This window comes from Photobacterium lutimaris (assembly GCF_003025555.1).
Classification (GTDB): Bacteria; Pseudomonadota; Gammaproteobacteria; order Enterobacterales; family Vibrionaceae; genus Photobacterium; species Photobacterium lutimaris.
In genome coordinates this window covers 1-57,671 of sequence record NZ_PYMH01000022.1, presented here as the reverse complement: position 1 = coordinate 57,671, position 57,671 = coordinate 1, and the positions used below count along the sequence as shown (strand labels likewise).

Annotated in this window: 55 protein-coding genes (1 of these 55 running past the window's edge); 21 read left to right on the top strand and 34 right to left on the bottom strand. The window is 50.8% G+C overall.

What is annotated here, in order from left to right; all coding sequences use genetic code 11:
• From C9I99_RS25815 to gmhB, 4 genes are all read right to left on the bottom strand, one after another.
• Positions 1-114 carry the beginning of an extracellular solute-binding protein gene (locus C9I99_RS25815; RefSeq protein WP_107351708.1) on the bottom strand. 1,722 nt of this gene lie to the left of the window's left edge, so only the first 114 of its 1,836 coding nucleotides appear in the window; the start codon lies at positions 112-114; its stop codon lies off the left edge, out of view.
• Positions 115-150: 36 nt separating this feature from the next.
• Positions 151-1,194: an ABC transporter permease gene (locus tag C9I99_RS25810; RefSeq protein WP_107351707.1), complete on the bottom strand. Its 1,044-nt coding sequence runs from the start codon at positions 1,192-1,194 to the stop codon at positions 151-153.
• 2 nt (positions 1,195-1,196) lie between these two features.
• Positions 1,197-2,222: an ABC transporter permease subunit gene (locus C9I99_RS25805; protein WP_107351706.1), complete on the bottom strand. Its 1,026-nt coding sequence runs from the start codon at positions 2,220-2,222 to the stop codon at positions 1,197-1,199.
• A gap of 194 nt (positions 2,223-2,416) precedes the next feature.
• Positions 2,417-2,971 carry a D-glycero-beta-D-manno-heptose 1,7-bisphosphate 7-phosphatase gene (gene gmhB / locus C9I99_RS25800; protein WP_107351705.1) on the bottom strand — a complete coding sequence of 185 codons (555 nt, stop codon included), beginning with the start codon at positions 2,969-2,971 and terminating at the stop codon, positions 2,417-2,419.
• Positions 2,972-3,306: 335 nt separating this feature from the next.
• Here gmhB and metN point away from each other — a divergent pair, with 335 nt between their 5' ends.
• The 9 genes from metN to C9I99_RS25755 all read left to right on the top strand — a co-directional run bounded on the left by metN (position 3,307) and on the right by C9I99_RS25755 (position 11,425).
• The gene (metN, locus tag C9I99_RS25795) at positions 3,307-4,341 is read left to right on the top strand and encodes a methionine ABC transporter ATP-binding protein MetN (RefSeq protein ID WP_107351704.1); all 1,035 of its coding nucleotides are present in this window, start codon (positions 3,307-3,309) and stop codon (positions 4,339-4,341) included.
• Positions 4,331-5,017: a methionine ABC transporter permease gene (locus C9I99_RS25790; RefSeq protein WP_107351703.1), complete on the top strand. Its 687-nt coding sequence runs from the start codon at positions 4,331-4,333 to the stop codon at positions 5,015-5,017. Before metN ends, C9I99_RS25790 begins: the two co-directional genes overlap by 11 nt.
• An 83-nt stretch (positions 5,018-5,100) precedes the next feature.
• Positions 5,101-5,916: a MetQ/NlpA family lipoprotein gene (locus tag C9I99_RS25785; RefSeq protein ID WP_107351702.1), complete on the top strand. Its 816-nt coding sequence runs from the start codon at positions 5,101-5,103 to the stop codon at positions 5,914-5,916.
• Between the two features lie 121 nt (positions 5,917-6,037).
• Positions 6,038-6,742, top strand: coding sequence for a tRNA (N6-threonylcarbamoyladenosine(37)-N6)-methyltransferase TrmO (gene tsaA / locus C9I99_RS25780; RefSeq protein WP_107351701.1), 705 nt, complete (start codon positions 6,038-6,040; stop codon positions 6,740-6,742).
• Between the two features lie 158 nt (positions 6,743-6,900).
• Entirely contained in the window at positions 6,901-8,616 is a 1,716-nt protein-coding gene (locus C9I99_RS25775) for a proline--tRNA ligase (protein ID WP_107351700.1), read from the top strand.
• 151 nt (positions 8,617-8,767) lie between these two features.
• Positions 8,768-9,901 carry a patatin-like phospholipase family protein gene (locus C9I99_RS25770; RefSeq protein WP_107351699.1) on the top strand — a complete coding sequence of 378 codons (1,134 nt, stop codon included), beginning with the start codon at positions 8,768-8,770 and terminating at the stop codon, positions 9,899-9,901.
• Between the two features lie 79 nt (positions 9,902-9,980).
• Complete coding sequence (locus C9I99_RS25765; RefSeq protein ID WP_107351698.1) at positions 9,981-10,841, top strand: GGDEF domain-containing protein; 861 nt, start codon at positions 9,981-9,983, stop codon at positions 10,839-10,841.
• A gap of 189 nt (positions 10,842-11,030) precedes the next feature.
• Positions 11,031-11,237, top strand: a complete 207-nt coding sequence (locus C9I99_RS25760; RefSeq protein WP_107351697.1) for a YaeP family protein — start codon at positions 11,031-11,033, stop codon at positions 11,235-11,237.
• Positions 11,237-11,425 carry a DUF4250 domain-containing protein gene (locus C9I99_RS25755; protein ID WP_107351696.1) on the top strand — a complete coding sequence of 63 codons (189 nt, stop codon included), beginning with the start codon at positions 11,237-11,239 and terminating at the stop codon, positions 11,423-11,425. Before C9I99_RS25760 ends, C9I99_RS25755 begins: the two co-directional genes overlap by 1 nt.
• Before the next feature lie 259 nt (positions 11,426-11,684).
• Here C9I99_RS25755 and C9I99_RS25750 read toward each other — a convergent pair whose 3' ends face one another.
• From C9I99_RS25750 to rpsB, 20 genes are all read right to left on the bottom strand, one after another.
• On the bottom strand, positions 11,685-12,896 hold the full coding sequence (locus tag C9I99_RS25750; protein WP_107351695.1) for an aromatic amino acid transporter: 1,212 nt from the start codon (positions 12,894-12,896) through the stop codon (positions 11,685-11,687).
• Positions 12,897-13,214: 318 nt separating this feature from the next.
• Positions 13,215-13,526 (bottom strand): c-type cytochrome, encoded by a 312-nt coding sequence (locus C9I99_RS25745; RefSeq protein WP_107351694.1) that lies wholly within the window; start codon positions 13,524-13,526, stop codon positions 13,215-13,217.
• 133 nt (positions 13,527-13,659) lie between these two features.
• Positions 13,660-14,982 (bottom strand): tRNA lysidine(34) synthetase TilS, encoded by a 1,323-nt coding sequence (tilS, locus tag C9I99_RS25740; protein ID WP_107351693.1) that lies wholly within the window; start codon positions 14,980-14,982, stop codon positions 13,660-13,662.
• 144 nt (positions 14,983-15,126) lie between these two features.
• Positions 15,127-16,086 carry an acetyl-CoA carboxylase carboxyl transferase subunit alpha gene (gene accA, locus C9I99_RS25735; protein ID WP_107351692.1) on the bottom strand — a complete coding sequence of 320 codons (960 nt, stop codon included), beginning with the start codon at positions 16,084-16,086 and terminating at the stop codon, positions 15,127-15,129.
• 61 nt (positions 16,087-16,147) lie between these two features.
• Entirely contained in the window at positions 16,148-19,627 is a 3,480-nt protein-coding gene (dnaE, locus tag C9I99_RS25730; protein WP_107351691.1) for a DNA polymerase III subunit alpha, read from the bottom strand.
• 202 nt (positions 19,628-19,829) lie between these two features.
• Entirely contained in the window at positions 19,830-20,435 is a 606-nt protein-coding gene (rnhB, locus tag C9I99_RS25725) for a ribonuclease HII (RefSeq protein ID WP_107351690.1), read from the bottom strand.
• Between the two features lies 1 nt (position 20,436).
• Positions 20,437-21,576, bottom strand: a complete 1,140-nt coding sequence (gene lpxB, locus C9I99_RS25720) for a lipid-A-disaccharide synthase (protein WP_107351689.1) — start codon at positions 21,574-21,576, stop codon at positions 20,437-20,439.
• Between the two features lies 1 nt (position 21,577).
• On the bottom strand, positions 21,578-22,366 hold the full coding sequence (gene lpxA / locus C9I99_RS25715; RefSeq protein WP_107351688.1) for an acyl-ACP--UDP-N-acetylglucosamine O-acyltransferase: 789 nt from the start codon (positions 22,364-22,366) through the stop codon (positions 21,578-21,580).
• Complete coding sequence (gene fabZ / locus C9I99_RS25710; RefSeq protein ID WP_039458239.1) at positions 22,366-22,818, bottom strand: 3-hydroxyacyl-ACP dehydratase FabZ; 453 nt, start codon at positions 22,816-22,818, stop codon at positions 22,366-22,368. The genes lpxA and fabZ overlap by 1 nt, the downstream gene beginning before the upstream one ends.
• A gap of 94 nt (positions 22,819-22,912) precedes the next feature.
• Positions 22,913-23,941 (bottom strand): UDP-3-O-(3-hydroxymyristoyl)glucosamine N-acyltransferase, encoded by a 1,029-nt coding sequence (gene lpxD, locus C9I99_RS25705; protein ID WP_107351687.1) that lies wholly within the window; start codon positions 23,939-23,941, stop codon positions 22,913-22,915.
• A gap of 283 nt (positions 23,942-24,224) precedes the next feature.
• A complete protein-coding gene (locus C9I99_RS25700) occupies positions 24,225-24,734 on the bottom strand; it encodes an OmpH family outer membrane protein (protein ID WP_107351686.1) in 510 nt (169 codons plus the stop codon).
• 19 nt (positions 24,735-24,753) lie between these two features.
• On the bottom strand, positions 24,754-27,159 hold the full coding sequence (gene bamA / locus C9I99_RS25695; RefSeq protein WP_107351685.1) for an outer membrane protein assembly factor BamA: 2,406 nt from the start codon (positions 27,157-27,159) through the stop codon (positions 24,754-24,756).
• A gap of 35 nt (positions 27,160-27,194) precedes the next feature.
• Positions 27,195-28,547 carry a sigma E protease regulator RseP gene (rseP, locus tag C9I99_RS25690; RefSeq protein ID WP_107351684.1) on the bottom strand — a complete coding sequence of 451 codons (1,353 nt, stop codon included), beginning with the start codon at positions 28,545-28,547 and terminating at the stop codon, positions 27,195-27,197.
• On the bottom strand, positions 28,544-29,740 hold the full coding sequence (ispC, locus tag C9I99_RS25685; protein WP_107351712.1) for a 1-deoxy-D-xylulose-5-phosphate reductoisomerase: 1,197 nt from the start codon (positions 29,738-29,740) through the stop codon (positions 28,544-28,546). Before ispC ends, rseP begins: the two co-directional genes overlap by 4 nt.
• 111 nt (positions 29,741-29,851) lie before the next feature.
• Positions 29,852-30,700, bottom strand: a complete 849-nt coding sequence (locus C9I99_RS25680) for a phosphatidate cytidylyltransferase (RefSeq protein WP_107351683.1) — start codon at positions 30,698-30,700, stop codon at positions 29,852-29,854.
• A 143-nt stretch (positions 30,701-30,843) separates the two neighbouring features.
• Positions 30,844-31,608, bottom strand: coding sequence for an undecaprenyl pyrophosphate synthase (locus C9I99_RS25675; protein ID WP_107351682.1), 765 nt, complete (start codon positions 31,606-31,608; stop codon positions 30,844-30,846).
• Between the two features lie 79 nt (positions 31,609-31,687).
• Entirely contained in the window at positions 31,688-32,245 is a 558-nt protein-coding gene (frr, locus tag C9I99_RS25670; protein WP_107351681.1) for a ribosome recycling factor, read from the bottom strand.
• 82 nt (positions 32,246-32,327) lie between these two features.
• A complete protein-coding gene (pyrH, locus tag C9I99_RS25665; protein WP_107351680.1) occupies positions 32,328-33,056 on the bottom strand; it encodes a UMP kinase in 729 nt (242 codons plus the stop codon).
• A gap of 91 nt (positions 33,057-33,147) precedes the next feature.
• The gene (tsf, locus tag C9I99_RS25660; RefSeq protein WP_107351679.1) at positions 33,148-33,993 is read right to left on the bottom strand and encodes a translation elongation factor Ts; all 846 of its coding nucleotides are present in this window, start codon (positions 33,991-33,993) and stop codon (positions 33,148-33,150) included.
• A 112-nt stretch (positions 33,994-34,105) separates the two neighbouring features.
• Complete coding sequence (gene rpsB, locus C9I99_RS25655) at positions 34,106-34,834, bottom strand: 30S ribosomal protein S2 (RefSeq protein ID WP_107351678.1); 729 nt, start codon at positions 34,832-34,834, stop codon at positions 34,106-34,108.
• Between the two features lie 326 nt (positions 34,835-35,160).
• Here rpsB and map point away from each other — a divergent pair, with 326 nt between their 5' ends.
• The 3 genes from map (at position 35,161) to C9I99_RS25640 (ending at position 39,259) form a co-directional block, all read left to right on the top strand.
• Positions 35,161-36,036, top strand: coding sequence for a type I methionyl aminopeptidase (gene map, locus C9I99_RS25650; protein WP_107351677.1), 876 nt, complete (start codon positions 35,161-35,163; stop codon positions 36,034-36,036).
• A 163-nt stretch (positions 36,037-36,199) separates the two neighbouring features.
• A complete protein-coding gene (gene glnD, locus C9I99_RS25645) occupies positions 36,200-38,773 on the top strand; it encodes a bifunctional uridylyltransferase/uridylyl-removing protein GlnD (RefSeq protein WP_420849267.1) in 2,574 nt (857 codons plus the stop codon).
• Positions 38,774-38,878: 105 nt separating this feature from the next.
• Complete coding sequence (locus C9I99_RS25640) at positions 38,879-39,259, top strand: DUF3461 family protein (RefSeq protein WP_107351675.1); 381 nt, start codon at positions 38,879-38,881, stop codon at positions 39,257-39,259.
• 71 nt (positions 39,260-39,330) lie between these two features.
• On the opposite strand, the gene C9I99_RS25635 is transcribed toward C9I99_RS25640, so the two are convergent.
• From C9I99_RS25635 to C9I99_RS25625, 3 genes are all read right to left on the bottom strand, one after another.
• Complete coding sequence (locus tag C9I99_RS25635; RefSeq protein WP_243734696.1) at positions 39,331-39,795, bottom strand: flavodoxin; 465 nt, start codon at positions 39,793-39,795, stop codon at positions 39,331-39,333.
• Between the two features lie 81 nt (positions 39,796-39,876).
• Positions 39,877-40,620 (bottom strand): tRNA pseudouridine(65) synthase TruC, encoded by a 744-nt coding sequence (gene truC / locus C9I99_RS25630; protein WP_107351674.1) that lies wholly within the window; start codon positions 40,618-40,620, stop codon positions 39,877-39,879.
• Between the two features lie 2 nt (positions 40,621-40,622).
• Positions 40,623-40,943, bottom strand: a complete 321-nt coding sequence (locus tag C9I99_RS25625; RefSeq protein WP_107351673.1) for a YqcC family protein — start codon at positions 40,941-40,943, stop codon at positions 40,623-40,625.
• A gap of 113 nt (positions 40,944-41,056) precedes the next feature.
• Here C9I99_RS25625 and C9I99_RS25620 point away from each other — a divergent pair, with 113 nt between their 5' ends.
• On the top strand, positions 41,057-42,100 hold the full coding sequence (locus C9I99_RS25620) for a DUF3549 family protein (RefSeq protein WP_166645517.1): 1,044 nt from the start codon (positions 41,057-41,059) through the stop codon (positions 42,098-42,100).
• A 57-nt stretch (positions 42,101-42,157) separates the two neighbouring features.
• Positions 42,158-42,463, top strand: coding sequence for a DUF3301 domain-containing protein (locus C9I99_RS25615; RefSeq protein ID WP_107351671.1), 306 nt, complete (start codon positions 42,158-42,160; stop codon positions 42,461-42,463).
• A 781-nt stretch (positions 42,464-43,244) separates the two neighbouring features.
• Here the strand turns inward: C9I99_RS25615 and C9I99_RS27280 are convergent.
• On the bottom strand, positions 43,245-43,412 hold the full coding sequence (locus C9I99_RS27280) for a hypothetical protein (RefSeq protein WP_166645516.1): 168 nt from the start codon (positions 43,410-43,412) through the stop codon (positions 43,245-43,247).
• 1,213 nt (positions 43,413-44,625) lie between these two features.
• Between C9I99_RS27280 and C9I99_RS25605 the strand changes: the two genes are divergently transcribed.
• Complete coding sequence (locus C9I99_RS25605; RefSeq protein ID WP_107351669.1) at positions 44,626-44,856, top strand: DUF2789 domain-containing protein; 231 nt, start codon at positions 44,626-44,628, stop codon at positions 44,854-44,856.
• A 28-nt stretch (positions 44,857-44,884) separates the two neighbouring features.
• Positions 44,885-45,163 carry a hypothetical protein gene (locus C9I99_RS25600; protein ID WP_107351668.1) on the top strand — a complete coding sequence of 93 codons (279 nt, stop codon included), beginning with the start codon at positions 44,885-44,887 and terminating at the stop codon, positions 45,161-45,163.
• 83 nt (positions 45,164-45,246) lie between these two features.
• On the opposite strand, the gene C9I99_RS25595 is transcribed toward C9I99_RS25600, so the two are convergent.
• Entirely contained in the window at positions 45,247-46,023 is a 777-nt protein-coding gene (locus C9I99_RS25595; protein ID WP_107351667.1) for a Zn-ribbon-containing protein, read from the bottom strand.
• Between the two features lie 3 nt (positions 46,024-46,026).
• Positions 46,027-46,593, bottom strand: a complete 567-nt coding sequence (syd, locus tag C9I99_RS25590) for a SecY-interacting protein (RefSeq protein ID WP_107351666.1) — start codon at positions 46,591-46,593, stop codon at positions 46,027-46,029.
• Positions 46,594-46,656: 63 nt separating this feature from the next.
• Here syd and queF point away from each other — a divergent pair, with 63 nt between their 5' ends.
• From queF to xni, 5 genes are all read left to right on the top strand, one after another.
• Entirely contained in the window at positions 46,657-47,502 is an 846-nt protein-coding gene (queF, locus tag C9I99_RS25585; RefSeq protein ID WP_107351665.1) for an NADPH-dependent 7-cyano-7-deazaguanine reductase QueF, read from the top strand.
• Positions 47,503-47,677: 175 nt separating this feature from the next.
• Entirely contained in the window at positions 47,678-49,957 is a 2,280-nt protein-coding gene (locus tag C9I99_RS25580; RefSeq protein ID WP_107351664.1) for a tetratricopeptide repeat-containing diguanylate cyclase, read from the top strand.
• Between the two features lie 131 nt (positions 49,958-50,088).
• Positions 50,089-51,645, top strand: a complete 1,557-nt coding sequence (locus tag C9I99_RS25575) for a sensor domain-containing diguanylate cyclase (protein WP_107351663.1) — start codon at positions 50,089-50,091, stop codon at positions 51,643-51,645.
• A 283-nt stretch (positions 51,646-51,928) separates the two neighbouring features.
• Positions 51,929-53,305, top strand: coding sequence for a nucleotide 5'-monophosphate nucleosidase PpnN (gene ppnN / locus C9I99_RS25570; protein ID WP_107351662.1), 1,377 nt, complete (start codon positions 51,929-51,931; stop codon positions 53,303-53,305).
• 100 nt (positions 53,306-53,405) lie between these two features.
• On the top strand, positions 53,406-54,182 hold the full coding sequence (gene xni / locus C9I99_RS25565; protein ID WP_107351661.1) for a flap endonuclease Xni: 777 nt from the start codon (positions 53,406-53,408) through the stop codon (positions 54,180-54,182).
• A gap of 45 nt (positions 54,183-54,227) precedes the next feature.
• Here xni and rlmM read toward each other — a convergent pair whose 3' ends face one another.
• Genes rlmM through C9I99_RS25545 form a run of 4 tightly spaced genes read right to left on the bottom strand, consistent with a single transcriptional unit; the run spans position 54,228 to position 57,328 of the window.
• Positions 54,228-55,310: a 23S rRNA (cytidine(2498)-2'-O)-methyltransferase RlmM gene (rlmM, locus tag C9I99_RS25560; RefSeq protein ID WP_107351660.1), complete on the bottom strand. Its 1,083-nt coding sequence runs from the start codon at positions 55,308-55,310 to the stop codon at positions 54,228-54,230.
• A 9-nt stretch (positions 55,311-55,319) separates the two neighbouring features.
• Complete coding sequence (locus C9I99_RS25555; RefSeq protein WP_107351659.1) at positions 55,320-55,703, bottom strand: DUF423 domain-containing protein; 384 nt, start codon at positions 55,701-55,703, stop codon at positions 55,320-55,322.
• A 9-nt stretch (positions 55,704-55,712) separates the two neighbouring features.
• Entirely contained in the window at positions 55,713-56,393 is a 681-nt protein-coding gene (locus C9I99_RS25550) for an alpha/beta family hydrolase (protein WP_243734695.1), read from the bottom strand.
• 14 nt (positions 56,394-56,407) lie between these two features.
• Entirely contained in the window at positions 56,408-57,328 is a 921-nt protein-coding gene (locus tag C9I99_RS25545) for a transcriptional regulator GcvA (RefSeq protein ID WP_107351657.1), read from the bottom strand.
• Positions 57,329-57,671 lie beyond the last annotated feature (343 nt).

The following is a 57,671-nucleotide window of genomic DNA, read 5'->3' as shown; positions in this document are numbered from 1 at the left end:
CGGCTCCTCCATGTTGGACACCCACGTCAAATCTGCGGGTAGTTCTGCCGCCTGCGCAGCACTTCCGAGTGCGGCGATGATCGCGACAGCTGACAATTTGAGCATGTTTTTCATTATTAATATCCTTATTTCAACAGCTACAAACCAAGGTTATACATAGCGGGTAAATTTCTTCGGATCGAAGGCAGCCCGAATCGCCTCACCAATGAAGGTCACCATGACCAACACCAAGACAATCGATGACACAACAGAACTAACAATCCACGGAGAATCCAGGTTTGATTTACCCTGCTGTAGCAACTCACCCCAGCTCGGAGTGGGTGGCATTAGGCCGAGACCAAGGTAATCCAACGCGGTCAGCGCGGTGATATTGGCGGCGATGGTAAACGGCGCCAGCGTCACAATCATGACCATGGTGTTAGGCAATATGTGATGGAAGATAATACGGACGGTTGATGCGCCTAGCGCCTTAGCGGCCATCACATATTCCCGTGCAGACTCCTTGTAGGTCATGGTACGCATGTACCAGGTCATCCCCATCCAACCAAACAACACGTTGATGCCGACAAATAATGCAAAGGTCGGTTGAGTTATCGATACCAAAATCATAATGACATAGAGGAAAGGCACCATTGACCATACCTCTATCAAGCGTTGGACAAACAAATCAAATTTGCCACCGAAAAAGCCCATTGCGCAGCCGACCGCCGTACCAATGGCATAAGAAACCGCCATGGTGATCAGCGCAAAGCCCATCGCAGTACGAAAACCGTAGACTAAACGGGCGAGAATATCCCGACCAATCACATCCGTTCCCAAATAATGCTTATCGGCAGCACTCGGAGCCGTCGGCGGATAATCACCGGAGAAATCCTGCTCATAAGGGTTCCATGGCACCAGCGGCATCACCACAAAGTTATCCCCGCCTTGCTCAGCAAAGTGATTCTGGAGTGTGCGGTAATCCGCCTCGCTAGATGTCGGCTGGCCAAATTCGGTGCCGAACCGAACATCAGACAATACCGGAAAACTGTATTCGCCATTGTATTTGACCACCAGCGCCTTGCTGTTGATCAACAGCTCGGCAAACAGCGACAACACCAACAGGCATGAAAGCAGCAGGAAAGACCAGTAGCCACGCTTAATTTCTTTGAAACGCTTGATCTTTTTCAGTGTTAGAGGGTTTAAGTTCAACATGATCAAGCTCCAAACTTCACTCGAGGATCAACCAAGGCAACACAGATATCGGAGATAATATTGCCCATTAACAGCATGGCAGCATTGATAGCCACGATGCCCATCACGACCGGGTAATCCCGCTCGATAATCGACTCATAGCCAAGCAAGCCAATCCCATCGATATTGAAAATAACCTCAATCAAGAAAGAGCCAGTCATGAAGAATAACAACGAGTTACCAAAGTGGCTGGCAATCGGGATCAAACTGTTACGCAGGGCATGTTTGCGGACCGCTTTTTTAAACGGCAACCCCTTGGCAATTGCGGTGCGGATATAGTCGGATGACAGGTTCTCCATCAGGTTGTTTTTCATGGTCATGGTTAGGGTGGCAAAGTCACCGATCAGATAACAGATCAATGGCAATACCGCATGCCACATCACATCTGTGGCCCGCTCAACAAAGGTTTCATAATCATCGTAATCATCGCCTGCGAACCCGCCCATCGGGAACCATTCCAGGTGATAACTGAATAAGGTGATCAGCAAGACACCTACCACGTAGCCGGGCAAGGCGTAGCCGATAAAAATCAATATCGACGAGCCGGAATCAAAGACCGAGCCGTGCTTGAGCGCCTTGTAGTAACCCAGGGGGATCGAGATAAAGTAACTGATGAAAAACGTCATGCCACCATAGAACAGCGAGACCGGCAATCGCTCGGCAATCATATCGGTGACCGGCTCGTAATAGCGGGTGGATTCGCCGAAATCCAACACCATCAATTTACCCAGCCATTCGGTGTAGGCCTCAATGACGGGTTTATCCAAGCCATAAAAAGCGTTCAGCTCGGCAATTTGATCTTCAGACAGTGCCGAGTTACCACCTGCCGACGTCATGGCTGCAGCACCATCACCTTGCGCCTGCATATTGGCCAACATCCGTTCGACCGGCCCGCCGGGCACGAAGCGGGTAATGGCAAAGATAAGGATAGTGATCCCTAAAAACGTCGGGACAACCAATGCCAATCGACGCAAGAAATATGACAGCATGTTTTAACTACTCCATGTCAAACAGGCACTATGCTCGTAACGGGGGCAAGATTAATTGCAATAAAGAGCAGTCCAATTACAAACTCAACTCTTTAAACTTTATAATAACAACCAAGCAGATGAAGAGATTTATAAGAAAAAAATAAAAAAAGGCTGCGAATGCAGCCTTGATACAACTATATGCATGAAGCTTTTTATTGTGCAGCAAGCCAAGCTGGCACATCGGCAACACTGTCAAGTACCGCGTCGGCCAGTTGCTCACCCTCAGCAGTTACCGGCTTGCCCGTACGCACCAAGATTTTGGTACCGACGTCAGCCGCGGCGGCCGCTTTCATGTCATCGGCCTTATCACCGATCATCACCGAGCCGGCCATATCAATCTTGAGGAAATCACGGGCAGAGATAAACATACCAGGCTTTGGCTTGCGGCATTCACAATCCTGAAGATAGTCACCTTTGCCTTCTGTCGGGTGGTGCGGACAGTAATAGATACCGTCGAACTCGACGCCGTTATCGACAAAGTTCCAGTCCATCCATTCTGTCAGGGTCAGGAACTCATCTTCGTTGTACATACCACGGGCAATACCGGCCTGGTTGGTGACCAGCACCAACATGTACCCCATCGCCTTAAGCTTCTTACAGGCTTCAAACACACCCTCGACATATTCAAAGTCATCGGTCGTATGAACATAGCCATGATCGATGTTAATCACACCGTCACGGTCAATAAAAACTGCTGGTTTGGCCAAGCGTCAGCCCTCTGTCTCGCTGTATTTGTTATAACCCAAATTATGGCACGGCTGGCTAAGGGATTCACCTGTTTCTCTCAACCGTATAAATAAGAACAGCCTATCATACTCACACTGGTATTATGGCCATAAAGCCATTTGGACGTCCAGACGTAAAAATATCTATTGACTTCATTTATGTTAGCCCATAGCATCAAAGCCATAGATGCAATTGGCAGACAGGCTTCAAGCATCAATTAAATAATGCAAACGCAATACACAACATAACAATATACCGGTCGCAGCCATTGATGGGCGTGCCCGTCATCAACACGGTATAGGATTTGGGAAATAAGATGATAGAAATAAACAGAGTTAATAAAGTCTTCTATCAAGGGGCCAAGGAGATCCACGCGCTGCGTGATATCAACCTGACCATTGAGCAAGGCACCATTTTTGGGGTGATTGGTTCTTCCGGTGCCGGTAAAAGTACCCTGATCCGCTGCGTTAACCTGCTCGAACGCCCGACAAGCGGTCATGTCATTGTTGATGGTATCGACCTCACTCAGCTATCAAACCAAGAGTTGACCCAAGCTCGCCGCAAAATCGGCATGATCTTCCAGCACTTCAACCTACTGTCTTCCCGCACAGTTTTCGACAATGTCGCACTGCCTCTTGAGCTGGCAGGCACCAGTAAAGCCGGCATCAAAGCCAAGGTTGATGAACTGCTTGAGCTGGTTGGTTTGGCTGACAAGAGCGACACCTACCCATCCAACTTGAGTGGCGGACAGAAACAACGTGTAGCAATTGCCCGTGCACTTGCCTCTGATCCTAAGGTACTACTGTGTGACGAAGCCACCAGCGCCCTTGACCCAGCGACAACCCAATCTATCTTGACGCTGCTAAAGGAAATCAACCGCAAGCTCGAGCTAACAATCTTGCTGATCACCCATGAAATGGATGTGGTGAAAAGCATCTGCTCCGAAGTGGCGATCATCGGCGACGGCGAGCTTGTCGAAAAAGGCCCGGTCGGCGATATCTTTGCCCACCCGAAAACCGAGCTAGCACGTGACTTCATCCGCTCGACGTTGGATCTTTCTATTCCGGAAGACTACCGCGCACGAATGGTAGAAACCCGTATTGCAAACAGCTACCCGCTGATCCGGCTTGAGTTCACCGGCGCCTCGGTTGATGCCCCTCTAATTTCTCAGGTAGCTCGCGAGTTCAATATTGATATCAGCATTTTAAGCTCAGACATGGACTACGCCGGCGGCGTCAAATTCGGCCTGATGCTGGCCGAGTTCTTCGGTACCGAGCAAGCAGCAGAGCAAGCCATTAATTTCCTTCGCGATCACAAAGTAAATGTAGAGGTATTGGGCTATGTTGCTTGATTCAATTACCACCTGGTGGACCCAGAACGAACGTTTGATTGACCTGCTTATCGATGCCCTCGGCCAAACCTTGACCATGGTATTTGCCTCCGGTTTCATTGGCTTTTTAATCGGGATCCCGATCGGCGTTGCCCTGCACCTAACCAAAGCAAACGGCCTTCTGGCCAATCCTGCCGTCAATAAAGTGCTGGGTATTGTGACCAATATTGGTCGCTCTATTCCCTTTATCATCCTACTGGTCGCGATTATCCCGTTTACCCGCTTCGTGGTCGGCAGCTCTATCGGCACCGCAGCAGCAATTGTGCCATTGACCGTGGGCGCAATACCGTTCATCGCCCGCCTGGTTGAAGGGGCACTGCTAGAAGTACCAACCGGGTTGGTGGAAGCAGCACAGGCAATGGGCGCGACCCCGCGCCAAATCATTACCAAAGTACTGCTACCAGAAGCCCTACCAGGCATTTTCAACGCGGTAACCATTACTTTAGTGACCCTGGTCAGCTACTCGGCAATGGCCGGTACTGTCGGCGGCGGTGGCTTGGGTGATGTGGGGATCCGCTATGGCTACCAGCGCTTTGACGGCACCGTCATGCTTATCACGGTCGTGATGCTGGTCATTCTGGTTCAGATCATCCAGTCTGCCGGTGACCACCTGGTCAAGCGCTTCGATCACCGGTAACGAGCAGCACAGATAACAAACAACAAAAAAACACATATTCCATCTAGTATTACGGACAACCCCAGTTTATAAGGAGAAGTAACATGGCTTTTAATTTGAAGAATTTGTTCGCCGTCGCCGGATTGGCATCAGCATTGGTACTGACAGGCTGTGGCGAAAAAGAAACAGTGGTAGACAACAGCAAAGTAAAAATTGGGGTAATGGCCGGCGCTGAAGAGCAAGTGGCAGAAATCGCAGCGAAAGAAGCCAAGGAAAAGTACGGCCTTGATGTTGAGCTTGTTACCTTCACTGATTACGTATCGCCAAACGCCGCACTGGAAGAAGGCTCTATCGATGCCAACGCCTTCCAGCACAAACCATATCTTGATCAGCAAATCACTGACCGAGGCTACAAGTTTGCGGTTGCGGGTAACACCTTCGTATACCCGATTGCCGGCTACTCAAGCAAAATTGAATCTCTCGACGAGCTAAAAGACGGCGATCAAATCGCAGTGCCAAACGATCCAACCAACCTGGGTCGCTCGCTGCTACTGCTTGAGCAGCAGGGTCTACTGACGCTGAAAGAAGGTGCAGGCCTAACCGCAACGGTATTGGACATTGTTGCAAACCCTAAAGATCTGAAGATTGTTGAACTAGAAGCAGCCCAGCTACCTCGTTCACTGGACGACGTTCAGCTAGCGATCATCAACACAACATACGCAAGCAGCATCAACCTAACACCAGAGCGTGATGGTGTATTTGTTGAAGACAAAGAATCACCATACGTGAACTTGATTGTTGCCCGTGAAGACAACGTCAACGCTGAAAACGTACAGACGTTCATCAAGGCTTACCAATCTGATGTTGTGTATGAAGCAGCAAAAGACATTTTCCAGGGCGGCGTAGTCAAGGGCTGGTAATCCCCCCTTTTCCTCCCCCACGGAAACCAGAACAGCCCCGGCCATTGTGCTGGGGCTTTTTTTGCCCCCGCCATAATGCTATGTTCAGCGCCATTACCCACAACGCATTGCCCGAACTGCTATGTCTTACCAAATTGAACCTATCGGTATTGTCCGCTCGCCGTACAAAGAAAAGTTTGCCGTGCCCCGTCAGCCCGGACTGGTACCCAGTGCTCGATCCGAAATTATTCTCCAGGGAGAAGCCAATGCCTTGGAAGCGGTTCGCGGACTGGAGCAATTCAGCCACCTGTGGTTACTCTTTTTGTTTGATCAGAACCTGGAAGCGGGATGGCGGCCAACCGTCAGACCTCCCCGCCTAGGCGGCAACGAACGCATCGGCGTATTTGCCAGCCGGGCCACCTTCCGCCCTAACGGCATCGGCATGTCAGCCGTTGAGCTCATCGGTGTACGCCAGCAAGGCAGTGATGTCATTATCGAGCTCGGTGGGGTCGATTTGGTTGATGGTACGCCGATTATCGATATCAAACCCTATATCCCATACTCCGACAGCTTACCCGAAGCCCATGGCGGCTTTGCCGATGGCGAGCCCGCTACCCTGCCTGTGGTCTTTACCGAAAAGGCCGAGGGCCAACTCACAGGTAAACAATTAGCTCGACAGCGGGCGGTGATTGAAGAAGTGCTGGCCCAAGACCCGCGCCCGGCGTACAAAAAAGGCAAAACAGATACCAAGGAATACGCGGTCCACCTGTTCGACTACAATGTAAAATTTACCGTCTCTAACGATGTGGTCACTGTCACGGCACTGGATAAACCGCGAAAAAAATAACCCAAGGCTATTTAATTCGGTAGAAATTCCCGTTTCAGGCTATCCAATCCCTTTGGCTAACGGCCAATGGACTGGTAGTATATGCGGTTACCGCCTTTATAGGCGGCTGGGGCAAGCCCCAAAACCTCTTATTTTCATCAAACAAACGGATACCATCAATGCGTACCAGTAACTATCTTCTTTCTACCCTAAAGGAGACTCCAAATGACGCAGAAGTTGTTAGTCATCAGCTAATGCTTCGTGCAGGTATGATCCGTAAGCTGGCTTCAGGTCTTTACACCTGGCTGCCTACTGGTCTGCGTGTTTTACGTAAGGTCGAGAACATTGTTCGCGAAGAAATCAACAATGCAGGTGCAGTTGAAACTTTGATGCCCGTAGTTCAGCCATTTGAACTTTGGGAAGAAACAGGTCGATCTGAAAAGATGGGCGCTGAGCTACTTCGCTTTACTGACCGCCATGATCGTCCGTTTGTACTTAGCCCGACAGCTGAAGAAGTCATTACTAGCCTTGTGCGTAACGAAGTAAGCTCTTACAAACAGCTTCCGCTAAACCTGTACCAAATCCAAACCAAATTCCGTGATGAGCGACGTCCTCGTTTCGGCGTGATGCGTGCACGTGAATTTAGCATGATGGATGCGTACAGCTTCGACATCGACAAAGAAGGCCTAAAGCAATCTTACGAAGCCATGCATGAAGCATACTGTAAGGCATTCGACCGCATGGGCCTTGATTACCGCCCTGTACTGGCTGATACCGGTGCCATCGGTGGCAGTGGCTCTCACGAGTTCCACGTATTGGCAGAAAGCGGTGAAGATCTAATCGCCTTCTCTTCTGAGTCTGATTACGCTGCAAACATCGAAAAAGCAGAGGCACTAGCCCCTGCGACTGAGCTTGCTGCACCAACGCAAGAAATGACGCTGGTTGATACGCCAAATGCGAAAACTATCGCCGAGCTTGTTGAGCAGTTTGATCTGGCTATCGAGAAAACCGTTAAGACACTATTCGTTAAAGCGTCTGATGACGTTGATGCAGACATCATCGCACTGATCATCCGTGGTGATCACGAGCTTAACGAAGTGAAGGCGGAAAACCTAAAAGAAGTCGCCTCTCCACTAGAGATGGCAACAGAAGAAGAAATCCGTGCGCTTATCGGTGCAGGTCCAGGTTCACTCGGTCCAGTTGGTCTTGAGCTACCATTTATCGTTGACCGCACAGTTGCTGTAATGAGCGATTTCGGTGCTGGTGCCAACGTTGATGACAAGCACTACTTCGGCATCAACTGGGGTCGTGATGTAGAGCTAGGCCAAATTGAAGATCTACGTAACGTGGTTGAAGGCGACCCAAGCCCATGCGGTCAGGGTACTATCCAGCTTAAGCGTGGTATCGAAGTTGGCCACATCTTCCAGCTAGGTACTAACTACTCAGAGAAGATGAACTGTGGCGTACTAGGTCCTAATGGCAAAAACGTTATTCTAGAAATGGGTTGTTACGGTATTGGTGTATCACGTGTTGTTGCATCAGCCATTGAACAAAACCACGACGAAAACGGTATCATCTGGCCAGCAGCACTTGCACCGTTCCAGGTATCTATCGTTCCAATGAACATGGCGAAATCAGCAGAAGTGAAGGAAGCGGCTGAGAAGCTATACGCTGACCTAACGGCTGCAGGTATCGACGTTCTGTTCGATGACCGTAAAGAGCGCCCTGGCGTGATGTTTGCCGACCACGAGCTGATCGGTATTCCGCACACAATCGTGATCGGTAACCGCAGCCTAGAAAACGGCGAGATGGAATACAAAGATCGCCATGCCGGCACCAAAGAAGGTGTTGCAGTAACAGATATCGTTGAGTTCATTAAGCAAAAGATCGCTTAATCTCAATTGGTCAAAAATAGAAAGCCTCCCTTTTGCGGAGGCTTTTTTTTTGCCCATAATTACCCTCCGGTACCTCATTGTTATAAGTCTCTGTTCCACCATCAGTAAAAATGGGGATATAGTTATAGGAGGAATGAAAGAAAGGAGCGCTATGGGCAAGGAAAAGCCACGGATCAGCCTGATCCTTACAGGAGGCGGGGCAAGGGCTGCCTATCAGGTCGGGGTTCTCAAAGCCATTTCGGAATGGTACCCGCGAGTGCACCACAGCCCATTCAGCATATACTGCGGCACATCGGCAGGGGCGATCAATGCGACTTCGATTGCTTGCTATGCCTCCTGTTTCCGCTTGGGTGTCAAAAAACTCGAATGGATCTGGTCGCGTTTGCACAGTCGGCGCATTTTTGCCACCACCCCATGGGGGATGAGCGGCTACCTTGCCAGTCAATGGTTTGCCCGCTTGCAGGCCCACCACCACGAACGGCCTCCCTTTGGGCTACTCAACAACCGTCCTCTGCGCCAATTGCTTAACCAGGTCAACAACTACTCGCGGCTGGAAAAGCAAATTGCTGCAGGTAACCTTCGTGGCATTTCCATCACAGCCTCCAGCTACAAAAGCGGCCACTCCGTCAGCTTCTTTCAGGGGCAACAAGGTCTCAACGAATGGGACCGGGCCAAGTCTAAAGGCCGCCGCTCGCTAATCACCACCGACCACCTCCTGGCCTCTTCCGCTATTCCTTTGGTGTTTCCCGCCACCCGTATTGGCCAATCCTACTACGGAGATGGCTCTATCCACCAACTGGCACCGTTGCGGCCGTCACTCAAAATGGGGGCCGATAAAATTTTTATCATTGACCTTATCAATCAGAAGGTTGATAGCCCGGATCACACCCGAGCCCCGGGCCTAGCGGCACTGGGTGGCCACCTGATGGATACCATTTTCAGTGATACACTTACCGCTGATCTGGAGAACCTTTCAAGGATCAATGCCTTAATAGATAGCCTCCCCGAGGCGAAAGCAAAACAAAAACTACGAAAAATAGACCATATCCACCTGTCACCAAGCCACTCTTTTGAGCACCTTGCCCGCAAGTACTACGGCCACCTTCCCCCCATGACCCGTGGTCTAATGCAGCTAATCGGTATTAGTCCCAAGGATGATGCGGCTATCACCAGCTATATCCTATTCGAACCCGCCTACATCCAGGCCCTGATCAAGATGGGATATGAAGATACTCAAGAAAAAGAAGCTCATCTTCGCAGTTTCTTAATTAAATCAGATGATTAATAATATAAACTCTGTTTAGGTATTGAAATGGCTTAATAATTGCCTATAGTAAGTTCCCTAGTAATTTTTTGACACATATATGGATCCACTCCACTGGAATGAAAAGCAGGCCGATAGCCAATTCGCGAAACCAAGGACCAAACCCCTTGGGGCTGATCAGCGCCTGTTGCTGCTACAAAAACTCCAAGGGAAGCTGGATATCAACCTGCTATTTGATATTTTCAGCCGAGAGATTGAAAAACAGGTAGATATCAGCAGGTTAATATGGCATTCAGAAGATGCAACGACTCTTGTCCGTCAAGGGTCAAATACCCCATTTCGGCAAACGTTCATCCTGCGCTTCAATAAGCAAGACCTGGGTAAGCTGCAATACCATACGCCATACGCGCTCGATAAAGATGAAGTCAACTTGCTACATACCTATCATCGCCTGTTTGCCGGACCACTAGCCTGTGCACTTGAATACCGCCGAGTCAAAAATATGGCTTTGCGTGATTACCTATCGGGCCTTGGCAACCGCAACAGCTTTGAACAGGACATCAGCCACGCGATCGCGATGAGCGAAAGGCGCAATATCGGCTTGGTGTTGACGATGTTCGATCTCGACAACTTCAAACAAGTCAATGACCGCTTCGGCCATCCCGACGGTGACAAGGTGATCCGCCACTTCTCACTGCTACTGAAAAAATCGGTCCGAGCCACTGACCGCTGTTACCGCATTGGCGGTGATGAATTTGCGGTATTGCTCCAACCCGCAACCGATTCATCCGCTCTACACGTGATCCGCCGACTGGACGCCCTGATGACGGACGATTCTACCCTACGTACACTAAAAATCGGCTGCTCTAGTGGTTTTAGCTCCTATCAGAAAGGCGACACCAATATCACCTTGGTTGACCGCGCTGACCGCCATCTGTACAAACAAAAACGTACCCGTTAAATCCCCTGCCGTCCCCGGAAAGTCTTTGGTATAGTAATACCCACTTCCATAAGCCTGTTTTCGCCAGCCCTCTGCTGTTATACCAACTAGGATAAGTAGTTGATCAAATAACCATGATGATCAAATATTTATATAGATTTGTATTCTAGCCAGCCGGTTGCCGAAATCACTTTTTATGAAGGACACACGATGAAAGTTTATGAGTGCTGCGAGCAAGTACGTATGATTTACGCACAGATTGGTGGTGGTGAGTTGGGCTATATCCCCAAGGCGATCCACTGTGCAATCAAGGCACTGAATGACATTGCGGCCAACGACACGTTGCCAAAAGATGTGCGCGAGCGTGCCGCTTTTGCCGCAGCCAACTTACTGATGAGCGATCACGAGGACGCATAATGAATTTGAACAACTTTGAGAGCATGGATCCTGTCATGCTGATGAGTATCGTCAATATGAAGATCCGCGATGAATTCGGTGATCTGGATGCCTTGGTCAAGTACTACGATATCGATAAAAAAACGTTGATAGCCAAACTTGCCGGTGCCGGATTTGATTACCTGCCGGAAGCCAAGCAGTTTCGATAAGGCCGTAAGCAATAACAAAGGCTGATTCAAAGCAAAAAAACGGAAGCCTCGGCTTCCGTTTTTTTATTGCATGAATACATAACCCAGTGCTTATACCAACCTACATAAATATTTGATCAGTCTTGCAGGTTAAAATCGCTGTTTTCTGCGTTAGATATTTTGTAATTAGAGCCACTAGTTACTGCAATATCTGCCTTGATAACAACGATTTTTCCAGTGCAAATACTTGATCAACTACTTATCCAGATTGGTATTAAACCTAGCCTTTAAAGACAGGCAGTAGATTCGCCATCGCCAGTAAATGGAAGGCGGCTGTCAGTACCCCGAATGCAATTACCATATAAATCGTCGCATTACCCCCTGGAACCACAAAACCTTCTTGTTCTGGTGCTCGTTGACGTAATGTTTTTGCCAACGTCGCCGGAATAATACAAGTCCAGATAGTGGCAGCAGCGCCAGCTAGACCAATCGCGGCAACAAAACCAAACGGTGCAACTAACGAGAACACCAATGGCGGAACAAAAGTCACGCCCCAGGTTTTTAGTCGGCCTTGTTTGGTATCAGCAAAGCCAAATAAGTCCGCCAAGTAATCGAACACACCTAACCCAACACCAATAAATGATGAGACAATCGCGGCAATAGAAAAGACATGCAGGGCTTGTTTAATGCTATTTGAATCAATGGCTGAAGTCAGTGCCGCCATTAAGGCATCCACACCGCCCCCCGCACTTACTACTGGACCGAACTCTTGACGTGGTACATTACCAAAGATACAGATCACCCAGCCAAGATAGAATGTCAGTGCAATCAGAGTACCGCCAAGAATCGCTTTTTTGGCACGTTGCTCATCCTGGTAGTAATCACGCATTGTACTCACCGAATGGTGATAGCCAAAAGAGGTTAACGCGACCGGCAACAGGGCTAACGCATAGCCTGAAAAAGCGCTTTCAGATTCGCTCTGGGCAAATAAAGTCGGCACACTGATATTTGAAGCCAACCCGGAAACACCCAATACAAAGCTAATGATCATGAAGAGGATCAAAACAATTGAGATCCGGTCTACCGCACGGGTAGAGTGCAAGACAAAGGCCGAGCAAACTGCAACAAACAAAACGGAAGCCAATTCACGCGTGACACCTAGCATTTCACTGAAAATCATACCTGACGACGAAATATACGCATACAGCAGGATGCCACCGACAAAATAAAGCGATAAGTTGTTGATTAAATTCACCTTGTCACTTAATAGGTCTTTAGTGACAGTATTAAATGAGGATTTAAACTCGTAATGCTTAAGTGCTTCTAACAATAACCATCCAGAAAACGTCATCATGATCATCGTGACAGAAATGGCAATCACACTCCATAACGTCCACGCACCCGCACCTGCACTTGGCAACCCAAGCATGCCTGCCCCAACACAAACACTGGCGATAATACACGCTCCCCCAAGTGTGGATGGTTTACTCATAATGACTCCTAAACAACGTTAATGTATCAATGTGCTAGTACAATAATGTGTTCTGAATTTTTACGCAACCGTAGAGCTTTCATTTGGACAAAAGATAAACAAACAGATGGAAATATTACTTTACGGAGTCATAACACCTATTTACTTCGAACAAGGAATAATCAGGGAAGAGCAGCATAACGCCTAACAAAAAACGCCCAGACCTTCTGGTTAAAAAGGTCTGGGCGATTGGCGTTGTTATATCACTAACCGGACTAACGCAAAATGGCTGATATCCATCAGCACAGGAGATTAACCTTGTGCTTAACTGGGTCAGTATTACTTCATCTGAGCAAAATAAGCGGCAACATTGGCAATGTCATGATCACTGAGCATAGAAGCCTGCGGCTGCATTACCATCGCCATTCCGCCTGTACGCTCTTTATTTTTATACGCCTTCAGCGAACGGACCAGATACTGCTCGTTCTGGCCTTTCAGGTTAGGATAACCAGGAATAACGGCGATACCGTCTGTACCATGGCAGGCAGCACACACCGCGGCTTTAGATTTTCCGGCAACCGGATCACCAGCAGCCATCACAGGACTCGCCATTACGGCTGCGAACATTACACAAGCTAGAACTTTCTTCATCAGGTCCTCATTATTATTTCTATTATCCATGGTATCCCCTCGGGATATAGCGCTGGCACGACAATACATTCAGCTGATTAAATTGTGCCTTTTTTCAACAACAAATACTAAATTAAGTCATGATATTGTGCACTTATTCCTGCTCGTAGTGCCATGTCAGGTCACACTCCTTACCGGCAAATGCTTTAACAACAAACAATCCGGCTACCGCGGCCAGCTCTTCGCCATAGAAAATCAAGGGCGTTCGGCGTCGTTGCCAGCTCGGCACCCCGTACTCCTGAAACAGCTTTTTCAACTTGCGCTTACCCACCCGGCCAACGGGCTGGACTTCCAGCCCGGCAGGCTCGAAGCGCACGGAAATCGGCTCGTCATGCTGCGGTAAGCGTAATTGACCGTCTTTCGACTCAGCTAGCAGCAATGATCCCAGTGACGAGGGCAACGAGCAGGCTTCGTTTAAGACCGCCGGCAAAATTGAACTGGAGACATCCGGCCAAGGCTGGACAACATACAAGCGCTGCCTGAACCGGCGTACTTCCACCTCCCCCCAGCACACCTTGGGATTAGCATCCGGTTTAGCCAATAACACAGAATGCCACACCTGCTCCAACTGGGCCTGTGAGGGCATTTTCACGCCAACCTCAGCAAGCCAATAGCGCAGTAGCGCCTTGCCTCGCCGCTCGCTACCCGGCTTGTCAGGATGCAGACCGGCGATATCCAAACTTTGATCGGCTGAGATAGCCTCACTGAGCTGATCTGCCAGCAGTTCCTGCAGCAAAGCCTCCTGCTCACCGCATAAAGCGGCACTGCGGGCAACCGCCTTGCGGATCCCCGGCCAGCGGCCATGCAACAACGGGGTGATCTGGTGACGCAGGAAGTTGCGGTCGTACCGCTCGTCACTGTTGCTCTCATCCTCAACCCAATCAAGGTGATGCTCGCTGGCATACTGTTCAATGGCAGCCCGGGGGTACTCAAGCAAAGGTCGGAGATGCCAACCTGAAGCAAACGCCATCCGCTGCGGCATTGCCGATAGCCCTGCGGGACCACTGCCCCTTTTCAGAGCCAGCAAAACCGTTTCCAGCTGATCATCGGCATGCTGGGCTGTCAGCAATACATCCCCCGGGCCGATATGGGTTTGCAGGGCCGCATAGCGGGCATCTCTTGCCTGCTGCTCCACACTCATGCGCTTTCCCAGTACCAGCGAGACCCGCTCGATTTCAATCATAATTCCCGCCTCAGCAGCCCAGGCAGCACAACGCTCAGCCCAACAGTCGGCATGGGGACTCAGACCGTGGTGGACATGCACAGCCTTACAGCCCGCTTCTGGATGAGCCTGAAGATAACGCCCCATGAGATGGAGCAGCACCCGTGAATCCAGCCCGCCACTGAGGGCCAGGACAAATCGGGCCGGCTTTGCGACCGTAGCAGCAAGATAGGCTTCTAAATGGGCATAAAGCATTGAGCAACATCCTAATTAACACACTGCGAAAGTATACCTCCTACACTGCTGCAGCGGGGGAGTACTGAACAAAAAAACGGGCCAGCCCAAAGGCTGACCCGTTAGATGCAATATATTGCCAATATTATCGGCATACCGTGCTGATTAGCAGTAACCGTAGCTCATCAAACGCTGGTAACGACGCTCAAGCAGTGCATCGGTATCAAGTTGATCAAGCTCTTCTAGGGTCGCCAGAATTTGCTTTTTCAAAGACCCCGAGATTTGAGGTACATTGCGGTGTGCACCACCTAGCGGCTCTTCGATGATGTTGTCGATAAGCTCAAGTTCTTTCAGGCGCTCTGCCGTCATTCCCATCGCTTCTGCAGCCTGCGGTGCCTTGTCAGAATCACGCCATAGAATAGATGCACAACCTTCCGGTGAGATCACCGAGTACGTTGAGTATTGCAGCATGTTGACACAGTCACCGACACCAATTGCCAATGCACCACCTGAACCACCTTCACCCACAACGTTACAGATCACCGGCACCGTCAGGCCAGCCATCTCTTTCAAGTTCGTTGCAATCGCTTCCGATTGGCCGCGCTCTTCAGCGCCAACACCAGGGTAAGCACCCGCAGTATCGATGAAGGTAATGATAGGCATCTTGAAACGCTCGGCCATTTTCATCAGGCGAAGGGCTTTACGATAACCTTCCGGCTTTGGCATACCAAAGTTACGCAATACCTTTTCTTTGGTCTCGCGGCCTTTCTGGTGGCCAATCACCATTACCGGGCGACCGTCCAGACGGGCGATACCGCCAACAAGAGCTTTGTCATCCGCAAACGCGCGATCACCCGCCAGTTCATCGAACTCAGTAAGCATATGCTCCACATAGTCAAACGTATATGGACGCTGTGGGTGGCGTGCCAGCTGAGCGACTTGCCATGCACCTAGATCGCCAAAAATCTTTTTGGTCAGCTCTAGGCTCTTCTTTTCAAGCTGCTCAATCTCTTTATCCAAATCAACCGATTCAGACTCATCACGGCGAGAAACATCACGCAGTGCTTCAATTTTTGCTTCTAGTTCAGCAATCGGTTGTTCAAACTCAAGGAAGTTAAGGCTCATACCAATTCAGTCCTTTTGCTCATAATTGTCAGTCGTCTATTACTGATAACTATGGGCTATTTTAATTAAACTCAAGCTCAACCTGCTTATCACCCAGCAATATTTTAAGATCAGAAATTAATTGATCTGCCGGGGTAACACGCCACTCCGTTCCCAGAGTCAGTTTGGCGCGAGCATTCGAGCGCTGATAATACACATTGACAGGTACGGTACCTGCCCGGTGCGGTTCCAGCACTTTGCTGAAACGTTCAAAAAACTGTTCATCAATTTGCCTCTCTGTTACCGAGATGGCAAGACCGCGTAGGTGCTTTTCTCTCGCATCTGCGATATCTAGCACTTCCCGGGCCGACATTTTAAGGCCGCCATTGAAATCATCAAAGCTGACCTGTCCAGATACAACCAGAATTTTATCTTTTTCAATAAGATCCAAGTGACGTTCCAAGGCTTCAGAGAATAACATCACTTCCATTCGGCCACTGCGGTCATCAAGGGTCAAAATACCTATCCGGCTCCCCCGCTTGGTGGTCATCACCCGGGCACCGATCACCAAGCCGGCAACGCTCACCACTTTGTCACGTCCAGTCGGGTGGGCATCTTTCAAGCGCCAGGTCGTATAGTGCTTGAGCTCTGAGACGTAGGCATTGATCGGGTGGCCTGTCAGGTATAGGCCCAGCGTCTCGCGCTCCCCTTCCAGCCACACTTTATCTGGCCATTCCGGAATATTGGCATATGCATGCTCCACTTCCTCCGGTGCCGCGGTCAGTACCCCGAACATATCGGCCTGGCCGAACGCTTCGGCCTGGTGATGCTGGCTAGCCGCTCGGATGGCATCATCAAGTGTCGCCATCATCGCTGCCCGGTTTGGACCAAGGCGGTCCATCGCACCGGATTTGATCAGTTTCTCCAGTACCCGCTTGTTCACTTTTTTGGTGTCAATTCGGGCACAAAAATCAAACAGGTCCTTAAAGTGGCCACCCTTTTCACGTGCGGCAATAATATTTTCGATCGGGCCTTCACCTACCCCCTTCACCGCACCGATACCATACACGATGGCACCTTTGTCATCGACATTGAAACGGTAAAGACCCTTGTTGACATCCGGTGGCAGCAAGGTGATCTTCATTCGGTGGCATTCATCCACCAAGCCGACAATCTTGTCGGTGTTATCCATATCGGCGGTCATTACCGCCGCCATGAACTCGGCGGGGTAATGCGCCTTCAGCCAAAGCGTCTGGTACGACACCAGAGCGTAGGCTGCGGAGTGGGATTTGTTGAAACCATAGCCGGCGAATTTTTCTACCAAGTCGAAGATCTTCATCGCCAACTCGCCGTCAACGCCGTTCTTTACCGCCCCTTCTTCAAAGGTGGCACGCTGCTTGGCCATCTCTTCCGGCTTTTTCTTACCCATTGCACGACGCAACATATCTGCGCCACCCAGGGTATAACCAGACAAGACCTGGGCGATCTGCATCACCTGTTCTTGATAGAGAATGATGCCGTAGGTCGGTTCCAGTATCTCTTTCAATGATTCGTGTTGCCAAGTCGCATCCGGGTAAGAGACTTCTTCTCGGCCGTGCTTACGGTCAATGAAGTTATCTACCATGCCCGATTGCAGCGGTCCCGGACGGAACAGGGCAACCAGTGCGATCATATCTTCGAAGCTGTCGGGTTGTAGGCGTTTGATCAAGTCTTTCATCCCGCGAGATTCCAGCTGGAATACCGCCGTGGACTCGGAACGCTGCAACATCGCGAACGACTTAGCATCGTCCATCGGAATCGCGGCAATATTGACCGGCTCTTTCCCTTGCTCCTTCAGGCGTGGGTTGATCATCCCCAATGCCCAGTCGATGATCGTCAGGGTACGCAGGCCCAAGAAGTCGAACTTGACCAGACCGGCGGTTTCCACGTCATTCTTGTCGAACTGGGTAACCGGGTTGGCCCCCTCCGCATCGCAGTACAGCGGGGCAAAGTCGGTGATCGTGGTCGGTGAAATAACAACACCACCAGCGTGTTTACCTGCATTTCGGGTCACACCCTCGAGGATGCGACACATGTCGATCAGATCTTTGACTTCTTCATCAGCTTCATAGACCTGCGGTAGTTGCGGCTCGGCTTCGAATGCCTTGGCCAAGGTCATCCCTGGTTCGGCAGGTACCAGCTTAGAGATCCGATCAACAAAACCGTAAGGGTGGCCCAGTACGCGGCCAACGTCACGAATAACCGCTTTCGCTGCCATGGTACCGAAGGTGATGATCTGAGATACCGCATCGCGACCATACATCTCTGCCACGTGATCAATAACCTGATCACGCTTATCCATACAGAAGTCGATATCGAAATCGGGCATCGATACACGTTCCGGGTTAAGGAAACGTTCGAACAGGAGGTCAAACTCTAGCGGGTCAAGATCGGTGATGTCGAGCGCATAGGCCACAAGGGAGCCCGCACCCGAACCACGGCCCGGGCCAACTGGCACCCCGTTATCCTTCGACCACTGGATAAACTCCATGACGATCAAGAAGTAACCCGGGAACCCCATCTGGTTAATAACCTTCAGCTCGATATCCAAACGCTCGTCATATTCCGGACGACGCTTGGCACGCTCCTCTTCATCCGGGAACAGGAACGCCAAACGGCGCTCCAACCCTTTCTCCGATTCCTTAACCAAGAAATCTTCGATGGTCATATCGCCCGTTGGGAAGTTCGGCAGAAAGTATTCACCAAGACGAACCGTGACGTTACAGCGCTTAGCTATCTCTACGCTGTTTTCTAGCGCTTCCGGAATGTCAGAGAACAACTCACACATTTCGTCTTCGCTGCGCAGGTATTGCTGGGCGCTGTATAGCTTAGGTCGGTTAGGATCGACCATGGTGTAACCATCATGGATGGCGACCCGGATTTCATGGGCATCGAATTGGTCTGGGTTGATAAAACGCACATCATTGGTTGCCACGACGGGTAAATCTACGTTCTCGGCAAGTTCAATGGCAAAGTGCAAATAGGCCTCTTCGTCAGCACGACCGGTACGGACTAGTTCGAGGTAATAGGCATCAGGGAAATGCTGCTGGTAGAAATCCACACACTTGGTGACCAATTGCTGGTTACCTTTAAGTAGCGCTTTACCCACATCACCCGTTTTACCGCCCGACAGCAAGATCAGGCCTTTCTTGTGCTCCACCAACCACTCTTTATCCATCACCGGAAGGTGCTGGACATGGCCGCGCTGGTAAGCCTTAGAAATCAGCATGGTCAGGTTCTGGTAACCGTCATTGTCGGCAGCCAGTACCGTCAAGTCACACAGCTCCTCGCCCATCTCATCGGACATTACCTTGAAGTCCGCACCGATGATCGGCTTCATGCCGGCGCCTTGGGCCGCAAAGTAGAATTTCACCAAGCCACACAGGTTGGTAAAGTCCGTCAGCGCCATTGCGGGCATGCCCATCCCGGCCACGGTTTTCACCAGCGGCGGTACTTTGGACAGGCCATCAACCATAGAGAAGTCACTGTGGACACGAAGATGAATAAAACGAGGTTCAGCCATGACTAACCAGAATAGAGTTGTTCAAAAAACAAGACGGTGATTATAGCCCAAAGCACCAGGGCTGTTGACTCTAATCACCACCTTTTAGTGATGCGTGTTTTAAAGGGGTGCAAAAACCCGCGATTTGGCAAGATTATATACCCAGTAACCTCAAACCGCCCAAAAAGCGGGGACGCTTGTGGCTATTTGAGGATAAACAGACTCAGTCGAGCCCGAGGATCCGCTTAACCGGCTTGAAGCTCTTACGGTGCTGCTCAATCGCCCCGTGTTCGGATAAGGCTTCAAAATGCGCCTTGGTCGGATAGCCTTTATGCTTGGCAAAACCGTACTGCGGGTATTCGGCATCGAGCTCTTCCATCTCACGATCACGCGTGACTTTGGCCAGAATCGAGGCAGCACTGATCTCAGCCACCCGCAAATCGCCCTTCACCACCGCCTGCGCTGCCATCGGCAGCTCAGGAATACGGTTACCATCCACCAGCACAAAGTCAGGCTCAACAGCAAGTCCAGCCACCGCCCGCTGCATTGCGACCATGGTTGCCTGTAAGATATTGAGCTGATCAATTTCTTCCGGCTCACAACGACCTAATGACCAAGCCAGCGCCTTCTCTTTGATTTCATCAAACAGCAGGTTACGCTTCTTCTCGCTTAGTTTCTTCGAGTCGGTCAGCCCTTCAATCGGATTGGCCGGATCCAAAATCACCGCAGCGGTAACCACTGCGCCCACCAATGGACCACGGCCGACTTCATCAACACCAGCAATACAGGTTGCCAGCGGATATTCAAACGGTTCTAGTTCTTTGCTCATTTTATTTATCAATTAGTTGCAGGACTGCCGCTGCCGCCTTCTGATCCGCATTACACTTGATCAGCTGGTGCAGACGGGCAAATTCGGTCATCAGCTCGGTATTATCAGCACTCAGGAAGCGATTCACTTCTGTGGCCAGATTTTCTGGGGTGCAGTCATCCTGCAGCAGCTCAGGCACCAGTTCGCGATCGGCCAGAATATTGGCCAGCGAGACATACTTGGTCTTGAGCATTTTCTTCGCAAGCCATGCCGTCAACGGTTTGACCTTGTAACCCACCACCATCGGTCTTTTGACCAACATGCATTCCAGCGCTACTGTCCCGGACGCCAGTAACACCACATCGGAAGCGATCATGACGTTACGCGCGGTATCATCCACCAGCACGAAGTCAAGTTCAGGTGCAGTTTCACGCCATGCCTGTTCAAACTGGTCCCGGCGTTTCTGGTTGACCAAGGCCACCATAAAGCCAAGATCAGGATGCTGGGCCTTGAGCAACTTGCAGGTTTCGATAAACGGTGGGGCCAGCAGTTCCATCTCGCCACCGCGGCTGCCCGGCAGTACCGCCAACCAACGCTTGTCTTGCGCTACCCCCAACAGCTCGCGGGCGGCAAACCGGTCGGTTTGCATCGGAATAGCATCGGCCATGGTGTGGCCAATGAACTCACACGGTACATTAAATTTATCGTAGAAAGCTTTCTCGAACGGCAAGAACGCCAGCACCAAATTAGTGGCGGCTTCAATTTTGAAGATACGTTTTTGGCGCCACGCCCAGACTGACGGACTGACATAATGCACGGTTTTTATCCCGGCATCTTTGAGGTTCCGCTCTAGGCGGAGATTGAAATCCGGCGCATCAATGCCAACAAAGACATCCGGCGGGTTATCAGTGAAATACTTAACCAGCTCAGCCTTGACCTTGAACAGCCTTGGCAGACGACCGAGCACTTCGACAATGCCCATTACCGCCAGTTCTTCCATGTCGAACAGTGTCTCGCAACCTTCTGCCTGCATCCGCGGGCCGGCTATACCGACAAATTCGGCATCCGGATACTGCTCGCGTACCGCCTGCATAAAGCCGGCACCTAAAATATCGCCGGAGATTTCCCCGGCGACAATTCCTATTCGAAGTGGCTTCGTCATATTAACGAATAATTCCGCGTTCGGTATTGTTCAGCGCATCAAGCAGCAGGCCGACTGACGGCCACTCTTCGGCCATCTCAGCCAGAACCGGCTTCACTTCTTCCATGGTCTTGCCTGAGCGGTAGATTTCCTTGTAGGCACGACGCAGCGCATGCAGTTCTTTCTTCTCAAAGCCGTTACGCTGCAAGCCAACCAAGTTCAGGCCGTAAGGGGTCGCATGGTTACCCTGCGCCAGTACGTATGGAGGGACGTCCTGAACCACGGCCGAACAACCACCAACATAGCTGAAGGCACCGACAGTACAGAAAGGGTGGATAGCAGACAGTGCCATCACACCGGCATGATCCGCAACCGTCACATGGCCACCAAGAATAGAGTTATTACCTATGTGGGTATGATCACCGACCACAACATCATGGGCAATATGGGCATTAACACACAGCAGGTTATCGTTACCTACGATGGTTACGCCTTTATCCTGAATGGTACCACGATGGATCTGAACGCTTTCGCGGATCACATTGCGGTCACCAATTTCAAGGCGAGTCGGCTCACCATTATACTTCTTGTCTTGGCACTCTTCGCCGACAATCGCATACGGGAAAATACGGTTATCATTACCGATCTTGGTCGGGCCCTTGATCACGACATGTGACATGATCTCGTTGCCATCACCGATTTCGACATCTTTGCCAATATAGGTAAACGGACCAACCGTAACATTGGCGCCAATCTTAACGCCTTCTTCGATCACCGCCGAAGGGTGAATCTGCGCAGTTTCGTGGATCATTAAAACTCTCGTCTTGCACATTTGAGCTCAGCAGAACAAACCACTTCGCCATCAACTTTCGCTACACCATTAAACATAGCAATACCGCGGCGCTCCTTCAGGAATTCAACCTCGATAACCAGCTGATCGCCAGGCACTACCGGTTTACGGAATTTACCATTATCGACGCTGGCAAAGTAATACAACTCATTTTCCGCCGGCGCACCGAAGGTTTTGAATGCCAACAAGCCAGTAGCCTGTGCCATTGCCTCGAGGATCATCACGCCTGGGAAAACAGGCATCTTCGGAAAGTGGCCCGTAAACTGAGGTTCGTTTACCGACACATTTTTAATGCCAGTCAGGGTTTTACCTTCTTCGTAATGCGTTACGCGGTCAATCATCAAAAACGGGTAACGATGCGGAAGAAGCTCTTGAATTTCCGTGATATTCAGCGTTTTATTTTCGCTAGTCAAAACTGAATTCCTGTTTAAAATATTAAAAATACGGTGTGCTAGAAAAGCAAAGCGACCAGCCTAACCGGCCGCTAAAGTTGTCACTGACCCGGCCTTATTCGCCTTTCTCTGCCAGTTGCTTTTCAACGGCTTTAAGACGCTTGTTCATCTCGTCGATTTTCATGGTACGAGCTGCGGTCTTACGCCACTCTTTGTTTGGCTGAAGCGGGATACCGGAAGAGTACATCCCCTTCTCTTCAATGCTGCGCATCACCATTCCCATGCCGGTAATCGTAACGCCATCGGCGATCTCGATATGGCCATTAAGCACTGATGCACCACCAATAATACAGTATTTGCCAATTTTGGTACTGCCGGCAACAATAGTACCACCCGCCATTGCCGTACCATATCCGATCTGCACATTGTGGGCGATTTGCATCTGGTTATCGATAATCACATTATCGTCGATAATCGTATCGTCAAGCGCACCACGGTCAATAGTAGTACATGCGCCGATTTCTACGCGATTGCCGATGCGTACGCTGCCCAGCTGCGGGATTTTCACCCACTCGCCTTTATCATTCGCGTAACCGAAGCCATCTGCGCCAATCACAGTACTCGACTGCACCAGACACTGCTCACCCAATACCACATTGTGGTAAATCGTGACATTGGCCCATAACTTGGTACCTGCGCCTATCTGGGCATTTTTACCAATGAAGCAACCAGCACCAATTTGGGCGTTGTCACCAATGCATGCACCGGCTTCGATCACGGCGTTATGGCCAATAGCAACGTTCTCACCCAGTACTGCCGTTGGATCCACATAGGCCGACGGTGCAATGTCTGACGCACAAGCCGGTGTGGTATCCAACAGTTGGGCTACCAGGGCATAGCCTAGGTAAGGGTCAGCCAATAGCAGGGCATTGCCTTCGAACCCTTCGGCATCAGCCTCTTTGAGCATCACCGCCGCCGCTTGGCATTCTGCCAACTGCTTACGGTATTTACTGCTCGACAGGAAAGTGATCTGGCCTTCACCGGCCGTCGCCATTCCCGCAATAGATTCGATAACTACCGTGCCATCACCACGAAGTTCAGCACCCAGCTTAGTTGCTATATCAGCAAGAGTCATTCCAGCCATTCGATACCTTATAATTTCTAATTCTTTGTTGGCATACCTGAGGATCAACAGAATACTGTCTGCTTGGTATTGCCTACCAACCGGTAATTCTATCTCGTCGCAACAACAGAACACCCCAAAATTTCAGGGCCTATGTTGACGCAGAATACCATTCCACTTGGTAAGACCAGTATGCGATAGGGCTTTGCGCCCAAAATAAAACAAGTCGAAAGCATGAAGTTTACCAAAGTATCCCCCATCCTTTCGACTTATAGATAGATTTTCTGAGACGTTAAGGCAAACCTTACTTAACGGCAGAAATCACTTTAGAAGACAGATCATCTTTCGGGCTAGCATAAAGCACCGCATTGGCATCAACCACGATATCGTAGCCTTCGCGCTTGGCAACATCTTGAATAGCCTGACGGATTTTCTGAACCAGCTTCTGCTCTTCCTCGGCACCACGGCGGCGCTGATCTTCCTGCAGAGCCTGAGCCTTCAGCTTATAGTTAGACTCCAGGCTTTGCATTTCACGCTGCAGCTTGGTTTTCTCGCTTGAGCTCATCAACTCGCCGTCGCGCTTCATCTTCTCGACTTTGGTCTTCATGCTGCCTTCGATACCACGCAGCTCAGCAATGCGGTCTTTGAACTCATTACGGAGTTTCTCAGGCACATTGTAGCGCTGGGCCAACTGGGCCATCGCTTGACTGGTTGCCACGTAGCCCACCTTTTGTGCGGCTTCTGCGGCTTGGGCATAAAATGACGATGACAGAATTACAAGGCTAAGGCCAGCCGCTTTCATCCATTGTTTCAAAAGGTATCTCCTCAAATATTTAGAATGTTCGACCAATTGTGAAAGTGAAGAACTCTTCATCATCACCCTCGTATTTCTTGATTGGCTTAGCAACCGAGAATACGAGCGGTCCCATTGGCGACATCCATTGTAGGGCTGCACCATAAGATGCACGAATCAACGATGGATCGGAATAATCGTGGATGTACAAGCCATCCGAGTCACGTAGGTCATATTCCGTATCCCACACGGTACCGGCATCAACAAACACACTGGTACGAATCTGGTTGCGGACCTCCAAGGAGGCAAACGGCGTTGGGACGATCAGCTCCATACTGGCCAGCGCCACGGCATTACCACCGGCCGCATCATCCGAACCAATCAGATCCGGGTTATTACCGCCGCCGCTGTAATCCAGATAGACCGCTTTCGGGCCAACGGTATTCGAACGGAATCCTCGTAAGGTCGAGAAGCCCCCCGCATAGTAGTTTTCATAGAACGGCAACAGCTGGTCACTGCCATTGTCGGTCGTACCATAACCGTTACCGTAGCCGACTCGGCCACGAAGCAACAGGCTATAGTCGTGGTCTTCCGTCAGCGGGAAGTACTGGCGCACATCATACTGAGCTTTGAAGAACTGGGCATCTGAGCCCGGAACCGTCATCCGGAACGAGGCACGCTGGTGGTTACCGGCCGTTGGGAAGTAGCCTCGGTTGAGGTTATTTCGGGTCCAGGACACCGACCAGTTAAAGTCATCCAGGTCGATCACGTTATCACCACGGTCAAATCCGTGGATCTGCTTGAATTTCTCGATCTGATAATATTCCTGGGTATTGGAGATCTTGTTGTGATCATAACCCAAGCCAAACTCGAAGAAGTTCAGTTCATCAAACGGGAAACCCCATGTCAGGCTGGCACCGTAGCTCTGGTTGGTATAGTCCGAGATGTTAGCATCTGACGCTTCGAACTCGTTGTAATACACCTTACCACCCAGACTAATCCCATCGAGGGTGAAGTACGGATCCCGGTATTCCAAGCTCACGTTCTTCTGGTAGTCGTTCATCATCGCATTGATGCCGAAGCGGTTACCGGTCCCCAGGAAGTTATCCTGCTGAATACCCGCCTGGAAGCTGATACCTGACTCGGTACCATAGCCGACACCGAAGTTGATGTTACCGGCGTTGGCCTCCTTGACGGAATACTGCAGGTCAACCTGATCATCGGTACCCGGCACACGGACAGTTTGGACATCTACCGTTTCAAAGAAACCGGTACGGCTCAAACGTTCTTTACCTCGCTCGACAGAACGGGAGTTCAGCCAGCTACCTTCCATCTGGCGCATTTCACGGCGCAAGACTTCATCTTTGGTTGAGGTATTGCCCGAAAAAGCGATATTACGCACATAGATACGTTTACCCGGCTCAACATTGATAATCAACGTTACTTGCTGATTATCGTCATCGAAATCAGGCATGGTGTTAACTTGTGGGTAGGCATAGCCGAGTTCACCGAGCTTGCGCTTGAGTGCCTCTTCCAGCGCCGTCACTTCCGCTCCGCTGTACACATCACCGCTATTGATAGCGACCAAGGCTTCCAGTTCGGCACTTTTGCCCAACAAGTTACCACGCAACTGCACGCTATCGACCTTGTACTGTTCACCTTCATCGACTTTCAGGGTGATATATACCCCTTTCTTGTCCGGTGAGATCGCTACCTGGGTCGAGTCGAGGCGGTACTTGAGGTAACCGTTATTCAGGTACATCGAGCGCAGGGTCTCAAGATCCCCAGCCAGTACCTGCTTTTGGTATTTTTTGTCAGCAAAGAAGTTCCACCACGACACTTCCGACTGCAACTTGAATTTATCGCGCAGATCTTCATCACTGAAGACATTGTTACCAATAAAGTTGATCTGCTGGATCTCAGCCGACACACCTTCGGTAAAAACAAACTTCAAGTCTGCACGGTTTCGCGGTAGCGGGGTCACCACAGCTTGCACTGTCGCGTTGTATTTACCCACACTGTAGTAGAAGTCTTCCAACCCTTTTTCAATTTTACTCAGGGTAGTCCGATCGAGAGATTCACCAATACGGACACGGGACGCATCCAGGTTCTCTGTCAGCTGCTCTTCCTTGATAGCCTTGTTGCCGGAGAAGGTAATACTGGCAATCGTCGGGCGTTCCTGCACCTGAACCAGCAAGGTATTACCATCTCGGAAAACCTGGATATCCTCGAAATTACCCGACGCAAACAGCGATTGGATCATTCCGGAAATATCACCGTCATCAACATTGTCTCCAACCCTGACAGGCATTTGGAGCAATGCGGCACCCAACGTCACACGCTGGAGGCCCTCAAAGCGGATATCGTCTACTACAAATTGTTCCGCACTCTGCGCCATACTACTGCTTAGCAGTAGCGATGCGACCAACAGTTTTTTCATCGCCATTACTGTTCTGATTATTCCTTGCTAAAACGCTCTTATTAAAGGCGGGTAAAATCATTGAATAGCGCAACAGCCATTAATGCAACCAAAATGGCTGAGCCCACTCTATAGCCTATATCCTGAACACGTTCAGAAACAGGACGACGTGTTACCGCTTCGATGGCAAAAAACATCAAATGCCCACCATCCAATACTGGAAGCGGCAACAGGTTGACAATCCCCAGGTTGACACTGATCAAAGCCAAAAAGCCCAGAAAATACACCATGCCGTAATCGGCGGTCATCCCTGCCCCTTTGGCAATCGAAATCGGGCCACTCAAATTTTTCATTGCGACATCACCGGTGACAAGTTTAGTCACCATATCAAAGGTCAGTGTCACGAGTTGCCACGTTTTCTCCGCAGCTTTGCCCACCGCCTCAATCGGTCCATACTGCAAGTTTATGCGGTACGATTCAGGCCATGGGTCAACATTTGGTGCAAACCCTGCATAGCCGACAAGCTCATCTCCCTCAGCTTTTGCCTCTGGGGTCAAGGACAAGGTCACCGGCACACCGTCACGTAACACCACCATTGTCAGCATCTGCTGAGGATGGGATCGCACGGCATCCACGACCTGTTGCCACTCGGTTACGCTTTCACCGCCGATTGCAATAATTTCGTCATTTAAGCGCAATCCAGCGGAGATTGCTGCTCCGTCTTCCACAAGTTGTGAAATGACCAGCGTAATTTTAGGCGAGTATGGGGTGATCCCCAATGTCGTCAACACCCGCTCACTTTCCGGGTCAAATGACCAGTCCGACAAATCGAGGTGCTTTACCACTTCGTAGCTGGTACCCGGCGCGGTCACGGTCACGACCATTTCTTTGTCGCCGATGTGGGAGATCATCGCCATATTAACGGATTCCCATTCTGCGGTTTTGATTCCTGAAACGGTCTTTAGTTCCATTCCACCTTCAATTCCTGCTTTGGCAGCTATCGATTGTGGAGCTATTTCGCCAATAACCGGCTTCACCGCAGGGACACCGATCAGATAAACAACCCAGTAAGCAAAAATGGCAAACACAAAGTTCGCCATCGGGCCTGCCGCAACAATAGCGCTACGCTGCCACAGTTTCTTGTTGTTGAAGGCCATATGGCGGCGTTCAGATTCAACCGGCTCGACACGCTCATCGAGCATCTTGACGTAGCCACCCAGCGGGATCATCGCCAGGGTATATTCGGTACCGTCTTTCCCTACTTTACGCCACAGCGCCTTACCAAAGCCGATAGAGAATTTCTCGACATAGACCCCGCAGCGACGTGCCACCCAGAAATGTCCATATTCGTGAACGGCAATGAGTATTCCAAGGGCAAGCAGAAACGCGCCTAGGTTCCATAATATTCCTGTCATAACGCTACCTTACGTATTACTTCCTGTGCCAAGACTCTGGCTATTCTATCCAGCTCAAGCACGCTTTCCAAGTCGGCTGGCTCCATCAGCGCCGCAGAATCCATGACTTGACGATTAACCTTGGCAATATCGGTAAAGCCTAGGCGGTTCCCCAAAAATGCAGCGACAGCTTCTTCATTAGCAGCATTGAGGGTCGTGGTGGCAGCCTGGCCACTGAAGCAAGCATCCATCGCCAGCTTCAGGCAAGGATAGCGGGCAAAGTCCGGCTTTAAGAAGGTAAACTCACCGACCTGACTAAAATCAAGCGGCGCAACACCCGCCTCTACTCTTTCAGGATAGGACATCGCACAGGCAATCGGGGTTCTCATATCAGGTAACCCCATTTGGGCCAGGACAGAGCCGTCTTTATACTGCACCATGGAGTGGATAACCGACTGCGGGTGAATAATCACATCCATCTGCTCACGCGAGGCGTTGAACAGCCAGCGGGCCTCGATAAACTCCAGTCCCTTGTTCATCATGGTGGCCGAGTCAACCGAGATTTTCGGCCCCATCGACCAATTCGGGTGGGCTATGGCCATCGCAGGCGTCACCGCGGCCAGTTCGCTGATCTCGGTATAACGGAACGGGCCGCCTGAGCCAGTCAGCAGAATCTTACTCACCCCAGCAGCATCAAGATCACAATACCCCATCGCACGCTGCACCTGCTCTGGCAGGCTTTGGAAAATGGCATTATGCTCGCTGTCTACCGGCAATAGCTCGGCACCGTACTCGCGGCAGGCATCGATAAACATCTGGCCGGACATCACCAAAGCTTCTTTGTTGGCCAACAAAATACGCTTGCCGGCCTTGACCCCTGCCATGGTTGGTAGCAGGCCTGCAGCCCCGACAATCGCCGCCATCACGGTGTCAATCTCATCAAGCGAAGCAACCTGGCACAAGCCGGCCTCGCCGGCCAATACCTCGGTAGCCAGCCCTTGCTGTTTAAGTAGAATGCGTAGTTCCGCCGCGGCACCCTCCGAGGCCATCGCCGCATATTTCGGTTGCCACAATCGACACAGCTCAAACATTTTCTGGCTATTGCTTCCCGCAGCCAATGCAACAACGTCAAACAACTCAGGATTCTGTGCAGCAACAGCCAATGTGCTGCTCCCTATAGATCCCGTCGCACCAAGAATCGTTAACTTACGCATACTATCACTTAACAATAAACAATCATTGACAGGCCAATTGAGCATGGCACTCAAGCCGGCAGCAAACAAGTCAGTCATGACTCACACTGCCGGCCAGAAAAGGAGGTTAGCCTACACTAACCATAAATACAGTAGGGCAAAAACAGGAAGGGCGGCTGTCAGGCTATCAATTCGGTCAAGAATACCACCGTGGCCAGGCAAGATATTACCGCTGTCTTTAATGCCTGACGCACGCTTGAACATGCTCTCAACCAAGTCACCCAACACCGAGGCAACCACCGTCACGACCGCAATCAGTAGCAAACTGGACAGGCTAGCAAACGGAATGTCCATCAGTGCCGCGCCGCCCCAGGTGACTGCTACAGCCAAGACCGCACCGCCGACTAAGCCTTCAATCGTCTTATTCGGGCTCACTGCCGGCGCCATCTTGTGTTTACCAAACCGCTTACCGGAGAAATAAGCGCCAGTATCAGCGGCCCACACCAAGAAGCAGACCAACAGTACCAGTTTGGCACCATGATAGGGATTGTCGAGGTAATTAACGGCCCGGAGCATCAACACCCCCCAGAAGAAAGGTAGCAGGGTCAACAAACCAAAGAGGTGCTTTAGAGGAGGGACGGTTGACCAGAATTTGGTACTGCCTGGATAGCTGATCGCCAATGCCGAGGCGACAATCCACCATAGCCCACCCACCAGCAACATGGCCTGGTGGGATGATGCCAGCGCAGACAAGGCTTCAACATCGGTTGGCATAGCGACCAGCGAAACAAGCATGGCTGCTGCCGGTATGATCATCGCGACAAGGCGCGATTTTGTTTCAACAAATTGTGTCCACTCCCAGAAACCCAGTAGGGTAATTGCCGCAAGGGCTGCAACAAAGGCAGGAAAAGGCAAAAGGAAAATTCCTGCAATAACTAGGGGAGCGAGAATGACTGCGGTGATAATACGTTGCTTAAGCAAACTGCGTCCTCTCATTTTTCTATTGTGACCGAGCCCATCGGCTACGGTGTTTTGGTAATCCGGTTACCAGTAGAAAAGGCATCAAGACCATAGCCAGATGCCCTATAAAATACATAATCCTGCTAGCGCTGACGAGCGAAAAATTACTTATTCATCAATGCATGAATTTGCTCACCCGTGCAGCCAAAACGGCGTTCCCGGTTAACAAACCAAGCAACAGCCTCGACAAGGCTTTGCTCATCGAAATCTGGCCAGTGCTGCTCGGTGAAGTAAAGTTCGGCGTACGCCGCCTGCCACAGCATGAAATTACTGATTCGGCATTCCCCACTGGTACGGATCAGAAGATCGACATCGGGTAAGCCGGCTGTGGATAACCCTGAAGCCAACATATCTTCAGTGATATCAGATTCTGTTAATCCCTGCTCGGACGCTTGCAGAACAAGCCGCTTGGCTGCCTGTAAAATATCCCACTGACCACCATAGTTGGCTGCCACGTTCAGCACCAAACCGGTATTGTCGGCGGTCAAGGCTTCTGCATCTGCGATTTTCTTCTGCAGGCGCTCGCTGAATCGGCGGGTGTCACCGACAATGCGCAAGCGAATATTGTTCTTGTGCAGGCGCTTCACTTCACGACTAAGTACCGTCATGAACAATTCCATCAGCAAGGAGACTTCATCCTCGGGGCGTCGCCAGTTCTCACTGCTAAAAGCAAACAGAGTGACAACCTGAATCCCCAAGCGACTCGCGGTCGAGACAGTCTTACGTACAGCTTCAACGCCGGCCTTGTGGCCAAACACTCGAGGTTTGCCCTTGGCTTTTGCCCAGCGACCATTGCCATCCATAATTACGGCAACGTGCTTTGGCAAACTATCAGTACCAAGCGCAGTATCGATTGTATGCTCTGCCATACATATCCCTCAAAAAAAAGCGCTGTGCTGCACGCACAGCGCCCTAAACCATATCAAGCTATCGAATTAAGGCCAGGCCTTAAACTTCCATTAGCTCTTTTTCTTTCACTTCTAGGATCACTTCGATGTCCTTAACCGCTGCATCAGTCAGCTTCTGGATATCGTCCTGAGCGCGACGGTCGTCATCTTCAGAGATTTCTTTATCTTTAAGAAGCGCTTTTACGTCTGCGTTGGCGTCACGGCGAATGTTACGGATAGCAACACGGCCCTGCTCTGCTTCAGCGCGAACGATCTTAACCAGATCACGACGGCGCTCTTCTGTAAGCGGTGGCAATGGAACGCGGATCACAGTACCGGCTGACATTGGGTTAAGACCCAGATCAGACATCATGATCGCTTTTTCAACTTTCTGCGTTAGCTCTTTGTCGAATACCGTGATAGCCAGAGTACGAGAGTCTTCAGCAACAACGTTTGCCAGCTGCTTAAGCGGCGTGTTTGCACCGTAATACTCAACGTAGATAGTGTCTAGCAGGCTTGGGTGTGCACGACCAGTACGTACTTTAGCCAGTTGGTTTTTCAGCGCTTCAACGCTTTTGCCCATGCGCTCTTGCGCATCTTGTTTGATTGCATCAATCACGATTAATACCCTTAATGATTCGGTAAAGACGGGAGCCTAGGCGCTCCCGATAAGAATAAGTGGCGTCACTTACTCGCAAGACTTAGTCGTTAGAGATCAACGTACCTTCCTGCTCACCCATCACCACGCGGCGTAGGGAACCAGGTTTGTTCATGTTGAACACGCGAATTGGCATGCTGTGATCGCGAGCAAGCGTAAATGCGGCCAGATCCATTACTTTCAGTTCTTTCTCAAGAACATCCTGAAAGCTTAGCTTATCACAAAGAACAGCATCTGGGTTCTTAACTGGGTCATCTGTGAACACACCGTCAACTTTTGTTGCTTTCAACACAACATCCGCTTCGATTTCGATACCACGCAAACATGCAGCAGAGTCCGTAGTAAAGAACGGGTTACCGGTACCAGCAGAGAAGATGACTACACGGCCCTGGCGCAACTGGCTAATCGCATCAGCCCAGTTGTAGTTGTCACAAACACCATTAAGAGGAATGGCTGACATTACTCGAGCGTTCACATAGGCACGGTGTAGCGCATCACGCATTGCCAAACCGTTCATCACGGTTGCTAGCATACCCATGTGATCGCCCACAACTCGGTTCATACCTGCTTCAGCTAGGCCTGCACCACGGAACAGGTTACCACCACCAATAACAAGGCCAACCTGTACACCGAGTTCAATCAGTTCTTTGATTTCCTGAGCCATACGGTCAAGAACTTGTGCATCAATACCAAAACCTTCGTCGCCCTGCAGTGCTTCCCCACTGAGTTTGAGTAGAATACGTTGATAAGTCGGTTTAGGATTCGTGGTCATTAGTTTACCTTCCAGGCTTACAAATATAGAAACGGAGTTGTAAAAAGACCGCAGCCTAGGCTACGGTCTTTGGAGTTCTTAGCAAGAAGGATTAACCCTTCTGTACTGCTGCTACTTCTTCGGCGAAGCTCATTTCTTGAGCTTTCTCGATACCTTCACCAACTTCTAGGCGGATGAAGTTAGTTACAGTAGCGCCTTTAGCTTTCAGCATCTGACCAACAGTTTGAGATGGGTCCATGATGAATGCTTGACCAGTTAGAGAAACTTCACCGGTGAATTTCTTCATACGGCCAACAACCATTTTCTCTGCAATCTCTTGAGGCTTGCCAGATTCAACAGCGATAGCTACTTGAATTTCTTTCTCTTTCTCAACTACGTCAGCTGGTACGTCTTCTGGGTTAACGAACTCAGGCTTAGATGCAGCAACGTGCATTGCAACGTGCTTGATAGTTTCTTCGTCAGCTTCACCAGCAACAACAACACCGATACGGTCGCCGTGACGGTAAGAACCAACTTTAGCACCTTCGATGAACTCAACGCGACGGATAGAGATGTTCTCACCGATTTTCGCAACTAGAGCGATACGCGCGTCTTCGAACTTAGCTTGAAGTGCAGCGATGTCTAGACGCTCAGTTAGAGCGGCTTCTAGAACTTCGTTAGCAAATGCTAGGAAGTTTGCATCTTTCGCTACGAAGTCAGTTTGGCAGTTAACTTCAAGAAGTGCTGCAACGCCGTCAGCGTCTTTGATTAGGATTGTACCTTCAGCAGCAACGTTACCTGCTTTTTTAGCAGCCTTAGCAGCACCGCTCTTACGCATGTTTTCGATCGCTAGTTCAATGTCAGCGTTCGCTTCAACAAGCGCTTTTTTACATTCCATCATGCCTGCGCCAGTACGTTCGCGCAGTTCTTTAACTAGGGCAGCTGTAACTGTTGCCATCGTTATATCCTCAGTTTAAATACTTGATATAAAAATCAGGGGCCGACAATAGGCCCCTGGTAACCATACTTAGTTTACACAAGGTAACTTAAGATGCTCAAAGAGCTGGTTATTATTCAGCTTCTACGAAACCGTCTTGTTCAGCTTGAACAACGATATCTTGGTTGCGAGCTTCAGTAACAGTTTGAGCAACAGCACCAGTGTAAAGCTGGATAGAACGGATTGCATCATCGTTACCAGGAACAACGAAGTCAACGCCATCTGGGTTAGAGTTAGTATCTACAACAGCAAATACAGGGATACCCAGGTTGTTCGCTTCTTTAATAGCGATGTGCTCGTGATCAGCATCGATTACGAACATTGCGTCTGGTAGGCCGCCCATGTTCTTGATACCGCCTAGAGACTTCTCAAGCTTTTCCATTTCACGAGTACGCATTAGCGCTTCTTTCTTGGTTAGCTTGTCGAAAGTACCGTCTGTAGACTGAGTTTCAAGATCTTTAAGACGCTTGATTGACTGACGAACAGTTTTCCAGTTAGTCAGCATACCACCCAACCAGCGGTTGTTTACGTAGTACTGGTCACAGTTAACTGCAGCTTCTTTGATAGATTCGCTGGCTGCACGCTTAGTACCAACAAAAAGAACTTTACCCTTGCGAGCAGCAATCTTGTTGATTTCTGCAAGAGCGTCGTTGAACATTGGTACAGTTTTCTCAAGGTTGATGATATGTACCTTGTTACGAGCACCGAAGATGAATGGCTTCATCTTTGGGTTCCAGTAACGAGTTTGGTGACCGAAGTGTACACCAGCCTTAAGCATGTCGCGCATTGATACAGTTGCCATTGAATAATCCTCTATGGGGTTAGGCGTCCACATACCCCATCTTACCGACCCAGACAACGCCAAAGGCGTTACAGCTTCGCGAAAAGCTGCTGGGCACCCCGGAAGACGTGCCGATATGTGTGAATGATTAATTAAAGTTTAGTGTAACCGGCATGACTGGGTCGAAACTCAATCATCCAATTACGGCGCGCTTTATACCATATTTCCCTTACTAAAATCCAGTCCCAATGTTTTCAATTCAGTGATTGTACCTAAACTTGGTTTCCATCCAGCCCCCTCACTGTTACCATATAATGAAGAGGTAACAAACAAATAGAGAAGACTGAATGAGCATCAAGATCAAAACGGCTGAAGAGATCGAAAAAATGCGCGCAGCCGGCCGTTTGGCCGCTGAAGTGCTGGAAATGATCGAACCTCACATCAAAGAAGGTGTGACGACAGACGAGCTAAACCAAATCTGTCATGATTATGCGTTGGAGAAAGGCGCCTACTCGGCCCCACTTGATTACCACGGTTTTCCAAAGTCTATCTGTACGTCTATCAACCACATCGTATGCCACGGCATTCCTGCCAGCCAGGATGAGATGGGGAGCAACGGCCAGATGAAACCAGCTGTTCTCAAGAACGGCGATATCATCAATGTTGATATCACGGTCATTGTACCGAATGACGAAAATGCCGATTTGAGCGTACGTCCAACGGGCTACCATGGCGATACGTCAAAAATGTTCCTGGTCGGCGATGTAACGCCTGCGGACAAGCGTCTCTGCCGCGTCACTCAGGAAGCCTTGTATGTGGGTATGCGCAAGGTCAAGCCAGGCGCCCGCGTAGGTGATATCGGTACCGCGATTGAGAAGTTCATCAAAGACAACAACAAGAAGAATCCTTTAAACAAGTATTCAATTGTTAAAGATTTCTGCGGCCACGGTATCGGCAGTGAATTCCACGAAGAGCCTCAGGTTGTACACTACCGCAATAGCGACCGCTCGGTACTCAAGGCCGGTATGTGTTTCACTATCGAACCGATGATCAATGCCGGTAAATTCGGTTGCACCGTTGATGCCGCCGATGACTGGACGGTTTACACGGGCGATGGCAAAAAATCAGCGCAGTACGAACACACGATTGTAGTGACTGAAACGGGCTGTGAAGTGTTGACTCTGCGTAGCGATGACACTATCCCGCGTCTGATGAATAACTAAGTCACGCCTTAGCATGATTGAAGATTCTCTGAGCCGACCTTTGGGTCGGCTTTTTTATTGCTATCAGTCCCGACCGTGATAGGGTTATATCAAGAGTATTGACTATGCACGGACGGCAATGACAGATCCTATTTCTCACCCAACAACCGAACAGGTTGACCCCATGGCGCCAGAGCAGCTCCGCCAAGAGCTGGATCAGTTTACCGACAGCCAGAAGGCCCAGTTTCTGGCCCATACCCCGGTAACGAATTTGGTCGAAGCCCGATCACGCTATACCGACCACCTACTCGACCGACTGTGGCAGCACTTTGGCCTTACCGAGCACCCAACGCTGGCCCTAGTTGCCGTCGGTGGTTATGGACGCGGCGAGTTACATCCCCTGTCGGATGTCGACATCCTTATCCTCAGCCAGGCACCAATTGACGATAACACCGGCAGCACGATCAGTGCCTTCCTCACCCTGCTGTGGGATCTCAAGCTCGATGTCGGCCACAGTGTCCGTACAATTGATGAGTGCATTACGATTGGCCTTGATGATCTGACGGTGGCAACTAACCTGCAGGAGTCACGCTGGCTATGCGGCAACCCAGAGACCTACCAGCAGCTGGAAGAGCGGCTTAACGACGGTAATTTCTGGCCCAGCGAGCAATTCTACCAAGCCAAGCTGGACGAACAGAAAACCCGCCATGCCCGCTATCACGATACCACCTATAACCTTGAACCGGACATCAAATCCAGTCCCGGAGGCCTGCGCGACATCCACACCTTGAGCTGGGTGGCCCGCCGTCATTTTGGGGCCACCAGCCTGCTTGAAATGAGCCGCTTTGGCTTCCTGACCGATGCCGAATACCGTGAGTTGGTCGAATGCCAAGACTCGTTGTGGCGGATCCGCTTTGCCCTCCATAGCGAGCTACGTCGCTATGACAACCGCCTGACCTTCGGCCACCAAGCCTCAGTGGCAGAGTTGCTGGGCTACCAGGGTGAGGGCAACCGCGGGGTCGAAATGATGATGAAAGATTTCTACCGTACCCTGCGCCGTGTTGCCGAGCTCAACAAAATGTTACTGCAGCTGTTTGATCAGGCCATTCTGAATAAGGGTACTGCCCCCGATGCCATCGTACTTGATGACGATTTCCAGTTGCGTGGCCACCTTATCGAGGCAACAAAACCGGCACTATTCCAAGCGAGGCCGGAAACTATCCTCGATATGTTCCTGCATGTTGCCCGTAACTCACAGATAGAAGGGATTGCCGCCCCGACCCTTCGACAACTGCGTACCGCCCGCCGCCGACTTAACCGTTTTCTGATTGAGATCCCAGCAGCGCGGGATAAATTCATGGAGCTGGTTCGTCAACCAAACTGTCTGCAAAAAGCCTTCCGCCTAATGCATCGCCATGGTGTGCTGTCTGCCTACCTGCCACAATGGAGCCAGATTGTCGGTCAGATGCAGTTTGATCTGTTCCATGTCTATACTGTCGATGAGCATACCGTCAGGCTGCTCAAGAACCTCAATAAATTCAACGATCCGATTAACCGGGATCGACACCCGATCTGCTGCGAAGTGTATCCTAGGGTTGCCAAGAAAGAGATCCTCCTACTCGCGGCCATCTTCCATGATATAGCCAAAGGACGCGGCGGCGATCACTCCGAGCTCGGCGGCGTCGATGCCTATGATTTCTGCCTGCAGCACGGCTTGTCCAAACCCGAGGCCAACCTGGTCAAATGGCTGGTCAACCAGCACTTGCTGATGTCGGTCACCGCCCAGCGCCGTGATATCTACGATCCTGAAGTGATCACCGAGTTTGCCAAGGAAGTCCGTGACGAAGAACGGCTCGATCACCTGGTCTGCCTCACTGTGGCTGATATTTGCGCTACCAACCAAGAATTGTGGAACAGCTGGAAGCGTACCCTACTGGCCGAGCTGTATTACTCGACCCAGAAAGCCCTGCGCCGCGGGCTGGAAAACCCGCCCGATATTCGTGAGCGGATCCGCCACAACCAACAGATGGCTTCAGCCCTGCTGCGGAGCGAGGGGTTTGCGCCTCGCGATATCGAAGTGTTGTGGCAGCGCTTTAAGGCAGACTATTTCCTGCGCCATACCCACAAGCAAATCGCCTGGCATGCCGAAGCTATCCTCAAGCATGAGGATCATAGTAAGCCTCTGATCTTGATCAGCCAAAAACCGACCCGTGGCGGTACTGAAGTCTTTGTTTACTGTCGCGACAAAGCAAAATTATTTGCTATCGTTGTCTCCGAGCTAGACAAGAAAAACCTCAGTGTTCACGATGCCCAGGTCATGACCAGCAAGGATGGTTTTGCCCTCGATACCTTCATGGTGCTTGATCCTACCGGCAAGGCCCTGAGTGAAAGCCGCCACCAGACGGTGCGCCGGGCACTGGTCAACGCCCTGACCCACATGAAGTCCGATCGAAAGAAGAAACGTCCACCCTACAAACTGCAGCACTTCAACGTCAAAACCAAGGTTGACTTCCTGCCAACAAAATCGGGAAAGAAAACCATGATCGAGCTGGTCGCACTGGATATGCCGGGGTTATTGGCCCGGGTCGGCTCGGTGTTTGCCCGACAGCATATCAGCTTACAAGCCGCTAAAATCACCACCATCGGTGAGCGGGCAGAAGATTTTTTTATCGTCACCAATAAAGACGGCGAGCAACTTAGCGAAGAGCAACAAGTACAGCTGAGGGATGCGCTTATAGAGCGACTAGAAAAACAATAACAAAAGACAACGGGAAGGCTAGCGACAGTCACTCCCGTTGCCAAACCAACAACAAGAACAACAAAACGCCAATATCAACACCAATAACAGAAGCACGAGGCCTGTATGTACCCCAACCTCACAGCCATCGGCATTGAAAAGCCGGAAACGATTGAACGCTACAGCCTGCGGCAGGAAGCCGCCAATGACATTTTAAAAATCTACTTTGCCAAGCAAAAAGGTGAGCTCTTTGCCAAAAGCGTGAAGTTCAAATTTCCCCGCCAGCGTAAAACCGTCATGGTCAACAGCGGGAGCCGGGAATACAAGGAAGTCACGGAGATCAACCGCACTCTGACATTTATCATCGATGAGCTTGATCGCATCACCAACAAAAAGCATAGTGAAGTTGATATTAAGAAGAAGATCCTTGGTGACCTGCGTCACCTAGAGCAAGTGGTTAGCCACAAGATCGCCGAGATCGAGGCCGATCTGGACAAGCTAAAATGATCTACCGCGGCCAATAATACAAAGAGCCCAATTAAGGGCTCTTATCACAACAACACCGTCACCAACCAACGTTAGGCTGCATCAGCCTGCTTGGCCCAGCTCTCAAGCCACGGCATGGCCACTTCCAGCGCATCGAAGTTAACGCACGCATCCACATCCAGCCTCTCTGTCAAAGGCTTGGCCTGCAATTGAACCAGCAGCTCATCAAACTGGCGTCCACCACCACAAAAGCGATCTTCACCGTAGCTTGAGTCACCCAGCGCAATCACTCCGTAGCGAAGCCGGGGTACCAACGGGAAGGTATCATTTAGCGCTTGGTAAAGCGGCAGTAAATTATCGGGGATTTCCCCCTGCCCCGTGGTCGAAGACACCACCAGCGCCAGATCCTGCTGGTAGCCGAGGAACTCATCCAACGTCGGTTCCAAGTATAGCTCAACCTTATGGCCGGCTTCCGCCAGATAGCGTACCACTTCTTCTGCAACCTCTTCAGCCCCGCCGAATACCGAGCCGACAAATACACCTACTCTTGCCATCATCCAACACCATCCTTTGTGTTCCATTACCCATTAAATGTGGTCTTTTAAGCGGTTAGATGCAAGTTTATTGGCTATTTGAAGTTACTTGGGAGTAGGTGCCATCAAAGCAGCCTGCCAGCCGAAAGCATCCATTACCCGCATCCACGCTTCATCGACGCCAGCGCGGATATCCAGCTCCTCACCGGTCAGGGGGTGCTGCAGTTGCAAGCGCGAGGCGTGCAACATCAACCGGCGGCAGTCATAATTCTCGCGGAACATCCGGTTATGGCGACCGTCACCGTGGTTAACATCGCCAATAATATGATGACTAAGGTGGTGCATATGGCGACGCAGCTGGTGCTTACGCCCAGTCTCAGGCTTCATCTCTACCAAGCAATAGCGACTGGTTGCATAGCGGCCAACTGGAATATCGGTTTCCACGTTAGCCAACGGGGCATAGGCAGTGATCGCCGACTGGGCTTCTTTGTCTTTATCGGCATTTTTATCGGCAATCTTATCCAGCTCTTCTTTGAGTGGATAATCGAGTACAGCGGCTTCCTTCACCCAGCCACGCACCACGGCATGGTAGGTCTTTTTCACATCCCGTCCGGCGAACAATGGCATCATCAACGATGCGGTTTCACTCGACAGGGCGAACAGCAATACACCGGAAGTCGGTCGGTCTAAACGGTGTAGCGGAAAAACATGCTGGCCAATTTGATCGCGCAGGGTCTGCATGACAAATACCGTCTCATGGCGATCAAGCCAAGACCGGTGTACCAGCATGCCGGCAGGTTTGTTGACCGCGACCAAGTTTTCATCACGGTAAAGGATTTCGAGTTCCATCACTATTTACTCTTAAATAATTGGTCAAGTTCGCGAGTCACAGCCAAGATTGCCGCTTGGCCCTTATTTTCCTTCATCGCTTCCTCAACATAGGGGGAAATTTCAAATGCCGCTGGCAGCGCCATCTTCATGGCAAGCATGTGGTTCAATTTGGGAATAAATATCCACTGCAACCATTGCTCACAGCGCAGGATGTCAATGGCAAACGGCTGGTTACTGCTCAGCGCCTCAGCCGGTGGCAGCTCAACGTCCCAATGTTCATACTCTTGCAATACCGTAGTTAGCCTATCCAGCAACAGCTGGCAATGACGGGATTTATCCATCACGGAACCTCTAAAATGATGAATGTTATTTTGACAAGGGGGCGAAGGATACCACCTCAATGAAGTTTGGGTATATACTCGTTCTCCTTGATTGAGGAGCGCTGAGACTGCCCATGGATAATTTTCATACCCTTACCCAACTCTTAGACAATGCCGGATGCCAATACAAGATTTTCGACCTTGGTCGCCGGGTCAGTGAGATCGACGTAGAGCAATTCAAGGCAGTAGAGGACAACCGCCAGCCCTATCCATGGCCCCTGCAGCAGCATGCCCATCTTTCTATCTCATTCTGGCAAGCTGACAATCCGCCGTGGATCTGGTTTCTGCGCTTACCGCTCGATGAACGCGGCCTGCTAAAGCAAGCGGCTGTCGGTGATTTCATCAAATATGTTATCGAAGCGATGGGGGCAACCCTCAATAGTACCCCGACGGAAGAGGAGCAGGAAAAGCTAGCGGCCAATCCGTATACCTTCAAACCAAGCGATGACAAAATGGCTATCTTCCACGCTCAGCTGCGCAGCCAGCTTTCTTTGTCTGCCAGCCAATATTACGAGCATGCCCAGCACTACCTCACCGGTGAGCAAGGCTGGGAAAAGTGGCAGGGTGTCGGCCTGCAGGGCCTAGCCGATGTGTGTGCCCGTATCAAGCAGGAGAACAATGCCACCTTGCTACGCAAAGCCACCAGCAACCTGCCGCTGACCCCGCTTTATGCTTTGCTCGGTTGTTTGGAACATTGCCAGCTGCCTGAGCCACTGGCTGCTCGCCTGGCCGAGCGCCTGGATGAAGAAACAGCCGTCGATACCCCGGACTTATTCCTTGTCTCAGCCCTGATCCGCGCCCTCTCCGGCGCTGAGACTGCACGGCTTCGTCAACAGCTTGAGCACTTGCTAGCCCAACCGGCCCTCTGCCATCCAGAGGTACTGATTGCTATCGCCGGTCGCTGCTGGAATGGCCTGGCCGATCCCCAAATAGCCAGTACCTTCCTGTTGCGGCTTGCTGAAACGGGCGATCAAGCCCTGTTCAATCAGCTATTTACCGATTTGGTGATGCTGCCAATGCTGCGTGGCATCATGTTGCAGGTGCTACACGGACAAGCTGATCCGGCGCTGGTTGAGGCGATTACCAAGCTTCAGCAACATGCCCGAAGCCCACAATAGTACCGCACCCGGTCGAAAGGCCGGGGAAACAAGGATGTAATGGAGTCAATGTAAGAAATGGATAACCTGTTAGGTATTTTACTACTGGCGATTGTTGGCTACCTGTTCTGGCAACAGCGTAGGCAGACCGAGCGTGCCAATTATTTTATCACCCAACGCTGTGAGCATTTAGGGCTTCAACTGCTCAATACTGCACGGGGGGAGCACCGCCTGCGTGACCGCAACGGCCGTTGGGGATGGCACACCACCTATTTGTTTGAATTTTCCGCCAATGGGCAAGATGCCTACCAGGGGCATATTGTGATGAAGGGGTTCCACCTGCTGACGATCCACATACCGCCCCACAGGATGCCGGGGGAGTAGAAAAAAGAACGGGCGCAACTTTCGTTGCGCCCTTAGGTCTTACATGCAGCAGTCCCGCTACTATGATGCTCCCTGCATCATTCCGTTGAATTGCTGTAATCCGTCAGCATATTCCTTTTATTCTTCGTCCCGAAGTTGTCCATTGGCCGTCCTGACCTGTCAGCATATCCTATCCTGACGCTCAACATCCTTCCTGGAGGGGTCCCTGACTTCGTCCTGAAGAGGTCCATGTGTCATCCTGACGGGTAAACATCCTGCTTACCTTTTGCCGCTCCTCGGCTATCCCTTCACAGTCCTTGTTCGATATACCATCCCAGTACACCGGCCTCATCCTGAGACTCCCCAATCCTTGGGTATTTCCTGTTCCGTTCCGTCAGCTCCTTCCGACACTTATAAGAATACGCCGATCGGCCTAAGAACGTACCGACTGCTGGAGAAAAGATCGGTGGCAATATCGTCCCAACACCGGACTGATAAAATAAAATGCAATTAAAACAATAATATAACTGCGTAGTGGTGACGTAATCCGACTCTTATCACCTAAATCTCCCACGCACTTGTAAGCGATCTCTCACAACAGGGAAAGAGTATTACTGATGAGATGGAAAATGGGCAATTCCACCGTCAGTGATATGACTGAAGCACAAGCGCAAAGGAAGCTGGAACGGGCATTTTGAAAGCAAAAAAGAACGGGCGCAACTTTCGTTGCGCCCTTAGGTCTTACATGCAGCAGTCCGGCTACTATGGTGCTCCCTGCGACAATCCTTGTTGTTCTAAATCCTTAGCGGTAATCCCTAAACCCCATCCCCGGGTTATCCTTGGTAGATCCTTGACCTGTCGCGTTGTCCTTGTACGACTCTCTCATCCTTCCTGGCGGTGTCCCTGCCTTCATCCTGAAGGGTTCCTGCTCATCCTGACGGCAATCATCCTGATCCCCGGCGGTATCCATTCCGTGTCCATGACATCTTGTCAGCTAACGGCCTGTTAGCACTGCCCTTCCTAGGCTTGCAGTATCCTTCTGCGTTTCCGTTCCTGTGCCGCTTTCCTGTCGACAAGGGCCATATTACGCGCCTGGCTAATTCATACAATTGACTATCAGCCAATATATTTCAAACAACACCCATTCACGACGAAAATGAGACAGGCAAGCAACTGATTATTATCGATAAAATCAAGAACACCATCCCTATCTTCGCAATACGGTCTTTGTAATTCTCACAGCTTTGTAAGCGATCTCTCACAAGGGAACAAGACCATATCTGCACCTTGTTGCACAAGCGTAAAATACCATATTTGTTTTTAATTACAGAGAATAATCAAACATTCAACCAGTATAACAAGATGATATACATGTAAAATACTGATTGGGGATTCAGAGACGGGGCTGAAGATCTAAAAGGGTGTTTTGATGGCATGTCGGGCAGCAACAAGCGCGTGATCGTCCAAGGACCCTGGTCCATAGAGCCGCTTTTCTCTGCCCAAAAAAGAGCGGGCGCAACTTGCGTTGCGCCCTTAGGTCTTACTTGCAGCAATCCCGCTACTATGGTGCTCCCTGCATCATTCCATTGACAGCTGTATTCCTTCAGCATTGTCCTTTTTACTTCGTCCTGAAGTGATCCTGTGGCCATCCTGACCCGTCAGTCCATCCTGTCCTGACTCTCAACATCCATCCTGGAGGTGTCCCTGACTTCGTCCTGAAGTGGTCCTTTTGTCATCCTGACTGGTAAACGTCCTGCTTACCTTTTGCCGTTCCTCGGCTATCCCTTCACAGTCCTTGTTCGATATACCATCCTAGTACACCGGTCTCATCCTGAGACTAACCAAATCCTTGGTTTATTTCCTGTTCCGTTCCGTCAGTTCCTTCCGACAGGGTTAATAATACGGATTTCTACGCTGACAAAACAGCAACCTCAAACAAAGTCTTTTGACCTCGAGGTAAGCGACAACTAAACACAACAAACAAAACACTTAATAAACAATAAGATATCCACACACGTCGGGTTTATTCACCTTGTTTATCTGCTTAATGTCCCACATGCTTGTAAGAGATCTCTCACACAGCAATGAGATGAATGGCAGTTTCCAGTCAATAAATCAACGCTAGCGGTCTAAAATATGTCTCTATAATTAGTAAAAACCGTTGTGCCAGCCAAGGAGTGCCCATGGAAACCTTCAACCACAACCTTGCTTCTCTATTCAGCCAATTGGGATTGAACAATTCCAAGGCATTCATAGAAACCTTTCTGGCCGAGCATCGACTCGCCCAGCATGAACAGTTATCTGAAGCCAATTTCTGGCAACCGTCACAAAAGCGTTTTCTCAAGGAATCACAAGAGCAGGATGCCGACTGGTGCGAGGTCATTGACCAGCTTGATGCGTTACTGAGAAAATAGCGTTATTCGGCAGCAACAAGGAAACCGCATGTCCTCAGAAATCACCCAGGCCCTCACCAAGGCTATCGATGCTTTGGTTGCAGAAGGCAAAGAGCCCTCGGTGGCATTAATTAAATCGAGGTTGGCCGATCCCCTGCCAATGCCACTCATCATCAAAGCATTGCAGAGCTGGAAGTCGAGTGCGCGGGTGCCCAAAATTGAAAAAGTCGACCAGCAACCTAGCGCCGAAGCACGCATTGCGGCCCTGGAACAGCAAGTTGCTGCACTGACGGCACGGCTGGAGCAACTGGAAAGCACGCAAGCTTAGTTGGCTGGAGCAACATATCATGGCCTAGGCGCAGGTTTACCCTGCGCCTCACTCACCACTTGCGACGAAAGCTGATACAGCGCCTACTGGAAGTCCCAGGACAAGTTAGACACGATACGGCACTTGTCGCACTTGTAATGGAAAATACCATGCAGGGGCTCATCCAATCGCCACTGGCCACCACATTTCGGGCACGGGCGGTTCAGCTCGCTTTCGAGGCTTTCCCCACCAACCCGGTATTGGTAATAGTAAGTCGGGATCTTGGTAATAAACTCAATCCGTCCTCGCAAATCCCAGCCACGGCGGAAAATATCACTGTCGGCATCACGAATTTCATGCAGTGCTGCATGCTCGGCTTGGCACGCTCCAGCCATTTGTAGCTCATCACAGGCTTGCCATTCTGTCTGCCACTTGACCACCGCTTTATGATCGCCATTCAATGTCGGCTCCGGCAGACGGTAGAGCGGTATTGGCATCAAGGTATCGCCACAGCGCAGCGGTGAACAGGTGTGAACATATGTGGTATACATCACCTGCCAACTCGGGGAGAAATCCTCGGCAGCCGCTTCTGAATTGAGATCCCGCCCCAACAGCTTCACCTTGGGGCTCAGCAAGCTGGCCTGGCTCAGGCGGTTCATACAGGCTTTCACCTGTGGGCTATTGAAGCGGGCGTGCAGGCTATCTTCCTCAGGGCACACCGCCCTCACCTTGAAAACAGCCTCATCCATCACGATAGGAAATTCACGTCCCAGCACCTGGCCGTTATAGCGCAGGGCATCCATTAACCCGTTGATGGCAGTATCTACTGCCGCAATGGTGGTGTTATCAAAACATTCAAATTGCAATTCGACGACATACATAACTTATCCGGCCTTTACCACAGGTTGCAGGGCAGCCAAAAATTGCTCAAGATTGGGAGACAAGATCTCTCGCTGCTCTTTGCCCAATGTCTCCAGGATCACCTCACCGGTCAAGTTACATACCGACACCACTTCACTTTCGGAGTCCATCGCACCGATAAACACTGTCGGCTTGAGCTTCAAGCGACGCTGGGTCACCAGATGGCCGAGGATATTTTCCTGCAAACGCTGCACATCGTCTTCATTGAAAGCCTGTAGCAAGTCGAACTCGATAGCACCCGTCACGGTTTGAAACCTGGCAGCCATATCACCGCTGAACTGGGCACCGTAGAATGCAACGATATCTTCATGCAGGCGAAGCTCTATCCCTTTTTCCACCCCGGCAAGATCCCCCATTGGCGAGCGGCTAACCGGCTGCCAGCTCACTTCGTAACCATCATCAGCCTTCACGCAAGGCGAAAGCAGGCCAACCAAGTCGTCACTGCGGGGAAAACCTTGACCAGCATCACACCATGCTTGCAAAAAACGGGAAGAAAATTCAGATAACGCCGTTGCAACGGGATGATTCATTCGCAACCTCTCAAAAGATTAAGTAAACTTTGCCTATTCTAATCCAAGTGTGTCCAGGACAGTATGAGCAAATATCAAGACGCGAAAGAATTAGCCGGTTTGACCTTAGGTCAGGGTACCGAATACAAAGATCAATACGATGCCTCCCTTCTTCAGCCAGTGCCTCGTAGCCTAAACCGAGACGATCTCGCTCTTGGCGAAACATTGCCATTTACAGGCTATGATATCTGGACACTCTATGAGCTTTCTTGGCTAAACAGCAAAGGCTTGCCACAGGTAGCCATTGGTGAAGTTCGCTTACCGGCGACGAGCCCGAATTTGATTGAGTCAAAATCGTTCAAGCTATACCTAAACAGCTTTAACCAAACTAAGTTTACTAGCTGGCAGGAAGTGGCCGATATTCTGCAGAAAGATTTAACCCAATGTGCAGGTGAAGACGTTGATGTCACCATTCAGCCAATATCGGACTTTAACGATCAACCAATCGCTAACTTCTTTGGCGAATGTATTGATGATCAAGATATCGAAATCACTGACTATGAATTTGATTCATCCTACCTTGAGGGGGCTGCATCAGAGGAAAATGTCACTGAGATCTTGCACAGCCACCTGCTAAAGTCTAACTGCCTGATCACCAGCCAACCAGACTGGGGAAGCGTACGCATCTCTTACACCGGTAAGAAAATCGATCGTGAAAAGCTCCTACGCTACCTAATCTCGTTCCGTAACCATAACGAGTTCCACGAGCAGTGCGTTGAACGTATTTTCACCGACATAATGAAATACTGTAAACCAGAGCTATTAACTGTTTACGCCCGCTATACCCGCCGTGGTGGTTTGGACATCAACCCTTATCGCACCAACATGGGTAAAACACCGAGCGACAACTTCCGCCTAGCAAGGCAATAATTGATCCAACCAATAACACCAAGCTGATTGATACGCAGAAATGTGCAAATTATTACTCAGTTTGGTGTATACCCCAGTTACTTGGGGATTAGTCCAGCAAATTCTGAGACTTTGCTGGACTTGATAAACTAACCCATTAATATTGGTGATACTGTTTTTTTGGGTTCTTGAAAGTATGTCTGCTAGCCGTTGGCTGTTCCGCTTGCTGTTCATTGGCATTATCTCGTTCAGCACACAAGCTAAAATTTTTACTACACCAATTCTGGCAGAAGCCAATGAGCTGCTCCAAACCAATCCTGAGCAATCACTGGCTATTACCACCCGTTATCTCGACCAGCGCCGATTAAGTGTCCCCAAGGAAACTTCCCGTGTTCATATCAATGACGAGACGGATCATTCGGTCCGAACGCCACTGAGTACAGTCAATGCGTTACAGATCCTCGCCAAAGCCCACTTGCTGCTTAATCAACCCAGCGAGGCACTGGCGGCTATCAAACAGGCAGGCGATATCTCTGCCGAGGAAAACCTCACGTTCAGCCGACTTGAAAGCCAGTTGATCCGCGCCGATATTCACTGGAGCAATCTAAAAAACAACGTCCGCTCGCTGAAGATGCTGGATCAGATTGACGCAGAAATTGCCTCGAGTACCAACCTGATGCTCGACAGCCAGATCAAACGTCTACAATACCAATCAATCATGCAACGCTCGATCATCGAATCGGCCACGGCTCAGGAAAGTTTGGCTGAAAAAGGCTTTCTCAAGGCCAAGCGTTACCTGATCAACCTTGATGATCCCGGTGAACTGATCCATTACCAATTGGTTGTCGGCCGGCATTACTTCAAACATGGCCACTACGAAACCGCACTAGACCACTTACTGAGCGGTTACTGGCTTGCCGTCGAAAATGAAGATCAAGCACAAACAGCGATTGCCAATTACGAGCTAGCGGTTCTGTTCGAGCAGCGCAAAGTCTTTGACAAGGCGCTGGAGCATGCCACCCAAGCCGGTGAGTTCTTCGAGCATTACGATCGCAGCCGGCCACTCGCCAAGACATTGGAGCTAATCGCTTCCATTTATGAGCAACAAGGGCGCTACAACCTGTCTCTGGTCCATTACTTCAACGCTCTGGATCAGGAAAACCAACTCAACAGCGAAATTCGCTCGGCGAGACTAAGGCTAAACATCGCCCGGGTTTATCTCCAGCTATACAACTACCCGAAATCAGAGCAATACCTCCACCATACACGCCTGCTTGCCACCCAAACCGGTAACGAGGCAATCCTGGCCGAGGCTCAAATTCTCCAGGGAGAGTTGGAGCTGGCCGAGGGCAACACCGAAGAGGCCATTTCCAACCTGCAAACCGGATTGATTGCTGCCAGCCGGTTGGGCAACAGCGAGCTCCAACTGATAGGGGAAAACTTGCTATCAAGAGCCTTCGAACAACAGAGCGACTTCTATAACGCGCTTCTGAGCCAGCGCCGTTACGAGCAGTTGTTCAGCACCAAACAGCAAGCACAGGTCAAAAGCAACGTTGAAGTCTTTAAGCAGCAACAGCGGATGCTAGAGCGCTCATTGCATCTCGAAGAACTGGAGCGCCAGCAGTTTGAGAGCAGCAAAGCCTTATACAAACAGAAAAATGTCACCATTTTCCTGTTCTGCCTGACCGGCGTTATCTTCATCCTGCTGATGCGACGACACAAAACCGCCAAACAGCTTCAAACACGCTTGCTACACCTGCGCAACGACTTCTACACTCATCCGCGTAGCGGGCTGCGGAACTTACGGATGCTGACCGCCAAACTGCCTAATTCCCTGCAACAGAGCAGCGCCAACTTCGAGCAATGGCACCTTGGCGAGATCATCAACGAACCATTGAGTGACCGCTTGCGCTTCGCCCTGTTCGAGGTGCCATTCCTCAAGCACATTTACCTCAAACATGGCTACCAGCAAGGGTTAGAACTCGAGCGCCAGTTTGGTGAATACCTGACCCAACAAATTTGTGAGCCGGCCAGGCTGTACCACTTCTCCGACGCGATGTTCTTGTATATTGAACCGAATTCGCGACTCGATTCGGCACCAGAGCAATTGGCCAGCTCTCTCCAGCAGCTGGTTGATCGCTTCCTCGAAAACAAGCATATCGACAACCGGGTCAGAATTGGTATGGCGGAATACCCCTTCCTGCCACGCGCCTATACCGCTATCAATGACCACGAACTGCTCGATATCCTGCTGATGGCCACCAACACCGCCCGGGAGATCAGTAAAAAGGAGTCAGGGAGCCAGTGGGTTCACCTCAGTGCAATCGATGCCGCCCCTGCGGCCAGCTTTGCCAGCGACAATATCCGCCGTTCGTGTATCCAAGGCATCCATAATGGGCTGGTAAAAGTTCAAACTTCAGGCAGTTGCGATATTAGCTGGAACAGTGATCACGTTTCTGACAAAAATATCAGTTAAAGTAATGGATTTAACCGCTTCATGGCCGATAACTATGAATTAAATGAAAGTTTTTGATAGCATGAGCTTGCTTGTCACGTTTAAACAGCTGATAAGAAACAAGTTTACCACCATGGATCACACTGTAACCTGTGACAGACATAAATGCCGTAGCTTCGCAATTGAGTCAGTTGAAGCTGCGTTTGGACCAAGCTCAACTTACCCACCGTGACGCCTCGATGAAGTCCCGGCGGGAGATCGCGATCCTAAAACGTCTGATCAGCCGACTTTCTGTGGCTTGCCGCGGATTAGACTCAGAGCTCGATGATAAACTGGACATGCTTCGCCAGGATCTCGAACAACAGAAAGACATCAGCACACTTATCCCACGTATTGCGGTGGTTGAACGACTGGCGAGCCGGATGGGTGATGCCCATCCCAAAGAGCAGGAGCAGCTGGATAAGCAGTTTCAGCGCAACAGCGAAATCCTTCGCCGTTTTCCCGGCCTGCCCGCCCAGTTAAAACGCGACCTGCACCAATTACTCTCCCAGCCAGCCACAACACTGTCCGGATCGCTCCAGCATATTCTTGGTTTGATGTCGCTGTATGAACGAGCGTTGAAATTGGTTGCCACCAAGGGATTACAAAACAACCCGGCAGCTATCCAGCAAGACTTGCTCATGAAGCTAACCGCCGAATTGCAGCACTTGATCACCGAGCTCGACTTCGATGGAGAGGCCGGCGATCAGCTGCTGAGCATCAGAAATCAATTGCTCAAAGGCGTGCTGCCATCCGAACTGCTGACCATTGCCCTCGAGGTCTTGCGCCTGATGCTCGCTGGCACCCACCAAGAGCGTCAAAAATCACAACAGTTTCTTGATAATGTGAACGGAGAACTGGGTACCCTGTGCAAGACGACCCAGCAAAGCGCCGAACAAAGCCACACCATATACGAACACCGTGGTGAGATGACCGACGAGCTGGCCGAGTTGGCCCAGTCAATCAAATCGGGCCTGCAGACCCATAAGCAGCTGGATAGCTGGCGGCCTGAGCTGACACACCTGACCAAAGAGCTGCTGGTGCTTGCCGAGCGTAATAAAGCGCTGGAAAAGCGGGAAAAAGCCTTGCTGGATCAGCTGAGCTACAACAAATCGAAGGTCGAACACCTTTACGATCAAACCTTGGATTACCGTCAGCGGCTAACCGACCAAGAGCAACGGATCTTCCTCGATAACCTGACCAAGGTGTATAACCGCAGTGCACTCAATGACCGTCTCGAACACGAATACCGACGCTGGTTACGTTACCAGCACCCGCTATGCGTGACCTTGGTCGACATCGACAACTTCAATGCGGTGAACCAGCATTATGGCCATCATGCCGGTGACAAAATCCTCAAGATTATCGCCCGGACCATTCGCAAGCAGCTTGAGCCTACCGACTTTATCGGCCGCTTCGGTGACGATGCCTTTATGCTGATCTTACCGGATGTCAGTGAAGAGCTGCGTAACCAACGCCTTACCGCTATTCGCCAAGCCATAGCCCAGCTGCCATTCCGCTTTCGCGACAGCAACATCACCATCACGGTATCGATGGGCGCGACCCTGTTCGAGAGCAACGATACCCCTACCGATATCGTTGAGCGAACCGACAAGGCCCTCACGGGCGCACGCAGCGCTGGCAGCAACCGAATTTTCTGGATTTTTTGATCACGCCGTAAATCATCACCCTCTCAGTGGCTGGTAAAAATCGGCATCTCTGTGTATGGTTGTATTTATACCCAAGCTATCAGCCACTTAAAACTCATTCATACATATAGCCAAGTGTTCTCAAGCGACTTGGATAACGATATTCACCTAGGCTGATGTTCAAGAAACAGAGTGTACTCCCGACCGGTTTACTTTCTGCTTCACCCGGCAGTATTCACCGATTCTTCCTACAATGAATACACCCAGTGGATGCCGCCGTCTTGTCATGACCAGGGAGGTAATCATGATCACCCATATCAGTCCAGTAGGTTCGATGGACCTACTTTCCCAGCATGAAGTCGACTTGCTCAAAGCAACGGCCTCCAGTGATATCTACCGCCTTTACCGAAACTGCTCGCTGGCGGTACTCAACTCAGGCAGCCACACCGACAACTCAAAAGAGCTGCTGGAACAACACAAAAGCTTCGATGTAAACGTGATGCGACGCGAACGCGGGATCAAGCTCGAACTGATGAACCCGCCCGATCATGCCTTTGTCGACGGCCGGATCATCCGCGGTATCCAGGAGCACATGTTTGCCGTTCTGCGCGATATTGTCTACGTCAACATGCATGTCCAGCAACGCAAAGACATCAACCTGACCAGTGCACCGCACATCACCAACTTTGTCTTCAGCATACTGCGCAATGCCAAAACGGTCCGTTCAGGGGAAGATCCCAATATTGTCGTATGTTGGGGTGGCCACTCCATCAACCCTGTCGAATACCAATACACCCGCGAAGTCGGCAGCGAATTGGGACTGCGTGAACTAAATATCTGTACCGGCTGCGGCCCTGGTGCGATGGAGGGGCCGATGAAAGGCGCGGCCATTGGCCATGCCAAGCAGCGCTATCACAATAGCCGCTTCATTGGCCTGACCGAGCCGTCGATCATTGCCGCCGAGCCGCCCAACCCAATTGTGAACGAGCTGGTGATCTTGCCGGATATCGAAAAACGTCTCGAGGCATTTGTCCGGGTCGGCCATGGCATTATTATTTTCCCGGGCGGGGCCGGTACGGCCGAGGAGCTACTTTATATCCTCGGTATCTTGATGGAGCCGGAAAATGCCGATCAGCCGATGCCATTAGTGCTCACCGGACCAAAAGAATCCGAGCCTTATTTCCGTACCCTCGACAGTTTTATCCGCGATACCCTGGGTGATGCCGCGACCAAGCATTACCAAATCATTATTGATGATCCCGCTCAGGTTGCACGGGTCATGAAATCGGCCATGCCGCTGATCAAAGAGCAGCGCTTGGCGACGGGCGATGCCTACAGTTACAACTGGTCATTGGCTATTCCGCCTGAATTCCAACTGCCGTTCGAACCCACCCATGAATCCATGGCCGGCCTTGATTTACACATGAACCAGCGCCCAGAGCACCTTGCTGCCAACCTGCGCCGGGCTTTCTCTGGCATTGTTGCCGGTAACGTCAAGGAAGAAGGGATCCGAGAAATCGAACGGAAGGGACGCTTTAAAATCAATGGCGATATCACCCTGATGAAACGGATGGACAAGCTGCTCACCCAATTTGTCAAACAGCAAAGGATGAAACTTCCCGGCAGTCATTACGAGCCCTGCTACGAAATCATCACCGCTGCCCCGCCGATTGCGAAATAATCACACCCGCTGGCAAGATGGCGGTGCACATTCAATACAACAATGCGTACAATAAAGGGTCTATTGACCCTTTTTTCTTTACAGCTACACGGTTTACGCTATGTCGTCTATCCACCTTGTCATCATTGATGCCCTCAACCTGATCCGCCGCGTCCATGCCGCCCAGCATGGCGAGCCCGATATCCCCAATACAGCCAAGGTCTGCTGTCAGGCTCTGGGGAAAATCATCAAGAGCAGCCAGCCAACCCATATTGTCGCGGTCTTTGATCACCACGGCGAAGACAGGGGCTGGCGTGCCGAATTGCTCCCACACTACAAGGAAGGGCGAAAACCAATGCCCGAAGAGCTGGTGACCGGGATGGATGTCATCCAGGATGCCTTCATGGATATGGGGATCGACTCCTTGTTGTCGGACGGTGACGAAGCGGATGATTTAGTCGCGACACTGGCACTGAAAGTCGCTTCGCGCGGCCAGCAGGTGACGATCATCTCGACCGACAAGGGCTACTGCCAGCTGCTCCAGCCGACATTGCGGGTTCGTGATTACTTTCAGCAGCGCTGGCTCGATAGCCCGTTTGTCGAAAAGGAATTTGGCGTCAAGCCCGAACAACTGCCGGACTACTGGGGATTGGCCGGGATCAGCTCGAGCAAAATCCCGGGCGTAACCGGGATCGGCCCCAAAGCCGCCGTTGAACTGCTGGGCCTCTACCCTAACCTCGAGGCTATTCTTGCTGCCGGTGATCTGCCAGCCAAGTGGCAAAAGAAAATCGACACCTGCCGTGAGGAAGCCGTCGCCTCCAAGCAAGTTGCCTCATTGAAAACCGATCTGGTACTCGGCTTCAACCTGCAGGATATTCGATTCGAAGCGGGAAACTAGATACAAAAACGCCACCCTAAGGTGGCGTTTTTTCAATATGACCGATTAGTGCGGCGAGCGGTTATCCAGGCGCTGGATATGTACCGTGATTTCTTCACGGTCGTGGTACAGGTGCTTGGCCTGTAGCTTGAACTTCACCCCATTCTGGATCAGGTACACTTTCAGGTTCTCGATGTCCTGCAGTACCTCATCGTAACGACCTTTCATCGGCAGCTTAAGGTTGAAGATCGCTTCCTTCGCCCAGGCCTTGATCAACCAATCACCCATCAGGTGAGCCACTCGGGCCGGTTTTTCAATCATGTCACACACAATCCAGGTCACGTTCTTACGTGGCGGCTCAAACTTGAAGCCATCAACCGCGTGGTGCTTGACTTGCCCCGTATCCATCAGGCTCTGTGCCATCTGGCCGTTATCAATCGCGTGGACAAACATCGAACGCTTCACCAACTGATAAGTCCAGCCACCCGGGCAGGCACCCAAATCAACGCCCCACATACCGGGAGCCAGACGCTCATCCCACTCTTCACGTGGAATAAAGACGTGGAAGGCCTCTTCCAGCTTCAGGGTAGAGCGGCTTGGCGAATCCGACGGGAACTTCAGGCGTGGGATCCCCATAAAGAACGAGGAATTGTTGAATGTGTAAGAGTAACCCACAAAACAGCAGCCCGGCGCAATGAAGCACAGGTGCATAACCGGTTTTTTCAAGTTGTCCTTATTGTACAAAGCCCCAGACTTTCGCAGTGCCTGACGTAGCGGCACAGTGAACTTGCGGCAGAACTTCAGTAGCTCTTTGGCTTCGTTGGTATCTGGCGTTTCAACACGCAGATCGCCACAGCGAGGGAAATCTGCCACCGTTTCCATGATTGGAGAAATACGGTCTTCTTGCGGCAGGTTTTCCAGCATCGGCATGACCGCAACCATCTGGCGGGCAAAGATCAGCTCGGCAAACGGTTGTTGCTGGATAAACTTATCCGCATCTCCCGACTGGTAGAACTCAAACAACACATAGCCACTATTGTTTTTCGCGCGAGGAAAGCCATACAACTCCAGTGCATTTGCTTTGTCTTGAACTTCACCGGCACACTCTTTCTCGAAGCCGGGACGGCAGTACAACAGAACTTGATTCACTCTCAACCCTCAAGCTGAACGCCAGGCAGCCACTGCAAGCGCTACCCAGCCTATGATAAAACAGACGCCTCCCATCGGGGTGATGGGGCCAAACCACTTGATACCCGTCAATGCCAGCGCATATAGGCTGCCACTAAAGAGTATGATCCCTGCCACAAAAAACAGGGCTGCGTATAATACCCCTTTTGCCGGAAGAATGCGTGCCAATATTGCACAGCCAAAGATCGCCAAGGAATGCCATGCCTGATACTGGACGCCAGTTTCAAATACTCCGAGCAGATACGGCGGCAATTGTGACTTTAGACCATGGGCCGCAAACGCGCCCAGAGCCACAGTAACCGCGCCGCTCAGAGCAGCAAACACCAACAGCCAACGACTTGCGTTATCCCTCATATGCCCTCCCTAGGCTGTACAGTCAGTGATAAACTTGGCCAGTAACTTGACGGTCAGCTGCCGGTTGCCAGGCTCAGTATGGCCCGATGCTTTACGCGGTTTGAAGCTGTGGTCACCATCAGGCAGGAAAGCAACCTCGACACCCGGGGCATATTGCCAGCCTTCTACTTCGCTGCGGGTGCCGAACGTATCGCGCTCCCCTTGCAGGATCAAGGTCGGCAGTGCGATGGTTTGCAAATGGTCGCCGCGAAAGTTCTCTGGTTTGCCCGGCGGGTGGAACGGGAAGCCCAAGCAAGCAACGCCTTTCACTTTATCTTGGCAGTTCGTCACATCCGGCGACTCATTGGCAACGTCGGTCACCATCAGGCTGGCCATCCGTCCACCCATCGATTTGCCGCCGATCACCAGATTGCCCTGTACGGCAAACGCCTCGATGTGGCGCTGGAAATCCAACAACAGCTTAGGCTGCCTGTCTGGCGGACGCTTCTTGCCATCTTCACGGCGCTTGACCATGTAGGGAAACTCAAACCGCACCACCCGGATCCCCTTCAGGGCAAGCCCTTTGGCGATATCGGCCATAAATTCATGCTCCATTCCGGCCCCGGCACCATGGGCGAACAGGAAGGTCACGCTATACTCGCCGCTAGGCGGCATATCAATCATGTACTCGGTCACACTCGTCTCCAACATCGTCCTTGCTTACCCTACAGACCATCTTCCACATCTGGCATGTCTTCCTGCTCGCGGGCAGCCTTGGCCAAGACCCAGTCGCGGAAGGCCTGGATACGGCCGGTTTCGGCCTGACGCTCTTGGCACACCAGGAAGAAGGCATTCTTGCTCATCAGTACCTCATCAAATGGGCATACCAAACGGCCCGCTTCCAACTCAGGCTGAGCCAGTACATTGTTGCCAAGGGCGATTCCCTGACCGTGCGCTGCCGCCTGCAGCACCATGGTCGAGTGACTGAAAATCGGCCCCTGATTGACGTTGGTCCCTTCAATGCCATGGTGGCGAACATAGTTTTTCCATTCCTTACGCGAGGTGTCATGCAGCAAGGTGTGGAGCTTCAGGTCGTCCAGCGTGCGCAGCGGTTTAGCACTATTGAGCAGCATCGGTGAGCAGACCGGCAGCAAGAACTCCTGATACAGCTTATCGGCCCGCAGTCCCGGCCAGTTGCCCCGGCCGTAGTAGATCGCCACATCGACGTCCTCAGTCAACGACCCCTCGTCCAAGTCCACCGCTTTGATCCGCACATCGATATCCGGGTGTTGCTCGTTAAAATCCGCCAGGCGAGGCACCAGCCACTGGATGGCAAAACTAGGAGGTAAACTAATGGTTAACGCCCCTTTCGCGCCGCGTTCCAAGACCTTATCAGTGGCATCTGAGATTGCAGAAAAGATATCTTTTATATCGAGAAAGTAGCTTTGCCCTTCTTCAGTTAGCAATAAAGAGCGATTACGACGGCGGAATAATTTGAGGCCCAAAAATTCCTCAAGCGCTTTAATTTGGTGGCTTACAGCAGCTTGTGTGACAAATAACTCTTCCGCAGCACGGGTAAAACTGAGGTTGCGGGCCGCCGCTTCAAAGACTTTTAGTGAATTGAGTGGAGGGAGACGTCTAGACATACTTTTCCTGCATTAGTTTTTTTTATGGTAAACATTATAAATTGTCCATTGTTCAAGTGCTACATAAACCCTATGATTTGCCCCGCAACGGTGAGCGAGGCCAAGTTTTTAGCCCTCAGGCATTTGACCGATCACATCGTTGCGATGTTGTGTTTGCATATTGTCCGGTTTATGCCGGATCGGTAGTCAATCTACCAATTTTACTTCCTGTATTTTTGACCTGTCTGTCAAAAAAATTCTTGGCACTGCGCCCCAACGCAGTGCTTTTTTTTTGCCGGAAAAAGCCCTTCGTCTTAATACCTTGGCACACTCACTCCTCCCCCAGCGATATCCCCCCCCGATC

Bases quoted from the DNA above. Each gene is read 5' to 3' on its own strand.
- C9I99_RS25640 (WP_107351675.1), top strand. From the start codon at position 38,879: ATGTACCCCAACCTCACAGCCATCGGCATTGAAAAGCCGGAAACGATT.
- rpsB (WP_107351678.1), bottom strand. From the start codon at position 34,834: ATGGCAACTGTATCAATGCGCGACATGCTTAAGGCTGGTGTACACTTC.
- C9I99_RS25745 (WP_107351694.1), bottom strand. From the start codon at position 13,526: ATGAAGAAAGTTCTAGCTTGTGTAATGTTCGCAGCCGTAATGGCGAGT.
- syd (WP_107351666.1), bottom strand. From the start codon at position 46,593: ATGAATCATCCCGTTGCAACGGCGTTATCTGAATTTTCTTCCCGTTTT.
- C9I99_RS25760 (WP_107351697.1), top strand. From the start codon at position 11,031: ATGAAAGTTTATGAGTGCTGCGAGCAAGTACGTATGATTTACGCACAG.
- tsf (WP_107351679.1), bottom strand. From the start codon at position 33,993: ATGGCAACAGTTACAGCTGCCCTAGTTAAAGAACTGCGCGAACGTACT.
- rnhB (WP_107351690.1), bottom strand. From the start codon at position 20,435: ATGAGCAAAGAACTAGAACCGTTTGAATATCCGCTGGCAACCTGTATT.
- C9I99_RS25595 (WP_107351667.1), bottom strand. From the start codon at position 46,023: ATGTATGTCGTCGAATTGCAATTTGAATGTTTTGATAACACCACCATT.
- rseP (WP_107351684.1), bottom strand. From the start codon at position 28,547: ATGACAGGAATATTATGGAACCTAGGCGCGTTTCTGCTTGCCCTTGGA.
- C9I99_RS25625 (WP_107351673.1), bottom strand. From the start codon at position 40,943: ATGGATAAATCCCGTCATTGCCAGCTGTTGCTGGATAGGCTAACTACG.
- C9I99_RS25785 (WP_107351702.1), top strand. From the start codon at position 5,101: ATGGCTTTTAATTTGAAGAATTTGTTCGCCGTCGCCGGATTGGCATCA.
- C9I99_RS25545 (WP_107351657.1), bottom strand. From the start codon at position 57,328: ATGTCTAGACGTCTCCCTCCACTCAATTCACTAAAAGTCTTTGAAGCG.
- C9I99_RS25755 (WP_107351696.1), top strand. From the start codon at position 11,237: ATGAATTTGAACAACTTTGAGAGCATGGATCCTGTCATGCTGATGAGT.
- C9I99_RS25770 (WP_107351699.1), top strand. From the start codon at position 8,768: ATGGGCAAGGAAAAGCCACGGATCAGCCTGATCCTTACAGGAGGCGGG.
- C9I99_RS25750 (WP_107351695.1), bottom strand. From the start codon at position 12,896: ATGAGTAAACCATCCACACTTGGGGGAGCGTGTATTATCGCCAGTGTT.
- C9I99_RS25620 (WP_166645517.1), top strand. From the start codon at position 41,057: ATGGATAATTTTCATACCCTTACCCAACTCTTAGACAATGCCGGATGC.
- tilS (WP_107351693.1), bottom strand. From the start codon at position 14,982: ATGCTTTATGCCCATTTAGAAGCCTATCTTGCTGCTACGGTCGCAAAG.
- lpxA (WP_107351688.1), bottom strand. From the start codon at position 22,366: ATGATCCACGAAACTGCGCAGATTCACCCTTCGGCGGTGATCGAAGAA.
- C9I99_RS27280 (WP_166645516.1), bottom strand. From the start codon at position 43,412: ATGGATACCGCCGGGGATCAGGATGATTGCCGTCAGGATGAGCAGGAA.
- tsaA (WP_107351701.1), top strand. From the start codon at position 6,038: ATGTCTTACCAAATTGAACCTATCGGTATTGTCCGCTCGCCGTACAAA.
- C9I99_RS25635 (WP_243734696.1), bottom strand. From the start codon at position 39,795: ATGATGGCAAGAGTAGGTGTATTTGTCGGCTCGGTATTCGGCGGGGCT.
- C9I99_RS25555 (WP_107351659.1), bottom strand. From the start codon at position 55,703: ATGAGGGATAACGCAAGTCGTTGGCTGTTGGTGTTTGCTGCTCTGAGC.
- glnD (WP_420849267.1), top strand. From the start codon at position 36,200: ATGGCGCCAGAGCAGCTCCGCCAAGAGCTGGATCAGTTTACCGACAGC.
- C9I99_RS25615 (WP_107351671.1), top strand. From the start codon at position 42,158: ATGGATAACCTGTTAGGTATTTTACTACTGGCGATTGTTGGCTACCTG.
- ppnN (WP_107351662.1), top strand. From the start codon at position 51,929: ATGATCACCCATATCAGTCCAGTAGGTTCGATGGACCTACTTTCCCAG.
- lpxD (WP_107351687.1), bottom strand. From the start codon at position 23,941: ATGGCTGGAATGACTCTTGCTGATATAGCAACTAAGCTGGGTGCTGAA.
- accA (WP_107351692.1), bottom strand. From the start codon at position 16,086: ATGAGCCTTAACTTCCTTGAGTTTGAACAACCGATTGCTGAACTAGAA.
- dnaE (WP_107351691.1), bottom strand. From the start codon at position 19,627: ATGGCTGAACCTCGTTTTATTCATCTTCGTGTCCACAGTGACTTCTCT.
- C9I99_RS25550 (WP_243734695.1), bottom strand. From the start codon at position 56,393: ATGTTGGAGACGAGTGTGACCGAGTACATGATTGATATGCCGCCTAGC.
- C9I99_RS25790 (WP_107351703.1), top strand. From the start codon at position 4,331: ATGTTGCTTGATTCAATTACCACCTGGTGGACCCAGAACGAACGTTTG.
- queF (WP_107351665.1), top strand. From the start codon at position 46,657: ATGAGCAAATATCAAGACGCGAAAGAATTAGCCGGTTTGACCTTAGGT.
- C9I99_RS25765 (WP_107351698.1), top strand. From the start codon at position 9,981: ATGGATCCACTCCACTGGAATGAAAAGCAGGCCGATAGCCAATTCGCG.
- bamA (WP_107351685.1), bottom strand. From the start codon at position 27,159: ATGGCGATGAAAAAACTGTTGGTCGCATCGCTACTGCTAAGCAGTAGT.
- lpxB (WP_107351689.1), bottom strand. From the start codon at position 21,576: ATGACGAAGCCACTTCGAATAGGAATTGTCGCCGGGGAAATCTCCGGC.
- pyrH (WP_107351680.1), bottom strand. From the start codon at position 33,056: ATGACCACGAATCCTAAACCGACTTATCAACGTATTCTACTCAAACTC.
- map (WP_107351677.1), top strand. From the start codon at position 35,161: ATGAGCATCAAGATCAAAACGGCTGAAGAGATCGAAAAAATGCGCGCA.
- C9I99_RS25675 (WP_107351682.1), bottom strand. From the start codon at position 31,608: ATGGCAGAGCATACAATCGATACTGCGCTTGGTACTGATAGTTTGCCA.
- C9I99_RS25605 (WP_107351669.1), top strand. From the start codon at position 44,626: ATGGAAACCTTCAACCACAACCTTGCTTCTCTATTCAGCCAATTGGGA.
- C9I99_RS25775 (WP_107351700.1), top strand. From the start codon at position 6,901: ATGCGTACCAGTAACTATCTTCTTTCTACCCTAAAGGAGACTCCAAAT.
- truC (WP_107351674.1), bottom strand. From the start codon at position 40,620: ATGGAACTCGAAATCCTTTACCGTGATGAAAACTTGGTCGCGGTCAAC.
- C9I99_RS25580 (WP_107351664.1), top strand. From the start codon at position 47,678: ATGTCTGCTAGCCGTTGGCTGTTCCGCTTGCTGTTCATTGGCATTATC.
- metN (WP_107351704.1), top strand. From the start codon at position 3,307: ATGATAGAAATAAACAGAGTTAATAAAGTCTTCTATCAAGGGGCCAAG.
- ispC (WP_107351712.1), bottom strand. From the start codon at position 29,740: ATGCGTAAGTTAACGATTCTTGGTGCGACGGGATCTATAGGGAGCAGC.
- C9I99_RS25810 (WP_107351707.1), bottom strand. From the start codon at position 1,194: ATGTTGAACTTAAACCCTCTAACACTGAAAAAGATCAAGCGTTTCAAA.
- C9I99_RS25600 (WP_107351668.1), top strand. From the start codon at position 44,885: ATGTCCTCAGAAATCACCCAGGCCCTCACCAAGGCTATCGATGCTTTG.
- C9I99_RS25805 (WP_107351706.1), bottom strand. From the start codon at position 2,222: ATGCTGTCATATTTCTTGCGTCGATTGGCATTGGTTGTCCCGACGTTT.
- xni (WP_107351661.1), top strand. From the start codon at position 53,406: ATGTCGTCTATCCACCTTGTCATCATTGATGCCCTCAACCTGATCCGC.